Origin of the sequence: Streptomyces apricus, assembly GCF_008369065.1 — a bacterium.
Taxonomy (GTDB): Bacteria; Actinomycetota; Actinomycetes; order Streptomycetales; family Streptomycetaceae; genus Streptomyces; species Streptomyces apricus.
In genome coordinates, this window is the sequence record NZ_VDFC01000050.1 from 35143 (window position 1) to 91534 (window position 56392).

Annotated in this window: 56 protein-coding genes, 1 tRNA gene and 1 pseudogene (1 of these 58 cut by a window edge); 31 read left to right on the forward strand and 27 right to left on the reverse strand. The window is 70.7% G+C overall.

What is annotated here, in order from left to right:
* Nucleotides 1-173 precede the first annotated feature (173 nt).
* Entirely contained in the window at nt 174-1280 is a 1107-nt protein-coding gene (locus FGF04_RS30430; protein WP_235882578.1) for a substrate-binding domain-containing protein, read from the reverse strand.
* Between the two features lie 363 nt (nt 1281-1643).
* On the opposite strand from FGF04_RS30430, the gene FGF04_RS30435 reads away from it, so the two are divergent.
* A complete protein-coding gene (locus FGF04_RS30435) occupies nt 1644-2126 on the forward strand; it encodes a hypothetical protein (protein WP_149514580.1) in 483 nt (160 codons plus the stop codon).
* A 34-nt stretch (nt 2127-2160) separates the two neighbouring features.
* On the opposite strand, the gene FGF04_RS30440 is transcribed toward FGF04_RS30435, so the two are convergent.
* Together FGF04_RS30440 and FGF04_RS30445 are read right to left on the reverse strand one after the other, a co-directional pair.
* On the reverse strand, nt 2161-2484 hold the full coding sequence (locus tag FGF04_RS30440; protein ID WP_149514581.1) for a hypothetical protein: 324 nt from the start codon (nt 2482-2484) through the stop codon (nt 2161-2163).
* 23 nt (nt 2485-2507) lie between these two features.
* Nucleotides 2508-2957: a helix-turn-helix domain-containing protein gene (locus FGF04_RS30445; protein ID WP_149514582.1), complete on the reverse strand. Its 450-nt coding sequence runs from the start codon at nt 2955-2957 to the stop codon at nt 2508-2510.
* A 339-nt stretch (nt 2958-3296) separates the two neighbouring features.
* On the opposite strand from FGF04_RS30445, the gene FGF04_RS30450 reads away from it, so the two are divergent.
* On the forward strand, nt 3297-3551 hold the full coding sequence (locus FGF04_RS30450) for a hypothetical protein (RefSeq protein ID WP_149514583.1): 255 nt from the start codon (nt 3297-3299) through the stop codon (nt 3549-3551).
* Nucleotides 3552-3574: 23 nt separating this feature from the next.
* Here the strand turns inward: FGF04_RS30450 and FGF04_RS30455 are convergent, their stop codons facing one another.
* Nucleotides 3575-4477: a LysR family transcriptional regulator gene (locus FGF04_RS30455; RefSeq protein WP_149514584.1), complete on the reverse strand. Its 903-nt coding sequence runs from the start codon at nt 4475-4477 to the stop codon at nt 3575-3577.
* 107 nt (nt 4478-4584) lie between these two features.
* Between FGF04_RS30455 and FGF04_RS30460 the strand changes: the two genes are divergently transcribed.
* Complete coding sequence (locus tag FGF04_RS30460; protein ID WP_149514585.1) at nt 4585-5322, forward strand: SDR family oxidoreductase; 738 nt, start codon at nt 4585-4587, stop codon at nt 5320-5322.
* Nucleotides 5323-5328: 6 nt separating this feature from the next.
* On the opposite strand, the gene FGF04_RS30465 is transcribed toward FGF04_RS30460, so the two are convergent.
* Nucleotides 5329-5976 carry a Uma2 family endonuclease gene (locus FGF04_RS30465; protein ID WP_149514586.1) on the reverse strand — a complete coding sequence of 216 codons (648 nt, stop codon included), beginning with the start codon at nt 5974-5976 and terminating at the stop codon, nt 5329-5331.
* An 89-nt stretch (nt 5977-6065) separates the two neighbouring features.
* Nucleotides 6066-6497 carry an ATP-binding protein gene (locus FGF04_RS30470; protein WP_149514587.1) on the reverse strand — a complete coding sequence of 144 codons (432 nt, stop codon included), beginning with the start codon at nt 6495-6497 and terminating at the stop codon, nt 6066-6068.
* A 235-nt stretch (nt 6498-6732) separates the two neighbouring features.
* Between FGF04_RS30470 and FGF04_RS30475 the strand changes: the two genes are divergently transcribed.
* The 3 genes from FGF04_RS30475 to FGF04_RS30485 are packed head-to-tail and all read left to right on the forward strand — an operon-like array spanning nt 6733 to nt 8538.
* A complete protein-coding gene (locus FGF04_RS30475; RefSeq protein WP_149514588.1) occupies nt 6733-7614 on the forward strand; it encodes a helix-turn-helix domain-containing protein in 882 nt (293 codons plus the stop codon).
* A 10-nt stretch (nt 7615-7624) separates the two neighbouring features.
* Nucleotides 7625-7810, forward strand: a complete 186-nt coding sequence (locus FGF04_RS30480) for a DUF397 domain-containing protein (protein WP_149514589.1) — start codon at nt 7625-7627, stop codon at nt 7808-7810.
* Nucleotides 7807-8538 (forward strand): class I SAM-dependent methyltransferase, encoded by a 732-nt coding sequence (locus FGF04_RS30485; protein WP_149514590.1) that lies wholly within the window; start codon nt 7807-7809, stop codon nt 8536-8538. Before FGF04_RS30480 ends, FGF04_RS30485 begins: the two co-directional genes overlap by 4 nt.
* 66 nt (nt 8539-8604) lie before the next feature.
* Here the strand turns inward: FGF04_RS30485 and FGF04_RS30490 are convergent, their stop codons facing one another.
* The 4 genes from FGF04_RS30490 to dnaK form a co-directional block, all read right to left on the reverse strand.
* The gene (locus tag FGF04_RS30490) at nt 8605-9081 is read right to left on the reverse strand and encodes a heat shock protein transcriptional repressor HspR (protein WP_149514591.1); all 477 of its coding nucleotides are present in this window, start codon (nt 9079-9081) and stop codon (nt 8605-8607) included.
* A gap of 7 nt (nt 9082-9088) precedes the next feature.
* Nucleotides 9089-10285 (reverse strand): molecular chaperone DnaJ, encoded by a 1197-nt coding sequence (gene dnaJ / locus FGF04_RS30495; RefSeq protein ID WP_149514592.1) that lies wholly within the window; start codon nt 10283-10285, stop codon nt 9089-9091.
* 87 nt (nt 10286-10372) lie between these two features.
* The gene (grpE, locus tag FGF04_RS30500) at nt 10373-11056 is read right to left on the reverse strand and encodes a nucleotide exchange factor GrpE (RefSeq protein ID WP_149514593.1); all 684 of its coding nucleotides are present in this window, start codon (nt 11054-11056) and stop codon (nt 10373-10375) included.
* Entirely contained in the window at nt 11053-12918 is a 1866-nt protein-coding gene (gene dnaK / locus FGF04_RS30505; protein WP_149514594.1) for a molecular chaperone DnaK, read from the reverse strand. The genes grpE and dnaK overlap by 4 nt, the downstream gene beginning before the upstream one ends.
* Before the next feature lie 353 nt (nt 12919-13271).
* Here dnaK and FGF04_RS30510 point away from each other — a divergent pair, with 353 nt between their 5' ends.
* Nucleotides 13272-15560, forward strand: a complete 2289-nt coding sequence (locus FGF04_RS30510) for a (Fe-S)-binding protein (protein ID WP_149514595.1) — start codon at nt 13272-13274, stop codon at nt 15558-15560.
* A gap of 143 nt (nt 15561-15703) precedes the next feature.
* Here the strand turns inward: FGF04_RS30510 and FGF04_RS30515 are convergent, their stop codons facing one another.
* Nucleotides 15704-18997: an AAA family ATPase gene (locus FGF04_RS30515; protein WP_149514596.1), complete on the reverse strand. Its 3294-nt coding sequence runs from the start codon at nt 18995-18997 to the stop codon at nt 15704-15706.
* A 251-nt stretch (nt 18998-19248) separates the two neighbouring features.
* Between FGF04_RS30515 and FGF04_RS30520 the strand changes: the two genes are divergently transcribed.
* From FGF04_RS30520 to FGF04_RS30530, 3 genes are all read left to right on the forward strand, one after another.
* Complete coding sequence (locus FGF04_RS30520; protein ID WP_149514597.1) at nt 19249-19917, forward strand: helix-turn-helix transcriptional regulator; 669 nt, start codon at nt 19249-19251, stop codon at nt 19915-19917.
* 240 nt (nt 19918-20157) lie between these two features.
* Nucleotides 20158-20862, forward strand: coding sequence for a DUF4255 domain-containing protein (locus FGF04_RS30525; protein WP_149514598.1), 705 nt, complete (start codon nt 20158-20160; stop codon nt 20860-20862).
* Nucleotides 20863-20888: 26 nt separating this feature from the next.
* Entirely contained in the window at nt 20889-22934 is a 2046-nt protein-coding gene (locus FGF04_RS30530; RefSeq protein WP_149514599.1) for an ATP-binding protein, read from the forward strand.
* Nucleotides 22935-23035: 101 nt separating this feature from the next.
* Here FGF04_RS30530 and FGF04_RS30535 read toward each other — a convergent pair whose 3' ends face one another.
* The 3 genes from FGF04_RS30535 to FGF04_RS30545 form a co-directional block, all read right to left on the reverse strand.
* Nucleotides 23036-24469 (reverse strand): hydrolase, encoded by a 1434-nt coding sequence (locus FGF04_RS30535; RefSeq protein ID WP_149514600.1) that lies wholly within the window; start codon nt 24467-24469, stop codon nt 23036-23038.
* A gap of 90 nt (nt 24470-24559) precedes the next feature.
* The gene (locus tag FGF04_RS30540) at nt 24560-25996 is read right to left on the reverse strand and encodes an RICIN domain-containing protein (protein WP_149514601.1); all 1437 of its coding nucleotides are present in this window, start codon (nt 25994-25996) and stop codon (nt 24560-24562) included.
* An 84-nt stretch (nt 25997-26080) separates the two neighbouring features.
* Nucleotides 26081-27319 carry a hypothetical protein gene (locus FGF04_RS30545; protein WP_149514602.1) on the reverse strand — a complete coding sequence of 413 codons (1239 nt, stop codon included), beginning with the start codon at nt 27317-27319 and terminating at the stop codon, nt 26081-26083.
* 234 nt (nt 27320-27553) lie between these two features.
* Between FGF04_RS30545 and FGF04_RS30550 the strand changes: the two genes are divergently transcribed.
* The 4 genes from FGF04_RS30550 to FGF04_RS40285 all read left to right on the forward strand — a co-directional run bounded on the left by FGF04_RS30550 (nt 27554) and on the right by FGF04_RS40285 (nt 30347).
* Nucleotides 27554-29149, forward strand: coding sequence for a phage tail sheath family protein (locus FGF04_RS30550; protein WP_149514603.1), 1596 nt, complete (start codon nt 27554-27556; stop codon nt 29147-29149).
* 84 nt (nt 29150-29233) lie between these two features.
* Entirely contained in the window at nt 29234-29677 is a 444-nt protein-coding gene (locus FGF04_RS30555; protein ID WP_107018041.1) for a phage tail protein, read from the forward strand.
* The gene (locus FGF04_RS30560) at nt 29677-30192 is read left to right on the forward strand and encodes a hypothetical protein (protein ID WP_149514604.1); all 516 of its coding nucleotides are present in this window, start codon (nt 29677-29679) and stop codon (nt 30190-30192) included. The genes FGF04_RS30555 and FGF04_RS30560 overlap by 1 nt, the downstream gene beginning before the upstream one ends.
* Nucleotides 30189-30347 (forward strand): DUF6760 family protein, encoded by a 159-nt coding sequence (locus FGF04_RS40285; protein WP_188114298.1) that lies wholly within the window; start codon nt 30189-30191, stop codon nt 30345-30347. The genes FGF04_RS30560 and FGF04_RS40285 overlap by 4 nt, the downstream gene beginning before the upstream one ends.
* Here FGF04_RS40285 and FGF04_RS30565 read toward each other — a convergent pair.
* Nucleotides 30296-31654: a hypothetical protein gene (locus FGF04_RS30565; protein WP_149514605.1), complete on the reverse strand. Its 1359-nt coding sequence runs from the start codon at nt 31652-31654 to the stop codon at nt 30296-30298. The two genes, FGF04_RS40285 and FGF04_RS30565, sit on opposite strands and share 52 nt — an antisense overlap.
* A 48-nt stretch (nt 31655-31702) precedes the next feature.
* Here FGF04_RS30565 and FGF04_RS30570 point away from each other — a divergent pair, with 48 nt between their 5' ends.
* Entirely contained in the window at nt 31703-32089 is a 387-nt protein-coding gene (locus tag FGF04_RS30570) for an ATP-binding protein (protein WP_149514606.1), read from the forward strand.
* Nucleotides 32090-32137: 48 nt separating this feature from the next.
* Here the strand turns inward: FGF04_RS30570 and FGF04_RS30575 are convergent, their stop codons facing one another.
* Nucleotides 32138-33190: an aldo/keto reductase gene (locus FGF04_RS30575; RefSeq protein ID WP_149514607.1), complete on the reverse strand. Its 1053-nt coding sequence runs from the start codon at nt 33188-33190 to the stop codon at nt 32138-32140.
* Between the two features lie 107 nt (nt 33191-33297).
* On the opposite strand from FGF04_RS30575, the gene FGF04_RS30580 reads away from it, so the two are divergent.
* From FGF04_RS30580 to FGF04_RS30600, 5 genes are all read left to right on the forward strand, one after another.
* Nucleotides 33298-33927 (forward strand): TetR/AcrR family transcriptional regulator, encoded by a 630-nt coding sequence (locus FGF04_RS30580; protein ID WP_149514608.1) that lies wholly within the window; start codon nt 33298-33300, stop codon nt 33925-33927.
* A gap of 145 nt (nt 33928-34072) precedes the next feature.
* Entirely contained in the window at nt 34073-35542 is a 1470-nt protein-coding gene (locus FGF04_RS30585; protein WP_149514609.1) for an FG-GAP-like repeat-containing protein, read from the forward strand.
* Between the two features lie 26 nt (nt 35543-35568).
* Nucleotides 35569-36609: a Yip1 family protein gene (locus FGF04_RS30590; RefSeq protein ID WP_149514610.1), complete on the forward strand. Its 1041-nt coding sequence runs from the start codon at nt 35569-35571 to the stop codon at nt 36607-36609.
* 58 nt (nt 36610-36667) lie between these two features.
* A complete protein-coding gene (locus FGF04_RS30595) occupies nt 36668-37783 on the forward strand; it encodes a sulfite oxidase (RefSeq protein ID WP_235882584.1) in 1116 nt (371 codons plus the stop codon).
* 120 nt (nt 37784-37903) lie between these two features.
* Nucleotides 37904-38794, forward strand: coding sequence for an AraC family transcriptional regulator (locus FGF04_RS30600; protein ID WP_149514611.1), 891 nt, complete (start codon nt 37904-37906; stop codon nt 38792-38794).
* A 12-nt stretch (nt 38795-38806) separates the two neighbouring features.
* Here the strand turns inward: FGF04_RS30600 and FGF04_RS30605 are convergent, their stop codons facing one another.
* Together FGF04_RS30605 and dcd are read right to left on the reverse strand one after the other, a co-directional pair.
* Nucleotides 38807-39316, reverse strand: coding sequence for a phosphoribosyltransferase (locus tag FGF04_RS30605; RefSeq protein WP_149514612.1), 510 nt, complete (start codon nt 39314-39316; stop codon nt 38807-38809).
* A gap of 5 nt (nt 39317-39321) precedes the next feature.
* Nucleotides 39322-39897, reverse strand: coding sequence for a dCTP deaminase (gene dcd, locus FGF04_RS30610; protein WP_149514613.1), 576 nt, complete (start codon nt 39895-39897; stop codon nt 39322-39324).
* A 542-nt stretch (nt 39898-40439) separates the two neighbouring features.
* On the opposite strand from dcd, the gene FGF04_RS30615 reads away from it, so the two are divergent.
* The 3 genes from FGF04_RS30615 (at nt 40440) to FGF04_RS30625 (ending at nt 42032) form a co-directional block, all read left to right on the forward strand.
* Nucleotides 40440-40513 (forward strand) — tRNA-Gly (locus FGF04_RS30615).
* A 158-nt stretch (nt 40514-40671) separates the two neighbouring features.
* On the forward strand, nt 40672-41781 hold the full coding sequence (locus FGF04_RS30620) for a DUF1152 domain-containing protein (protein WP_149514614.1): 1110 nt from the start codon (nt 40672-40674) through the stop codon (nt 41779-41781).
* Nucleotides 41778-42032 carry a hypothetical protein gene (locus tag FGF04_RS30625; protein ID WP_149514615.1) on the forward strand — a complete coding sequence of 85 codons (255 nt, stop codon included), beginning with the start codon at nt 41778-41780 and terminating at the stop codon, nt 42030-42032. Before FGF04_RS30620 ends, FGF04_RS30625 begins: the two co-directional genes overlap by 4 nt.
* Nucleotides 42033-42674: 642 nt before the next feature.
* On the opposite strand, the gene FGF04_RS30630 is transcribed toward FGF04_RS30625, so the two are convergent.
* The gene (locus FGF04_RS30630) at nt 42675-43565 is read right to left on the reverse strand and encodes a hypothetical protein (RefSeq protein WP_149514616.1); all 891 of its coding nucleotides are present in this window, start codon (nt 43563-43565) and stop codon (nt 42675-42677) included.
* A 563-nt stretch (nt 43566-44128) separates the two neighbouring features.
* Between FGF04_RS30630 and FGF04_RS30635 the strand changes: the two genes are divergently transcribed.
* Nucleotides 44129-44482, forward strand: coding sequence for a hypothetical protein (locus tag FGF04_RS30635; RefSeq protein ID WP_149514617.1), 354 nt, complete (start codon nt 44129-44131; stop codon nt 44480-44482).
* Nucleotides 44483-44705: 223 nt separating this feature from the next.
* Here FGF04_RS30635 and FGF04_RS30640 read toward each other — a convergent pair whose 3' ends face one another.
* Nucleotides 44706-45116, reverse strand: a complete 411-nt coding sequence (locus FGF04_RS30640; protein WP_149514618.1) for a PIN domain-containing protein — start codon at nt 45114-45116, stop codon at nt 44706-44708.
* Entirely contained in the window at nt 45113-45334 is a 222-nt protein-coding gene (locus FGF04_RS30645) for a type II toxin-antitoxin system VapB family antitoxin (protein WP_188114299.1), read from the reverse strand. The genes FGF04_RS30640 and FGF04_RS30645 overlap by 4 nt, the downstream gene beginning before the upstream one ends.
* Nucleotides 45335-45955: 621 nt before the next feature.
* Here FGF04_RS30645 and FGF04_RS30650 point away from each other — a divergent pair.
* Nucleotides 45956-46621, forward strand: coding sequence for a hypothetical protein (locus FGF04_RS30650; RefSeq protein ID WP_235882579.1), 666 nt, complete (start codon nt 45956-45958; stop codon nt 46619-46621).
* 140 nt (nt 46622-46761) lie between these two features.
* Here the strand turns inward: FGF04_RS30650 and FGF04_RS30655 are convergent, their stop codons facing one another.
* Together FGF04_RS30655 and FGF04_RS30660 are read right to left on the reverse strand one after the other, a co-directional pair.
* Entirely contained in the window at nt 46762-47460 is a 699-nt protein-coding gene (locus FGF04_RS30655; RefSeq protein ID WP_149514620.1) for a hypothetical protein, read from the reverse strand.
* 173 nt (nt 47461-47633) lie between these two features.
* Complete coding sequence (locus FGF04_RS30660; protein ID WP_328596419.1) at nt 47634-48422, reverse strand: ArsR/SmtB family transcription factor; 789 nt, start codon at nt 48420-48422, stop codon at nt 47634-47636.
* Nucleotides 48423-48774: 352 nt separating this feature from the next.
* On the opposite strand from FGF04_RS30660, the gene FGF04_RS30665 reads away from it, so the two are divergent.
* The 5 genes and pseudogenes from FGF04_RS30665 to FGF04_RS30685 all read left to right on the forward strand — a co-directional run bounded on the left by FGF04_RS30665 (nt 48775) and on the right by FGF04_RS30685 (nt 52010).
* Nucleotides 48775-49215 carry a peptidase inhibitor family I36 protein gene (locus FGF04_RS30665; protein ID WP_223146416.1) on the forward strand — a complete coding sequence of 147 codons (441 nt, stop codon included), beginning with the start codon at nt 48775-48777 and terminating at the stop codon, nt 49213-49215.
* A gap of 163 nt (nt 49216-49378) precedes the next feature.
* Nucleotides 49379-50254, forward strand: coding sequence for a hypothetical protein (locus tag FGF04_RS30670; RefSeq protein ID WP_149514623.1), 876 nt, complete (start codon nt 49379-49381; stop codon nt 50252-50254).
* 132 nt (nt 50255-50386) lie between these two features.
* Nucleotides 50387-50768: pseudogene (locus FGF04_RS30675) on the forward strand (LuxR C-terminal-related transcriptional regulator); the annotation flags it as partial.
* Nucleotides 50769-50904: 136 nt separating this feature from the next.
* Nucleotides 50905-51201: a hypothetical protein gene (locus tag FGF04_RS30680; protein WP_149514624.1), complete on the forward strand. Its 297-nt coding sequence runs from the start codon at nt 50905-50907 to the stop codon at nt 51199-51201.
* A 143-nt stretch (nt 51202-51344) separates the two neighbouring features.
* Complete coding sequence (locus tag FGF04_RS30685) at nt 51345-52010, forward strand: DUF4232 domain-containing protein (RefSeq protein ID WP_149514625.1); 666 nt, start codon at nt 51345-51347, stop codon at nt 52008-52010.
* Between the two features lie 75 nt (nt 52011-52085).
* Here FGF04_RS30685 and FGF04_RS30690 read toward each other — a convergent pair whose 3' ends face one another.
* Nucleotides 52086-52856 (reverse strand): SDR family NAD(P)-dependent oxidoreductase, encoded by a 771-nt coding sequence (locus tag FGF04_RS30690; RefSeq protein ID WP_149514626.1) that lies wholly within the window; start codon nt 52854-52856, stop codon nt 52086-52088.
* Between the two features lie 156 nt (nt 52857-53012).
* On the opposite strand from FGF04_RS30690, the gene FGF04_RS30695 reads away from it, so the two are divergent.
* Nucleotides 53013-53660, forward strand: coding sequence for a TetR/AcrR family transcriptional regulator (locus FGF04_RS30695; protein WP_149514627.1), 648 nt, complete (start codon nt 53013-53015; stop codon nt 53658-53660).
* A 22-nt stretch (nt 53661-53682) separates the two neighbouring features.
* Here the strand turns inward: FGF04_RS30695 and FGF04_RS30700 are convergent, their stop codons facing one another.
* The 3 genes from FGF04_RS30700 to FGF04_RS30710 all read right to left on the reverse strand — a co-directional run.
* A complete protein-coding gene (locus FGF04_RS30700; RefSeq protein ID WP_149514628.1) occupies nt 53683-54066 on the reverse strand; it encodes a hypothetical protein in 384 nt (127 codons plus the stop codon).
* A 123-nt stretch (nt 54067-54189) separates the two neighbouring features.
* A complete protein-coding gene (locus tag FGF04_RS30705) occupies nt 54190-55395 on the reverse strand; it encodes an epoxide hydrolase family protein (RefSeq protein WP_149514629.1) in 1206 nt (401 codons plus the stop codon).
* Nucleotides 55396-55659: 264 nt separating this feature from the next.
* Nucleotides 55660-56392: the 3' portion of a TAXI family TRAP transporter solute-binding subunit gene (locus tag FGF04_RS30710; protein WP_149514630.1), read on the reverse strand. 230 nt of this gene lie beyond the right edge of the window; 733 of the gene's 963 nt are visible here — the last part of the coding sequence; its start codon lies off the right edge, out of view; the stop codon is at nt 55660-55662.

Sequence of the window (56392 nt, forward strand, 5' to 3'; positions counted from 1 at the left end):
GTCGTACGGGGCCCGCGGGACGCACCCCGGGTGCCCCGAACCGACGGAACCGGCCGAATCACGGCCCGGGGTCCGGGGTGGGCACGGGAGGGGTGCCGGGCGCGGGCGCCGGGCACAGGCGCGCACGTACGGGCGTACGGGCTTGCCGGCAGGGCGTCGGCAGGCCGTGCGGGCTACTTGATGCCGAGCGAGGCGCACGCCGCCTTGTACTTGGCGGTGCAGATCTCGTCCGCCGTGTAGATGCCGTCCTGGAGGACCGTCGAGTCGATGGTCTCGCGGGTCAGCGCGGAGACCTGGATGAGGCTGGCCCGGATGTCCTTGTGGGTGGGGCTGTCGACCTTGTCGGGGGTGAGCGAGTCGAACTCGATGCCGAAGCCGCGGACCCGGGCCACGGCCAGCTCGGCGGCGGCCTCGGCCTCCTCCGGGTACGGCTTGTACACGCTCATGAACTGGTCGCCCGCGATGACGCGCTGCACCGCTTCCAGCTCCGCGTCCTGGCCGGTGACCGGCGGCAGCTTGTCCMCCCCCGCGGCCTTGAGCGCCTCGATGACGCCGCCCGCCATGCCGTCGTTGGCGGAGTACACCCCGGCGATGTTGTCGGCACCGATGGAGGAGATGGCCGCCATCATGTTGGCGCGGGCGTTCGCCGGCTTCCAGTCCTTGGTGTCGTACGTCTTGGCGACGGTCACCTTGCCCTCCAGCTCGGTGAGGGCACCCGCCTTGAACTGCGCGGCGTTCGGGTCCGTCACGGCGCCGTTCATCATGACGATCTTCTGCGCCTTGCCGCCGTCGCCCAGCCGGTCGGCGAGGGCGCGCCCCTGCACCTGCCCGACCGCCTCGTTGTCGAAGGAGATGTACGCGTCGATCGGGCCCTCGGCCAGCCGGTCGTACGCGATGACGGGGATCTTCGCCGCCTTGGCCTTGCGCACCCCGGCGGCGATGGCGTGGGAGTCCACGGCGTCCAGCAGCAGCACGTCCACCTTGTCGGCCACCATCTCGGCGAGCTGGCGTTCCTGCACGTCGGCGTCCTGCTCGGCGTTGGCGTAGACCACCCGGCCCTTGCCGTTCGTCAGTTCCTCGACCTTCTTCTTGATGATGGGGTGGTCGAACTTCTCGTAGCGGGAGTTCGACTTCTCCGGCAGCAGCAGGCCCACGGTGATGTCGTCGCTCTTGGTCGGGGCGGCCTCGGCCCCGTCGTCACCGCTGCCGCACGCGGCGAGGGTCAGGGTCAGGCAGGAGGCGGTGACGGCAAGGGTGGTACGACGTATGGCGCGGTTCACTTCGGGTGCCTTCCGGACGAGGGCGACAGTGCGGGCCCAGGTGACAAAAAGACAACGCGGGGGCCGGCGAGGCGTCAAGGAGTAGGCGCTAACGAGATCGCAACAGAAATCTGTGAAGGGACGGGGGCGAAGTCGGGGGGATCCGCCGGACGGCGGTTCACGGCCTCCCCGCACCCCGGTCCGGCGCGAAAGGTGACAGACCTCCACGTCCGGGTCAGCGGGGCACCTGATCGGCGGCGCACGGATTGCGGCGGGGCGGCCCGCGGAAGTTGCTGGGACCAGACGMCCCGCTCCGACGACCCGCCCCGACGGCCCGTACGGGGCGGGCCGTTCCGACCGCTCCCCGATCACCACGGAGTTCTCATGCGCACGTTCACCCGATGCCTCGTGACGGCAGTGGCCGCGGGCTGTCTGGCCATGGCGGCCGGCCCGTCCGCGACGGCCGCCGCCGCACCTCCGGCGGGCACCTCCGCGCCTCCGGCGGCCGGCCCGCTCCCCGAGGCCTGTGCCGTCGACTGGACGAMCCTGACCGGGCTCGCGGACTCCGGCGCCCTCCAGCAGGCGATCATCGCCTGCGTCACCGCCTACACGGAACGCGAGCAGGACGCCTGGCTCCAGGAGCAGCAGGCGGACGAGACGGAGGGGGCGGCGAAGACGGAGGAAGCGGTGGGGACGGAGGAAGAGGAAGTGGTGGGGACGGACGCGTCGGAGGAGGCCTGGACCGGGGCCGAGGACATCTTGACGAGGATGGAGGAGGCCTTGACGAGGATGGAGGACATCTGGACCGGGATGGAGGCCGGGGACTGGGACATCGCCCTGCCGGCGCACCGGGACCGGACCCCCTAGGGACGCCGGACCCCCTAGGGATGCCGGACGCCCCTCACCCTCCGTCGTCCGACGGGTGCTCGTGCGGCTGTTCGCGCGGGTGCCCGTCCGGGCGCCCGCGGTCCCGCAGCCGCTCGGGGAAGGGGAGGAGACGGGCCGGCGGGCGGTCGGGACCCACCAGGTCCTCCTGGCCGCACGCCCGGGCGTGCTCCTCCCAGCCCGCGCGGAACCAGTTCAGCTGGTGTCGCTGCAACTCCTCCTCGGTGAGGACACGGACGGCCTCCGGACCCGCCGAGCGGACCTTCTCGGCCAGTACGCCGAGGAGGTCGCCCACGAGCCCGGCGACGCGCCGCCCCTCGGCGCCACCCGGTCCGTCCACGCCGTGCTCCGGTCCCTCGCCCGTCAAGCGCCCTCCGGCAGGAACTGCCGGGCCACCCCGGCGAACAGGTCCCTCAGCTCGGGCGGCACGCCCATCCGGCGGGCGGCCTCCTCGGGGCTGAGCCACGGCGCCTCCTCGCCCTCGGCGGCCCGGCCGCCGCCGGTGAGCGGCAGGTCGTCCTCGGTCAGCCGGCCCGAGCGGATGAGCATCTCCCGCAGGGGCACGCCGAGTACGGCCGCGATGCGCCGCATCGTCTCCAGGTCGGGCATGGACTGCCGCTGGAGCAGCCGGCTCACGGCGGCCCGGTGCACCCCGGCGTCGTCGGCCAGCTTCGAACGGCCGCCGCCGCGCGGGCTGTCGATCTCGTAGCCCCGGGCGCGCAGCAGGTCCTCGATCCAGGCGGCGAACTCGCCCAGCCCCGTGGTCCGCCGGTCCTGGTCCACGCGGGCCCCGGCCCGCGAAGTCGAAGCCATGTGTCCGCACTCCCCTCGTCGCCGGGGCAGCGTACCCATCGCGTTCGCGCGAACTTGTGTGCGCGCTCGCGCGTAACTGTGGAGATTTCGCAACTCTGCGTCACGCAACAGCGCTTGACCCCTCGTCAGCATGCTCCACCTCCACGGAACGTAACCACTTGCGTACGCGCTCGCAACATGTAACCCTGTCCGCTCGTTCGCATCTGTCGAACACATGTTCCCATAATGGGGAGGGGGCCGCAGGCCCTCGCGCCATGCGGCACAGGAAAGAGAAGAAGGTGTCCTTATGACCCACCACCCGGCCGGCGTACGCGCATCGGCGTCCTCGGGAGGTGCCCGATGACGACGACCGAGACCGAGGAGGTCGTCCTGGAGCTGGAGCGGCTGCGGCGTTCGGTCGAGGTCGGTTTCGCCACCACGCGGGGCGACCTCGCGCTGCTGCTCCAGCGCGCCGACCGGATGGACAAGACGCTCGACGAGCACGAGACCCGTATCGAGGCCCTGGAACGCACCCGCTGGCCCCTGCCCTCACTGGCCGCGGCCACCTCGTGCCTGGCCCTGGCGCTCACGGTCTGGCAGACGCTGGGCCGGTAGGCGCTGGGCGGGTAGGCGGCGCGTCAGGCGGCCGCCGGGGGTGCCAGCCGGGTGGCCGTGCGGACCAGCGCGGCGAGGGCGAGCGAGCGGCTGTGGGCGGGCCAGGCGATGTGGGTGACGACGGGCGGGGCGTCGGTCAGGGGCACGGCGGCGTGCTCGGCCCACAGCCAGGCGCGGGCGGTCTCCGGGAAGACGGCCGCGGTACGGCCGAGGGCGATCAGCTGGGCCAGCTGCGTCTGGTCGTCGACCTCGGGGCCCGGGCCGGGCGGGAACACGCCGTTGCGGGGCCAGCGGGCGAGCGGCAGGCCGGGGATGCCGGCGATGTCGGCCAGGGTCAGGGTCTCGCGCGCGGCGAGGGGGTGCCCGGCGGGCAGGATCGCGATCTGCCCCTCGGTGGTCAGCTCCTCGCTGTCGAACCCGGCGAGGGAGTTGAACGGCTTGTGCATGAGCGCCACGTCGGCGCGGCCGTCGCGCAGCATCGCCTCCTGCTCGCAGGTGCCGCTCGGCAGCACCTCGATCTCGGCGGCGCCGGGTTCGGCGGCGTAGGCGTCGAGGAGCCGCTGCAGCAGTTCGTGGAACGCGCCGGCCTTGACCGCCAGCACCAGGCGCTCGCGGGAGCCGTCCGGGCCGCCCGGACCACCCCGGCCGTCTGCGCCACCGGCCGCCCGGCGGGTGCGGCGGACCGCGGCGGTGGCCGCGTCGAGGGCGGCGCGCCCCTCGTGCAGCAGCACCTCTCCGGCGGCGGTCAGGGAGACGCCGCGGCGGTCGCGCTCCAGCAGGGTGACGCCCAGGCGCCGCTCCAGCTGCTGGATCGCCCGGGACAGCGGCGGCTGGGCCACGCCGACGCGTTCGGCGGCGCGGCCGAAGTGCAGTTCCTCGGCGACGGCCACGAAGTACCGCAGCTCGCGGGTCTCCAGGGTTTCCATGCGTCCAGTCTCCACGGCGACCGCACACCCTGTGATACCCGCCGGGTATCACAGCCCACCGTATCGGTCTTGGCCGCGCCGGCCGCCTCCGAGTGAGCATCGGCGGCATGAGCGAAACGAAGACCGCGCTGGTCACCGGCGCGAACAAGGGAATCGGCTACGAGATCGCGGCCGGGCTGGGCGCCCTCGGGTACCGCGTGGGCGTGGGGGCCCGCGACGGGGCCCGGCGCGAGGCGGCCGTCGAGAAACTGCGGGCCGCCGGGGTGGACGCGTTCGGGGTACCGCTGGACGTGACCGACGACCGGAGCGTCACGGAGGCGGCGGGACTGGTCGGGCGGCTGGCCGGGCGCCTGGACGTGCTGGTCAACAACGCGGGCATCTCGGGGGACACGGGTCCGGGATGGGTGCAGGACCCGACGACCCTCGACCTCGACCTGGTCCGCACGGTCGTGGAGACCAATGTCATCGGCACCGTCCGGGTGACCAACGCGATGCTTCCCCTGCTGCGGCGCTCGCCCTCGCCCCGCGTCGTCAACCTCTCCAGCAGCGTCGCCTCCCTGACCCACCAGGCGGCCTCCGACGCCAAGGCCGGCCCGGTCATGGCGGCCTACGCGCCGTCGAAGACGTTCCTGAACGCCGTCACCGTGCAGTACGCGCGGCAGCTCGCCGACACGGGCATCCTGGTCAACGCCGCGTGCCCGGGCCTGGTCGCCACCGACTTCACCGGCTTCCAGGGCCCCCGCACCCCCGAACAGGGCGCGGCCACGGCGATCCGCCTGGCCACCCTCCCGGACGACGGCCCGACGGGTTCGTTCTCCGACGACGAGGGGGTGATCCCCTGGTGACTCGGCCTACTTCCTGGTCCGCGCGGGCCCCGTGATCGCCTCCGTGACGGCGAACCCCTTGGCGGGTCCTTCGGGAACGGTGACCTCGGTGCCGTAGGACACGCGGTGGACGCCGACCCAGTCGGCCTGGTCGGGGCGGGGTTCGGTGAGGACGGTCACGGTGCCCTGGCCGTCGTAGTCGTCGATGACGACGTAGACGGGGATGGCGGCGCGGGCGTATTCGCGGCGCTTCCGCTCCTCGGTGCGGTCGCGGTGCCGGCCCCGCCTGTCCGGGGAGACGACCCCCACCACCAAGCGGACAGCGGCTGCGGTAATTCCCGTACCGTCGGCGGTGACGTACCGCTCCGCGTCCCTGGGGACGATGAAGAGGTCGGGGACCCAGGCGCTTCCCTTGTGGATGACGTTGAGGCCACTCCGCGCGGCGAAGTCACCGTCTTTCAAGAAGAGCACCAGGTCGTCCCGGAGCCGGTTGACGATCTGACCGTGCGAGAACCGGCCGGCGGACGACAACTCGATGGCTCCCTCGATGATCTCGGCGCGACAGCCCTCGGGGAGTTCCATGGCCTCCCACGCCTGCCGCAGGACCTCGTCGACGGCAGGCATGTTCTCGGGCTGGTACGGAGGGTCGGTCCGCTCATGCGCATGAGCGGTCATAGCTGCATCACTTCTTTAAAATAGGAAACCAGCCGGGCTCACCTGCGGAAACATCCTTGCTTCACCCGAACAGGTGAGGTACCAGCGGCTCACGCTCCGAGCCCCAGCTCGAACCACACCCCCTTCGCGTAGCGGCCCGCCCTCCCGTCGGCGACACCCCACAGGTCCGCTGTCTCCGCCACGAGGGCGAGGCCGCGGCCCCGGCAGGCCGGCGCGGCGGCGGTCGGCCGGACCAGGACCGGCAGGTCGGGGCTCTCGTCGAAGACGCTCACGTGGAGGCGGGCCGGGTCGAGGCGGACTCGGAGTATGGCGGCGCCCTTCGTGTGCAGGTGGACGTTGGTGACCAGCTCCGAGGTGCACAGGGCTGCCGCCATGACCAGCGGCTCACAGTCGTGCGTGTACAGGATCGCTCGTACGAAGTCCCGGCACACGCGGGGTGCGGTGGCGTCCGCCGACGCGAACAGGCTGTATTCGTGGCTGAGTTGAACGGGGCGGTGGGCGGCACTGCGAGCAGGGTCCATGGAAGGGCTCCAGTCGTGGGATAGGCCCGGCGATGGCGGTGCCCGCGCGCTCCCGGATGGAGGGGCGGGTGCTCTGTCGGCTTGTGGGCAGGGAGATTCATTTGGATTCAGTCGGTGACTGCTCCAACACTGACGGTATTTGTTAAGGGTTCTTATGTGCAACCATTTCACTCGAAGCGGTGGACCGATCCCCTTGTAGGCGGCAGACTCTGGGCACGCCATCAAGGAGATACACGTGGGACTGCGGACCACCATCAGCGAACGCCAGCGTCGGCTCGGCTTCGAGCTCAAACAACTGCGCGAACAGGCAGGATTGAGCGCCGGAGAGGCAAGCGAGCGAATCGGCATGAGCCGTGGCCAACTCAGCCACATCGAGTTGGGCCGGACCTCGATCCTGACGGAACGACTGCGCGACTTGTGCCGAGTGTACGGATGCGCGGACGAGCCCTACGTCGAGGCACTGGTTGCCATGTCCGAAGCGAGCGGCAGAGGCTGGTGGAGTGCGCACAAGAAGCACAGGAGCCCTGACGCGCTCGATCTGGCCGAGCTGGAATCAGAGGCTGTGAGCATCCGGACGCACGAACCGCTGTTCATCCCGGGGCTGTTCCAGACCACCGATTACGCACGCGCCATCTTCAGCAGCCCCAAACTCAGGTTCGACAACATCGAGGAGGGCGTGCGGTTCCGAATGGAACGGCAGCGCGTTCTCACGCACGACAATCCACCGTCCGTACACGCCGTCATCCACGAAGCGGCGCTGCACATGCGGTTCGGAGGTGCCGACGTCGTACGAGAGCAGTTGCTGCGGCTGATCGAGTTGGCTCGCCTGCCTCACGTGACGATCCAGATCTATCCGTTCAGCGCACAGGCTTACGCAGCTCTCAGCGGGAGCTTCGCTCATTTCGCGCCCGCCGAACCGAAGCTGGGAACCGTCCTGCTCGAAGCGCCTCTAGGAGCCCGCTACTTGACGGAACAGTCCCACCTGCTGGAATACACCGCACTGTTCGATCGCCTAGCTGAAAGCGCCCTTGCACCCATCGACGTATCGTTGGCCCCTGAAGCACACTCGGTGAAGGACTCGCTGGCCCTCATCCAGCATCTTCTCTACATGCTCTAGGGAGCCCCGCGTGCAGGAACTGAGCTGGCAGAAGTCGTCCTTCAGCGGCGGCCCGGAAGGTAACTGCCTCCACATAGCCACCGCTCCCGACGGAACGATCCGCCTCCGCGAGAGCGACACCCCCGACACCGTCCTCGCCACCGACCCGGGCGCCCTCGCCGGACTCCTGCGCCACGTCCGCGTGCAGGACCGGTGAGCGACGAGAACTTCGGGCATCCCCGGCTCGCCGCCGTCTACGACCCGCTGGATCCCGACCGCGGCGACCTCGACGCGTATCTGCGCATCGCCGAGGAGTTCGGGGCGCGGCGCGTGCTCGACATCGGCTGCGGGACCGGCGTGTTCGCGCTGCTGCTCGCCGGCCGCGGGGTCGAGGTCGTCGGGGTCGACCCGGCGCTCGCGTCGCTCGACGTGGCCCGCGGCAAACTCGGCAGCGAAAAGGTCCGCTGGATCCACGGCGACGCCACCGCGCTCCCGCCGCTGCGCGTCGATCTCGCGACCATGACGGCGAACGCCGCCCAGCAGATCGTCGACGACCGGGACTGGAAACTCACCCTGCGGGGCGCCCACGCAACACTGCGGCCCGGTGGGCACCTGGTCTTCGAGACCCGGGACCCGGCCCGGCGCGCCTGGGAGGAGTGGAATCGCGAGGCCTCGTACGGCGTGACGGAGATCCCCGGTGTCGGCGCCGTCGAGGCCTGGACCGAGCTGACCGGGGTCGACGGGCAGTTGGTGTCCTTCCGCCAGACCTACGTGTTCGCCGCGGACGGGCAGCGGCTCACGTCGACCTCGACGCTGCGCTTCCGCGAGCGCGACGAGATCGAGGAGGACCTGCGGGCGCAGGGTTTCGCCGTCCGGGACGTCCGCGACGCCCCCGACCGCCCCGGCCGCGAGCTCGTCTTCGTCGCGCGGCGAAACGGCAGCTGAAAGGGCCCGGAGGGTCGGCCCAACTCGGCCGACCCTCCGGGCCCTTCGACGCGACTACCCGCCCGCTCAGTCCGACTGCGGTCTCTTCGGGCGCCAGACCACCAGGGCGCTCGTCTGCTGGACCTCCTGGTACGGGACCAGGTCGCGGCGGTACGAGGCGTGGACCGCCGCCTCGCGCTGCTGCATCGTCGCCGCCGCGCCCTCCACCGCCGACTGCAGTTCCGCGACGCGGGACTGGAGCGCGGCCACCTGGTTCTCCAGCTCGATGATGCGCTTGATGCCGGCCAGGTTGATGCCCTCGTCCTGCGACAACTGCTGGACCGTGCGCAGCAGTTCGATGTCGCGGGCCGAGTAGCGCCGGCCCCGTCCGGCCGTGCGGTCCGGGGAGACCAGGCCGAGGCGGTCGTACTGACGCAGCGTCTGCGGATGCAGACCGGAGAGCTGGGCCGCGACCGAGATGACGTAGACCGGTGTCTCTTCCGTCAGTTCGTAGGCCGCCCTGCCGGTGAACGAGTTCTGCCGACGGCGTCCGGTTGCGTCCATGGTGTCCTCATGCTCCCTTCGCGGCCTGGAACAGCTCCGCCCGCGGATCCTCCTCCGCGGTCGCCTCGCGATACGCCTCCAGCGCGTCACGAGCCTTCCCCGTCAGGTCCGTGGGGACACTCACCTCGACGGTGACGAGCAGATCCCCACGGCTGCCGTCCTTGCGGACCGCGCCCTTGCCCCGGGCGCGCATCGTACGGCCGTTGGGCGTGCCCGGCGGCAGTTTCAGGGTGACCGGGGGCCCGCCGAGTGTGGGCACGCGGACCTCGCCGCCGAGCGCCGCCTCCGTGAAGGTGACGGGCACGGTGACGGTGAGGTTGTCGCCCTTGCGGCCGAAGACCGGGTGGGCGTCCACGTGCACGGTGACGTACAGGTCGCCCGAGGGCCCGCCCCGCTCACCGGGCGCGCCCTTGCCGCGCAGGCGGATGCGCTGGCTGTCCGACACCCCGGCGGGGATGCGGACCTGCATGGTCCGCGACGACTTGGCGCGCCCCGAGCCGTTGCACACCGCGCAGGCGTGCTCGGCGATCAGGCCGCGGCCCTTGCAGTCCGGGCACGGGTCGGTCAGCGAGAACCCGCCGCCCGAGCCGCGCGCCACCTGGCCGGTGCCGACGCAGGTCGGGCACACGCGCGGCGTGCCGTTCTTGTCGCCGGTGCCCGAGCAGGCCTTGCAGGGCGACTGCGAGGTCATCCGGAGCGGGACGGTCGCGCCGTCCACCGCCTCCGTGAAGCTGAGCGTGACCTCCGTGTCGATGTCCTGGCCGCGCCGCGGCTGCGTGCGCGCACCGGGACCGCCCGCGCCGCCGCGGTTGAAGAGGCCGCCGAAGACGTCCCCTATGCCGCCGCCGAACCCGCCGGCGCCACCGGCTCCGCCCGCCCCGCCCTGGGGGCCGCCTCCGAAGAGGTCCCCCAGGTCGAAGTTGAAGGAGCCGCCCGTACCGCCGGGCCCGGGCCGGAAGCCGCCGTTGCCGAAGAGGGTGCGGGCCTCGTCGTACTCCTTGCGCTTCTTGGGGTCGCCGAGGACGTCGTTCGCCTCGGAGATCTCCTTGAAGCGCTCCTCGGCCTTCGCGTTCCCCTTGTTGGCGTCCGGGTGGAACTCGCGGGCGAGCTTCCGGTACGCCTTCTTGATCTCGGCCTCGGTGGCGTCCTTGGGGACGCCGAGAACCTTGTAGTAGTCCTTCTCGATGAAGTCCTTGGTGCTCATCCTCGACGCCCCTCCTTCCGTACGTCACTCTCACGTACGCGCTCGACGGTCCTCGTGCGTACGGGCGCGCGTACGCCCTGTGTCACGTCAGCCCTCGTCCGGGCCACCGCTCTCCTTGTCGTCGGCCGCCGCGGCCGCCGTGTCCGCCTCGTCGGCCTTGGCCGGCTGGGCGCCCGGCTGCGGCTCGGCCACCGCCACCCGCGCGGGGCGGATGGTGCGCTCGCCGAACCGGTACCCCGGCTGCAGAATCGCCACGCAGGTCGTCTCGGTGACGTCCGGCGCGTACGAGTGCATCAGGGCCTCGTGGATCGTCGGGTCGAAGGGCTCGCCCTCCTTGCCGAACTGCTGCAGGCCCATCTTGGCCGCGACGGTCTCCAGCGACTCGGCCACCGACTTGAAGCCGCCGACCAGTTCGCCGTGTTCCCGCGCGCGGCCGATGTCGTCGAGCACGGGCAGGAGCTCGGTCAGGAGGTTCGCGACGGCGAGCTCCTTGACCGCGATCCGGTCGCGCTCGACCCGGCGGCGGTAGTTCTGGTACTCGGCCTGGAGCCGCTGGACGTCCGCCGTGCGCTCGTTGAGCGCCGTGCGCACCTGGTCCAGCTGGGCCGTCAGGCCTGCGATCTGGGCTGCTGACTGAGCTGCTGCCGTGTCCCCGGCCCGGGCCGCCCCGTCCTCCGCGGAGGAGGGGGCGGCCTTCGGCTCGGCGTCTTCAGGGGTGGCGCCGGAGGGGACGTCGGGCTGCTCGTCGAAGCCCGGGGTCTCCTCCGTCACGCGGCACCGTCCTTGCGGTCACGGTCCTCGTCGACGATCTCGGCGTCGACCACGTCGTCGTCGGCAGCCTTGGCACCGGCGTCCGGACCCGCGCCCGGGGTCTCGGCACCCGCGCCGGCCTGGGCGGCCTGGGCGTCGGCGTACATCGCCTGGCCGAGCTTCTGGGAGACGGCGGCGACCTTCTCGGTGGCCGTACGGATCTCCGCGGTGTCCTCGCCCTTCAGCGCGGCCTTCAGCTCCTCGACGCCCGCCTCGACCTCGGTCTTGACGTCGCCGGGGACCTTGTCCTCGTTGTCCTTGAGGAACTTCTCCGTCTGGTAGACGAGCTGCTCGCCCTGGTTGCGGGCCTCGGCTGCCTCGCGGCGGCGGTGGTCCTCGTCCGCGTACTGCTCGGCCTCCTGGCGCATGCGGTCGACCTCGTCCTTCGGCAGCGAGGAGCCGCCGGTGACGGTCATCTTCTGCTCCTTGCCCGTGCCCAGGTCCTTCGCGGTCACGTGCATGATGCCGTTGGCGTCGATGTCGAAGGCGACCTCGATCTGCGGGACCCCGCGCGGGGCCGGCGGCAGGCCGGTCAGCTCGAACATCCCGAGCTTCTTGTTGTACGCCGCGATCTCGCGCTCGCCCTGGTAGACCTGGATCTGCACGGACGGCTGGTTGTCCTCGGCCGTCGTGAAGATCTCGGACCGCTTGGTCGGGATCGTGGTGTTGCGCTCGATGAGCTTGGTCATGATCCCTCCCTTGGTCTCGATGCCGAGGGACAGCGGGGTCACGTCCAGCAGCAGGACGTCCTTGACCTCACCCTTGAGGACACCGGCCTGCAGGGCGGCGCCGATGGCGACGACCTCGTCCGGGTTGACGCCCTTGTTGGCGTCCTGGCCGCCGGTGAGCTCCTTGACGAGCTCGGCCACGGCGGGCATGCGGGTGGAGCCACCGACGAGGACGACGTGGTCGATCTCGCTCAGCTGGATGCCGGCGTCCTTGATGACGTTGTGGAACGGCGTCTTGCAGCGCTCCAGCAGGTCGGCCGTCAGCTGCTGGAACTGGGCGCGGGTGAGCTTCTCGTCCAGGTGCAGCGGGCCCTCGGCGGACGCCGTGATGTAGGGCAGGTTGATCGAGGTCTCCGTGGAGGAGGACAGTTCGATCTTGGCCTTCTCGGCGGCCTCGCGCAGACGCTGCAGGGCCATCTTGTCCTTGGCCAGGTCCACGCCGTGGCCGGACTTGAACTGCTGCACCAGGTAGTCGACGACGCGCTGGTCCCAGTCGTCACCACCGAGGTGGTTGTCGCCGTTGGTGGCCTTCACCTCGACGACGCCGTCGCCGATCTCCAGCAGGGACACGTCGAACGTGCCGCCACCGAGGTCGAAGACGAGGATCGTCTGGTCGTCCTTGTCGAGACCGTAGGCCAGGGCGGCGGCCGTCGGCTCGTTCACGATGCGCAGGACGTTCAGGCCCGCGATCTCGCCGGCCTCCTTCGTCGCCTGGCGCTCGGAGTCGTTGAAGTACGCCGGGACGGTGATGACCGCGTCGGCCACCTTCTCGCCCAGGTACGCCTCGGCGTCGCGCTTCAGCTTCTGCAGGATGAAGGCGCTCATCTGCTGCGGGTTGAAGTGCTTGCCGTCGAGCTCGATCTTCCAGTCCGTGCCCATGTGACGCTTGACCGACCTGATGGTCCGGTCCACGTTCGTGACCGCCTGGCGCTTCGCGACCTCGCCGACGAGCACCTCGCCGTTCTTGGCGAAGGCGACGACGGACGGCGTGGTCCTGGCGCCCTCGGCGTTGGTGATGACGGTGGGCTCACCGCCCTCCAGAACGCTGACGACGGAGTTAGTCGTGCCCAGGTCGATGCCGACCGCACGTGCCATTTCGATTCCTCCAGCAATGACTTGAGTGGAACGGACTCAAGTGTGCATGACGCTTGCCGCTTGGTCAACAGAGGTGAGCCGTGGGGGCTCAACTTTATCTCTTACTTACGCGCACTTTGGGCTCTGAGCTGCGGGAACACTGCCGTCCGCGGCTGCGTGGGGGCTGGTCGCGCAGTTCCCCGCGCCCCTGACGGGCGCCCCTGCGGGGGCGCCAGCCACAAGTACCCAGGTAACCCTCAGCGACGCAGATCACCGGTTTGCTGGCTACAGTGCGGACAGAGGAATGGGTAGTCTCGTAGGACTGCGTAAGCTACCGCTCAGTAATGAACCTCGCAGGCCCGAGGAGCCCCGAAATGCAACTCGCCGCGATCATCGTGTCGCTGGTCCTGACCGTGGTCGGCGTCGCGCTCATCGCACGCGCCATCGGCCAGTTCGTCCGGTACTTCAAGCTCGGCCAGCCGGTCCCCGCCGGTCTGCGCACCGACAACCCGTACCAGCGCAGCGTGACGCTGGTGAAGGAGTTCCTCGGCCACACCCGGATGAACCGGTGGGGCATCGTCGGCTTCGCCCACTGGTTCGTGGCCGTCGGCTTCCTCACGCTGCCGCCGACCCTCGCCCAGGCCTTCGGCCAGCTCTTCCAGGCCGACTGGGTGCTGCCGGTCATCGGCGGGTTCCTGCCGTTCGAGATGTACATCGAGTTCATCGGCGTGATGACCGTCCTGGGCATCGCCGTGCTCATCGCGATCCGGCTGCTGAGCCTGCCCTCCCGGGCCGGCCGCAAGTCCCGCTTCGCGGGCTCCAAGTCGGGCCAGGCGTACTTCGTCGAGTACGTCATCCTCACCATCGGCCTCGCCATCTACGTGCTGCGCGGCCTGGAGGGCGCCCTGCACCACGTCGAGCACTACGAGGCGGGCTACTTCGCCTCGTACCCGCTGGTCCTGGCCTTCAAGGGCCTGAGCACGGGCGTGCTGCAGAACCTGGTCTACCTGGTCGCGACGATCAAGATCGGCACGTCCTTCGTGTGGATGATCGTCGTCTCGCTCAACACCAACATGGGCGTGGCCTGGCACCGCTTCCTGGCCTTCCCGAACATCTGGTTCAAGCGCAACGCCGACGGCTCCACCGCGCTCGGCGCGCTGCAGCCGATGACCAGCGGCGGCAAGCCGATCGACTTCACCGACCCGGGCGACGACGACGTCTTCGGCGTCTCCCAGGTCGAGCAGTTCTCCTGGAAGGGCCTGCTCGACTTCTCCACCTGCACCGAGTGCGGGCGCTGCCAGTCGCAGTGCCCCGCCTGGAACACCGGCAAGCCGCTCTCCCCGAAGCTGCTGATCATGTCGCTGCGCGACCACGCGCACGCCAAGGCCCCCTACCTGCTGGCCGGCGGCGGCAAGGACATGGAGGGGACCGAGAAGGCCTCCGCCGAGCAGCTCAAGGACGTGCCCGTCGCCGCGCTGGCGGAGGCCGAGCGGCCCCTGATCGGCACCCTGGAGGAGAACGGGGTCATCGACCCCGACGTCCTGTGGTCCTGCACCACCTGCGGCGCCTGCGTCGAGCAGTGCCCGGTCGACATCGAGCACATCGACCACATCGTCGACATGCGCCGCTACCAGGTGATGATCGAGAGCGCCTTCCCGTCCGAGGCGGGCACCATGCTCAAGAACCTGGAGAAGAAGGGCAACCCCTGGGGGCTGGCGAAGAAGCAGCGCCTGGAGTGGACCAAGGAGGTCGACTTCGAGATCCCGGTCGTCGGCCGCGACATCGAGGACCTCACCGAGGTCGAGTACCTGTACTGGGTCGGCTGCGCGGGCGCCCTGGAGGACCGGGCCAAGAAGACCACCAAGGCCTTCGCCGAGCTGCTGCACATGGCGGGCGTCAAGTTCGCCATCATGGGCGGCGACGAGAAGTGCACCGGTGACTCCGCCCGCCGCCTGGGCAACGAGCCCCTGTTCCAGGAGCTCGGCATGGAGAACGTCATGTCCCTCAACGCCGCCTTCGGCGAGGAGATGGACGACGACGGCAAGGTCCTGCCGGAGTCCGCGAAGCCCAAGGCGGCCAAGAAGATCGTCGCCACCTGCCCGCACTGCCTCAACACCCTGGGCAACGAGTACCCGCAGCTCGGCGGCGACTACGAGGTCATCCACCACACCCAGCTGCTCCAGCACCTGATCGACGAGGGCAAGCTGATCCCGGTGACCCCCGTCGAGGGCCTCATCACCTACCACGACCCGTGCTACCTGGGCCGGCACAACAAGATCTACACGCCGCCGCGCGAGATCATGACCGCCGTCCCCGGCCTGCGCCAGCAGGAGATGCACCGCCACAAGGAACGCGGCTTCTGCTGCGGCGCCGGTGGTGCGCGGATGTGGATGGAGGAGCGGATCGGCAAGCGCATCAACAACGAGCGCGTGGACGAGGCACTCAGCCTCGACCCGGACATCGTGTCGACCGCCTGCCCGTTCTGCCTCGTCATGCTGACCGACTCGGTCAACGGCAAGAAGAACGACGGCAAGGCCAAGGAGTCCGTGCAGGTCGTGGACGTGGCCCAGCTGCTCCTCGACTCCGTCAAGACCCCGTCGGACGAACCGCCGGCGGGCACGGCCGAGACGGAGAACGAGCCTCAGCCGGAGCCGGTCAAGTAACGGGCCGGAGCGAGTGGCCCCCCGCCGGGAAACGGTGGGGGGCCACTCGTTTCGTTTTGGCTCACCGCCGGTGGGGGCCGAGCGCGCAGTTCCCCGCGCCCCTTAGGGGCCCGGGGCGCCGCAAAGCGATGTCGCGCGGGTCCTCATGTGTCCTGGCGGCGGTCGAGGGCGGTCGGTAGTTCGGTCCGTCTGCGGATGCCCAGCTTCTTGTACGTGCTGGTCAGATGGGTCTCGACGGTGCGGCGGGCGAGGKGCAGCAGGTCCGCGATCTCCGTGTTCGTGCGGCCGCCCGCGGCCAGCCCGGCGATACGGCGCTCGCTGGCGGTGAGCGCGTCCGAGCCGGTGAGCGCCGCGGTGCGGCGGGCGCCGCTCTCGCGCAGGGCCTCCTCGGCCTCGGTCCGCAGCCGGACGGCGCCCAGCCGCTCCGCGCGTTCGGCCGCCTCCCGCAGGCAGTCGCGGGCGCGGGCCCGCTCCCCGGCCCCGGTCAGCAGGCGGCCCCGTGCGATCAGGGCGGGGATCAGTTCCGGTTCGACGGAGGCGTCCCGCAGGAGGCGTACGGCCCGGTCCGTGAGGTCCAGGCCGCGGCGCCCGCCGGTCGCCGTGCCGAGCACCCGCAGGGCGCGGCCCACCGGGCGCGGGGTGTTCCACACCTCGGCCAGCCGCAGTTCCTCCGCGGCGAGTTCGAGCGCCTCGCGGGGGCGGCCGAGCGCCAGGTGGCACTCCGCCGCGGCCGTCCGCCAGGGCGTGACGACCGGGCTCAGCACGTCACGGGCCGACTGGCGGCGCCCGCACTCGGTGAAGTCGTCCAGCGCGCCCGCCCGGTCGCCGGTGGCGGCCCGGAGCACGCCGCGCGCGTACAGGAACCGGTTCAGCTCCCAGGACTCCTGGGCCTCGCCCAGGTCGACGGCGCCCGCGAGCCGGACGGCCTCCGGCAGCCGGCCGGTCTCGACCAGCGCGATCACCGCGTGGGCCCGGCCGTTGGCCGGCCCCGGGCGCGAGCCGTTCGGGCGGTGGGCGTCGGGGCCGGTGAGCAGGCGCGCGTAGTCGCCGCGGGCCGCGGCGATGTCGGCCCGTACGTTCAGCAGGGCGCGGTGCATCGGGTGCAGCAGGGAGGGCCGCTGGTGGGTGAGGCCGCGCTCGACGAGCCGTTCGGCCTCCTCCAGCTCGTCGGCCCACTGGGCGACGGCGGCGGCCGTGCCCAGCAGATAGGGCTCCGCGAGCGGGTCGACGGGTTCCGCGAGGAGAGCGCGTACGCGTTCCATGGCGGTGTCCGCCGAGATCAGGCCCGCGGACGCTTCGTACCGCACGAGCAGGGCCCGGCCCGCGGTGCCGACCAGGCCCGGTGAGCGGGCGGCGCTCTCGCGCAGCCGGCGGTAGACCTCCTGGCGGGCCTCCTGGTCGTGGTCGGAGAGCAGCGCCGAGGCGATGTGCACCGTACGGGCCAGGTCGGGGTGGGCCGTCAGCTGGGGGTCGAGCGAGCGCAGGACGTCGATCGCGGCGCGGGCCTCGCCGCGGCCGGCCAGCGCGGTGCCGAGGGCGACCGCGGCGCGCACGCGGTCCTGCGGGACGCCGGGCAGGCGGACCGCCTCGGCCAGGCGCGGTATGCCGGCCGACGCGCGGACGGTMACGTACTCCAGCGAGCCGAGCTCGGTGAGGAGCCGTTGCCGGTGGTCGTCGGGCAGCGGTTCGTCCAGGGCCCGGCGCAGGTAGGGCAGGGCGTCGGCGGGGCGGGCGTCATGGACGGCGACGGCGGCGGCGTCCAGCAGGACGCCGGTGGCCCAGGGCTCGCCGACGGCGTCGGTGCGCAGCAGCTGGCCGGCGACGGTCTCGGCGCGTTCGCCGCGCCGGAGCATGACCGCGGCGGCGGTGCGGTGCGCGGCCCGCCGCCGGGCGACGGGCCAGCCGCTGAGCACCGCGTCCCGCAGCAGCGGGTGGGCGTACCGGTGCCGTCCGTCGGCCCCGGCCCGCAGGACCCCGAGCCGCGTCATGGCGGTGAGCCACCCGCCGACCCGCGCGGAGTCCACGTCGGCGACCTCACCGAGCAACTCGGCGAGCCCGTCGGCACCGGTCTCGGTCTCCGGCGGAGCCGCCGGGTCGTCGCCGGCACACCCGCCGGGGCCGGGGGCGGCCGGACGGGGACCGTCCCCGGGGTGGCCCGGAGCACCCGGTCGGCTCCACGGGCGGTCCCACGGGCCCGGCCACTCCGGATCCGGCCGGGCACCGTGGCCGGATCCGGGGTGGCCGTCGTGGGCCTGCCCGTCGTGGGCCTGCCCGTCGCGGGCCTGCCCGTCGTGGACCGGCGCGCCCGGCCGACCCAGCTGGTCCGGCTGACCGGCGTAGTCCGGCTGACCTGCGTGGTCCGGCTGGCCTGCGTGGTCCGCTCGGTCCTGCCAGTGGGGGGCGGGGTCCGTCAGGGGCCCGGCAGGAGTGTCCTCCCGGGGCCCGGCGGGACGGGTCCCGGCGGCAGCGGGCCGCGCGGCGTCCCGTTGTGCGGGCACGCCGTTGTGACGGGGCGCCGGTCCGTCGTCATGGCCGGACGGCGGCACGCCGTTGTGGCGGAGCGCCGGGCCGGCGTGTCCGTTCTCGTTCGGCCGCTCGGACGGCGTCCGGACCGGACGGTGTGCCAAGTCGTCCTCCAGTGCGGCCAGCGCCCGGGCCACCTCCCGCGTCGAGGGACCCGCGTTGTCCAGCCACCACGTGACCGCCGCCTGGTACGCGCCCGGATAGAGCGCGGCGCAGGTGTGCGGGACCGTCGCGGGCAGCGTCCCGTGCAGGTCGTCCAGCAGGGCCCGCAGCAGCAGCGGACTGCCCGCGCTCGCCCGTACGCAGTCCTCCACCCAGGTCCGCGGGACCGCGCCGAAGTCGGCGCGGACCAGCTCCGCGAGGGAACCGGCGCCCAGCGGAGCCAGGGTGAGGGTGCGCACGAGCGCGGGCGAGAGCGCGTGGGCGAGGCCGGCCGGCGGCGCGTCGACGTCGTACTGGCTGCGCTCGGTCACCAGCAGCAGCAGAGGTAATCGGTCCACCCGCCGGGCCGCGTCCACGAGCCAGCGCCGCGAGGCCTCGTCCGCGAGGTGGACGTCGTCCACGGTGACCAGGAGCGGCGCCCCGGTCGTGAACGAGCGCAGCAGCCGCCACAGCCAGGCGCCCCGGCCGCGTTCGTCCGGCACCTCGTGGCTGTGCGTGAACTCCGCGGACGGCGAAAGGAGTTGCCTGACCGTCGAGAAGGGGACCTCCCGGTCGTCGGGCGAGCAGCGGGCCCGCAGCACCCGCATCCCCGCCGCCTCGGCCTGCCCGGTGGCGGCTTCGAGGAGCGCGGTGCGGCCCGTACCCGTGGCACCCCGCAGCAGGACGAGCCGCCCGGTCCCGGCGCGGGCGCGCCGCGCCTCGGCGGCGACCAGCTCCAGGGTTTCCCGGCGCTCAAGCAGTGGTAGGTACATCCCTGCCTCCCTCGCGGCCGTGGTGCGGCCCACTGTGTGGGACGGTGGAACCGATGCCCCTCGTTGCGTGACCCCTCCCGTGACTTGACCCACTGTCATCACTGATACATCCCCCGGACGGCGGCAAACCTCGTGGTGCGTCTCGTGGTCGTCCACGATTGCGCCGACCCCGTACGCCCCAGAAGTGTGGTGAATGCATGCCTGTCACGGACGCCACAGAGGTGACGGGCTCGTGAACATAGGGGAGTCCGTTGCGCAGCTCGTTTGGGACCACGGCTCCGGGCACGGCAGAGCCCGAGTCCCGAATACCGGTGGCGGTCCACGCCTCGGATCCGATCACCCGTGAAGGAGCGCTCAGCCAACTGCGGCAGCACGCGGTGATCGACCTCCGCGAGGAGACCGAGACCGGTCCGGACACCGTCGCCCTGCTGATCAGTGAGACGCTGGACGAGGCCGCGCTCTCCCGGCTGCGCAGACTGGTGCGCAGCGAGGGCGCCCGGGCCGTGCTGGTCGTGAGCGTGATCCGCGAGACCGAGCTCCTGGACGTCATCGAGTGCGGGGTCGGCGCCATCGTGTGGCGCCACGAGGCCACCGCGCACCGCCTGGTGCAGGCCGTCGTCGCGGCCTCCCGCGGGGACGGCGACCTGCCCGCCGACCTGCTCGGCCGGCTCTTCAGCCAGGTCGGTTCGCTGCACCGCACGGCGAGCAGCCATCCCGGTGCCCCCGCCTCGGGACTCGCACCGCGTGAGGTGGACGTACTGAGGCTCGTCGCCGAGGGGCTCGACACCGGGGAGATCGCCAGCAAGCTGTCCTACTCCGAACGGACCGTCAAGAACGTGATGCACGGGCTCACCACCCGGCTGCATCTGCGCAACCGGGCCCATGCCGTGGCGCACGCGCTCCGCGAAGGCTACATCTGATCGAACGGGCAGTCCGAACGGCCCCTCGGGCAGCGGTGTCTGCCCGGCCGTCGTCCCCGGCGTGCCTGCGGGGACGACGGCTGCGAAGGCACGATCGGTGACGGCAGCGGTTCCGGCGCCGCCGCGGGACAGCAGGCGTCCCGCAGCCGGCACCGGCATCCGGCGGCGGCGACAGAGCGCGGCACGGCACGGTAGAGCACGTCACAGCAGGGCACGGCACGGCAGGGCGGGAGCACGACGGTGATCCACGAGGTGGACGAGGTCCTCAAGCGGCTGCTCGGAGGCGGTGCGCTGGCCGGCTCCGGCATCGACATCTCCTTCGACGCCCCGACCCGCGACTGGGCGGCCCGGCGCAACGCGCCCTCCGTCAACGCCTACCTGTACGACATCCGCGAGGACGTCTCCCGGCGTCAGCGCGGCCAGGTCTCCGTGCGCGACGAGCGCGACATCGTGGTGCGCCGCCGTCAGCCGCCGCGCTGGTTCCGGCTGTCGTACCTGGTCACCGCCTGGACCAAGCAGCCCCAGGACGAACACCGACTGCTCTCCGCGGTCCTGGCGACCCTGCTGCCCCGCGAGCTGCTGGCCCCGTCCGAACTGTCGGGCTCCCTCGGCGCACTGGGGCTCTCCGTGCCGCTGACGGTGGCCGGGCTGCACACCGAGTCGCGGTCCCTCGCCGAGATCTGGTCGGCCCTGGGCGGCGAGCTGAAGCCGTCGCTGGACCTCGTGGTCACCGTGCCCTTCCCGGCCTTTCCCGAGTACGACGCCGGTCCCCCGGTCACCGAGGGCGCGGTCGTGCGCGTACGCGGCACGGACGGCACGCTGGAGGGCTCGGAGGAACGCGCGCACCTGCCCCGGCACCTCAAGTCCTCGCCCGCCGCCGGCAGGCGCGGGACCACCGCGGGCAAGAGCGCCGGAGACAAGAGCACCGGAGAACGGAAGAAGTGACCACCCACGCCCCCCGTACGTCAGGCATGACCGACGCGCTCCTCCTGCGGCTGTCCCGACTGCGCGACCGCGTGGCCGAACTGGTCGAGGAGCGCGGCACCGGCGACCCCACGGCCGGCGACCCGCTGCGCGGCCTCTACCTCTCCGACGAGGCGGTACGGCACCTGCTGGTGCCCAGGACGGCCCCGTACACGTCCGCCTTCGAGGACGACGAGGACCACGAGGGTGACAGGGACCACGAGGACCACGGCGACCGCGAGGACGGCCAGGACAGCGAGGACAGCGAGGACGGCGGGGAGCGGGACGCCGGCCGCGCGGCCCCGGCCGACCGGCTGGAGCTGCTCGCGATGCGGCTCGGGCTCCCCGAGCTGGACCTGCGGATCCTGCTCATCGCCCTCGCCCCCGACCTGGACCGCTCCTTCGAGCCGCTGTACGGGTACCTCAACGACGACGTCAGCCGGCGCAGGGCGAGCACCGGGCTCGCCCTCGACCTGTGCGGGCTGCCCGTGCACCTCGCGTGGGCGCGGGCCCGGTTCCACCCCTCCGCGCCGCTCACCGCGCTCGGCCTGCTCGACGTCGAGGACCCCGAACGGCCCTTCCTCAGCCGGTCGTTGCGCGTGCCCGACCGGCTCGTCGCCCATCTGCTCGGCGACGACACCCTCGACCCCGCGCTCACCGGCCACGTCCATCCGCTCGCGACGGCGCCCGGGTCGCACGACGACACGTTCAGCGCCAAGCTCGCCGACCGGCTGGCCGCCGAGCCCCTCGTCGTCTACCTGCGCGAACACCGCGAGGGCGACGGACTCGCCGGTGCCGCCGCCGCCCTGCGGACCGTCGGCTTCCAGGCCCTGCACTACACGGGCCCCGAGGACCGCGTACCGGAGCTCCTGCGCGAGGCCAGGCTGCGCGGCGCCGCGATCGTCGCCTCCGCCCTGCCGGAGCAGCCCGGCCCGTTCCTGCGGAAGCTGGCGGACGCGGGCGTGCCCGTGCTGCTCACCGGGTCGCGGCCGTACGACCCCCAGTGGTGCGAGCGCGACCCGCTGGTCCTGGACGCGCCCCGGCAGCGGGCGGGCGCGGTGGAGGCCTGGTCGGCCGCCCTGCGGCAGGAGCCGGACTTCGACCTCGCAGCCGTCGTGGCCCCCTACCGGCTCGGCGGCGACCGCATCCTGCGCGCCGCGCACGCCGCCGAGGACCTCGCGGGCTTCGACGGCACCCCGGTGACCGCCGCGCACCTGCGGCTCGGCGCCCGGCAGCAGTCCGCCTCGGGGCTCGAACAGCATGCCCGCCGGATCAGGCCGGACGTGGGCTGGCAGGACCTCGTGCTGCCCGACAAGCCCCTGGTGCAGTTGCACGAACTGGCCCTGCGGGCCCGCCACCGCGACCAGGTCCTCGGCGACTGGCGGCTGAGCGCCGGCGGCGGCCGGGGCCGCGGTGTCCTCGGGCTCTTCGCGGGCGAGTCCGGCACCGGCAAGACCCTGTCGGCGGAGGTCGTCGCCGCCGAACTGGGCCTGGACCTCTACGTGGTGCAGCTCTCCTCGATCGTCGACAAGTACGTGGGCGAGACCGAGAAGAACCTGGAGCGGATCTTCACCGAGGCCGACCGCACGGACGCGGTCCTGCTCTTCGACGAGGCGGACGCCGTCTTCGGCAAGCGCTCCGAGGTCAAGGACTCCCACGACAAGTACGCCAACATGGAGAGCGCCTACCTGCTGCAGCGCCTGGAGTCCTTCGACGGCATCGCGCTGCTCACCACCAACCTGCGCGCCAACATCGACGAGGCGTTCACCCGCCGCCTCGACCTGGTGATCGACTTTCCGTTCCCCGACTCCGAACAGCGCCTCGCGCTGTGGCGGCACAGCCTGGCCGCGGTGCCGTGCGCCGACGACATCGACCCGTCGTCGGTCGCCCGCGACTTCGAACTGGCCGGTGGATCGATCCGCAGCGCCGTCGTCACCGCCGCCTACGCGGCCGTGGGCCGCGGCGCCCCGGTCACGACGGCGGACCTGCGCGAGGGCGCCGAACGGGAGTACCGCAAGGCAGGCCGCCTGGTCCCGGGAGAGGGCAACTGGTAGCAGCCCCGGGGGGCGCCCCTCCAGGGGCGCGGGGAACTGCGCGCCCAGCCCCCACGGCCCCGCAGCCGACGAACAACCAATCCGACCGCGGCCGACGGCAGTCACACCGTGAATTTCACCGCTTCGAGCCACAAGTCGTTGTTCAGCGTCCCCCCGAAGATGAAGTGCTCCCCCGCCTCCGGGTCGTCGCACCCCATCCCCAGCCACGCCGCGTCGTGGACGTGCACGGTCTGGCACACGGCCCCGCCCCCGTTGTCGACGTTGATGGTGAAGCCCAGCAGGTCCGGCGCGTCCTTCTTGGTGCTGCCGATGTAGTTGTCGATGCCGTCGGCGACACCCGACCACGGCGCGTTGTAGTGGCCCTGCCCGTTGGTCGACCCCGGGTCGTGGACGAAGGCGGCGCCCGCCGTGCCCTTCGCGCCGGACACCGCGATGTTGAGGGCCTTGAGCGGGGTGTTCTCGCCCACCGTGCCGGCCGTCTCGCCGTCGCAGACGGCCTCCGTCCAGCCCTTGCCCTTCACATAGGCGCGGTAGCAGATGTGCCGTCCACCCGGGTCCTCCGCGGCCAGCTGCTGGACGGCGGTGGCCGCGGTCCGCTCGGGGGCCTTGGTCTCCTTCTCCTCGCCGCCGCCCGCCGAGCCGCCGCCCCCGGCACCCGCGGCCTGCGTCGGAGCGGGGGCCGGAGGCGTCGTGACGGCGGCGGTGGGAGTGGGCGGTGCGGGGGGCGACGCGCTGGGACTGCTGGGCGGCAGCGTGCTGATGCCGGCTTCCTGGAGCTTCTCCTTGGCGGCGCTGGTGACCTTGGGCTGGTAGGCGATCCACAGCATCACGAACGTGATCGCCAATGCCACGAACACACCCAGGAAGGTGGCCAGCCAGCGCGGCAGGAAGCCCCGCTGGACGTACGTCCCCTGCACATCCAGCGGCGCCACTCCGGAGCGCTGCACGGCCAGCGTGTAGGGCCGGTCCTCCTTCGAACCGAACCAGATGATCTGCCTCGGCTTCAGCGTCGTCTTCACGAACGCCGCGCGGCCCGGCTCGATCTGCACGTTGGAGGGATGGATGTCGTACGACAACTGATCGCCGTTGTCGCTGCCACCGATCGAGGCGGTCAGCTTCGTGTTGCCGAGATTGTCCACCGCGAGCTTGGGACGCCCCCGGAACCGCCCCTTGACCGTCGGCGGCACCAACTCAGCGCGCACCTCGGTGAACGGAGTGATCGTCAGGTTGCCTTCGGGGACGGTGGTCGCTTCCGGGTGCTCGGTCGGCGTGATCCGCACCGCGTACGGGTTCGGCCCTGCCGTCGCGTCGGGCGTACGCGGCGGCGCGAACGTCAGGTCCACCGAACCCGTCGTCCCCGGGTACAGCCGCAGGACCTGCGGCTCCACGACCGTCCAGGGCGCCAGATCACCGACCGCCTCGAAGCGGTACTCGTCGACGACGTCACCGGTGTTGCGCAGACGCAGCCGCACGGTCGTACTGCCACCCGGGTCCACAGTCGCGGAGGCGGGTTCCAGGGAGGTCCAAAGGCTCACTCCCCGGACGCTAAACCTTCCGGTGGTGCCGGGGCAGGAAGCCCCGGGGCACAGCGCCTGCCCGAAGAGGCGGCACGGGTGCCCGGGGCCTCAGTCCTCGGAAGGGTGGACGATCAGCCACTCCTGGTCGTCGCTGTTGGAGCAGTTGTAGAGCGTCAGGTTCGTGTCGACGCCGCCGGTGCTGAACCCGGCGACGTCCAGGCACTTGTTGTTGCTGGCGTAGTTGCGGATCCAGTAGGCGCCGCTGTCCTGCTTGTCGATCCACCACAGCTGGTTGTCGGCGGTGGTGCCGTCGCAGGCGAACTCGTAGATCCCGGTCCTGATCGGCTTGGCACCGTAGTCCGGCAGGTCCATGCAGAGCTGGTCCTTGACGTTGCGGATCTGGAAGAGGGCGGTGCCGCCGGGGCCCAGCTTCGGGTAGCGCACCTCCAGGTTCCAGAGCTGGTTGTCGTCCTCGGTCTTCTCGGTGCAGGTGGCCTGCTGGACGCGGCCGCCCGATTCGCCCTTGCCGCGCCCCGGGAGTTCGGCGCACATCTTGGTGGTCGTGTTGCGCAGCAGGATGTTGGTCGCCGGCACCACGCTCTTGGGTTTCGGCTTGGGCTTCGGTTTCGGCTGCGCGTCCCCCGCCCCTCCGCCGCCGTCGCCGGAGGCCTCCGGGGCGGCGGGCTGGGAGGCCACCGGCTCGACGGACGGAGCCTTCGGGGCCTTCGGCGCCTCCGGGGTCGGCGACGGAGAGGGTGCCAGCGTGCTGACGCCGGCTTCCTGGAGCTTCTCCTTGGCGGCGCTGGTGACCTTGGGCTGGTAGGCGATCCACAGCATCACGAACGTGATCGCCAACGCCACGAACACACCCAGGAAGGTGGCCAGCCAGCGCGGCAGGAACCCCCGCTGGACATACATCCCTTCCACATCCAGCGGCGCCACTCCGGAGCGCTGCACGGCCAGCGTGTACGGCCGGTCCTCCTTCGAGCCGAACCAGATGATCTGCCTCGGCTTCAGCGTCGTCTTCACGAACGCCGCTCGCCCCGGCTCGATCTGCACATTGGACGGATGGATGTCGTACGACAACTGATCGCCGTTGTCGCTGGCGCCGATCGAGGCGGTCAGCTTCGTGTTGCCGAGGTTGTCCACCGCGAGCTTGGGACGCCCGCGGAACCGCCCCTTGACCGTCGGCGGCACCAACTCCGCCCGCACCTCCGTGAACGGAGTGATCGTCAGATTCCCCTCCGGAACCGTGGTCGCCTCCGGATGCTCGGTCGGCGTGATCCGCACCGCGTACGGATTCGGCCCCGCCGTCGCGTCCGGCGTACGCGGCGGCGCGAAGGTCAGGTCCACCGAGCCCGTGGTGCCGGGATAGAGCCGCAGCACCTGCGGCTCCACGACCGTCCAGGGCGCCAGATCACCGACCGCCTCGAAGCGGTACTCGTCCACGACGTCACCGGTGTTGCGCAGACGCAGCCGCACCGTCGTACTGCCACCCGGGTCCACGGTCGCGGAGGCGGGTTCCAGAGAGGTCCAAAGGCTCACATACGGACGCTAGCCCCCGGACGGGACTCGTGCAGCGGGCCCGAGTGCACGCCGTGTTGCCCGAACGGCCCGCAGGAGGGGCCGTCAGCTCCTGGGAATCGGCGAGCCGGTCGCCGTCATGACGAAGTGCGCGTAGGAGTCGGCGTTCATCAGCGCGCGGCGGCCCATGGCGTACCAGTTCTCCTGCCGCTTCGGACGCTGCGTCTCGTTCTGGCCCGTGTAGGTGGACGGATCGCGGACGGCGCGCCTGCCGAGCATCGCGGCGTCCTGCGCGGCGGCGGTGGCGGGATCGAGGACCGTCGCCAGGCCCGCCTGCGCGGCGTCCTCCGCCAACTCGTGGTCGTAGGAGCTGTACTGGTAGTCCAGCGTTCCGGCGAACCGGTGCGTGGCCTCGTGGATGACGTACCAGGCCACCTCGCCCTCCTCCCGGAGGTTGATCGGGCCGGTGCGCCCCGAGTCCATGGAGGGCAGCTCTTCGCTCTTCATGTAGCCCGGCCTCAGCCGGGCCGCAACGTCCTTGGTGCTCGAATCGACCCAGCCCGCCGCGCCGGACGCGTTCGCCGACCGGGCCGACGGGTCGAGTATCGAGGCCTCGCCGACCAGGGCGATCTGCGCGCCCTGTGAGTTCAGGCCCGCCTGTACGCGCCGCAGCACCTCGGAGATCCTCGGCAGGAGCTCCCCGATCTGCTGCGGGGTCGCCGTCTGGAACAGCGGGAACGCGGACCTCAGTGCCTGCAGCAGCGCACCGCCCGGTGCGCCGCCCGCGGCGTTCAGCAGGGCCAGCGCGGTGGCCATCTTCTGCTGCGCCTCGACCACCGCCTTGCGGGTCCTGGTCTCGCGCTGCGGGTACTTGTGGTCGGGGATGGTCCCGCGCTTGGAGACGGCGACGGCTCCACTGCTGTGCAGTTGCCGGGTGACGTCGTCGTACTTGTCGCCGTGCTGCAGGGAGGTGGAGTCGATCTGCAGTTCGGCGGTGGTCCTGCTCTGGCCGTTCTCGTCGAACCACACGCCCGAGTTCTGCCCCATGACGTGCTGCGTCCTGGTGCTGCCGTTGAACGTCCACACCGCGCGCTGGATCGCGTGCCCGCCGGAAGCGTGCCCCGCGCTCACGCCTCCGGTGCCGGCAGTGTGCGCCGCGCTCACGTCCTCGGTCCCGGACGTGGAGTCGAGTGCACGCTGCACGGCCTGTGTCACCGCCGCGTTGCCGGCCTCGCTCTGCAGCGCCAGGATCCGGTCCGCGGTGGTGCCCCGGTTCACCGTCGCCGGGCGGCCCCTGACCTGATCACCCCGGGCCTTCTCGGCCTGGACCTCCTGCGCGCGCATGCCGTTCCCCTCCACGACTGATCCTCCAGCTCTACCGGAAGGAGCCCCGCGCGGGGAGAGCAGTACGGGCAGCCGTGGGGGCAGGAAGGCCGGTTAGGGGGGCACGCGGAAGCGTCGTGCTGCCCTTGCGGGCAGGCATTTTGCCCCCGATCAGGTACCGCGGGACGTTTCAACGAGCGCTCGCGCGCGTGAAGCTCGCAGTAGACCTGTCTCGTACCCCGAGGAGAGCAGAGCATGCCGTCCTACCTGTCGCCCGGCGTATACGTCGAGGAGGTGGCCAGCGGCTCGCGTCCCATCGAGGGAGTGGGCACGTCGGTGGCGGCCTTCGTCGGGCTCGCCCCGACCGGACCGCTGAACCAGCCGACCCTGGTGACCAACTGGTCCCAGTACGTCGCGGCCTTCGGTGCCTTCACCGACGGTTTCTACCTCGCGCACTCGGTGTACGGGTTCTTCAACAACGGCGGCAGCGCCGCGTACGTCGTCCGGGTCGGCGGCAGCCCCGAGGGCGCGTCCGACAACGGCGTGTCCGGCAACGGCGCCGCGTCGGCCCTCGGCGGCTCCGCGGCCCCGGCCGCGCTCCCGGCGGGCGAGCCCAAGCAGCTCGGCACCTTCAGCGTGACCGCGGTCGCGGGCGGCTCGCTCAGCGTCGAGGTCGCCGACCCCGAGGGCGAGGGCCCCGCCGAGCGCTTCAAGCTGATCGTCAAGGACGGCGACAAGCCCGTCGAGACCTTCGACGTGACCGCCAAGAAGGGCGGCCGCAACTACGTCGTCACGCAGGTGAAGGAGCGCTCCAAGCTCATCACCGTGCAGGAGGCGGCGCCCGCCGGGCAGCTGGTCCGCCCGGAGAACCAGACCGTGGCCCTGGCCGCGCCCAAGACGGGCAACGCGCCCGCCGTGCCGGCCGGTTCGGACGACGCGCACCCCGGCCCCGCCCAGTACCTCGGCGACTCCGCCGACCGCACCGGCTTCGGCGGCCTGGAGGCCGTGGACGAGATCTCCATGGTCGCCGTCCCCGACCTGATGGCCGCCTACCAGCGCGGCGCGATCGACCTGGAGGCCGTGAAGGCCGTCCAGCTCGGCCTGATCGCGCACTGCGAGCTGATGGGCGACCGCGTCGCCGTCATCGACCCGCCGCCGGGCCTCAACGCCCGCGAGATCCGCGTCTGGCGCCAGGAGACCGCCGGCTACGACTCCAAGTACGCGGCCCTGTACTACCCCTGGGTCAAGGTCTTCGACCCGGCGAGCGGCCAGTCCCGGCTGACCCCGCCGAGCGGCCACGTCGCCGGCATCTGGGCCCGCAACGACTTCGAGCGCGGTGTGCACAAGGCGCCCGCCAACGAGGTCGTGCGCGGCGCGGTGGACCTGGAGCTGCAGATCACCCGCGGCGAGCAGGACCTGCTCAACCCCATCGGCGTCAACTGCATCCGCGCCTTCCCGGGCCGCGGCATCCGCGTCTGGGGCGCCCGCACCATGTCCTCGGACCCGGCCTGGCGCTACCTGAACGTCCGCCGGTACTTCAACTACCTGGAGGAGTCGATCCTGCTCGGCACCCAGTGGGTGGTGTTCGAGCCGAACGACCACAACCTGTGGGCGCGGATCCGGCGCAACGTCTCGGCGTTCCTCGTCAACGAGTGGCGCAGCGGCGCGCTCTTCGGCCAGCGGCCGGAGGAGGCGTTCTACGTCAAGTGCGACGAGGAGACCAACACCCCGGAGTCGGTCGACCTCGGCCGCGTGATCTGCGAGATCGGCATCGCGCCGGTCAAGCCCGCCGAGTTCGTCATCTTCCGGCTGGCGCAGTTCTCCAGCGGCAGCGGCGAGCTGGAGGAGTAGGCCCCGGCCCGCTCCCCGCGCACGTCATAGCCAAGACCCCCCAGCAAGACCTCCAGCACGGACCCTCAGAAGGACAGAGAACAGATGAGTCTCAGCCCGGGTGACGCCCTTACTTCACATAATTTCGGTCTCCAGATCGACGGCGTGATGGTCGAGTACCTCGCCGAGGTCAACGGCCTGAGCATCGAACAGGACGTCATCAAGCACCTGTCGAACTCGGCGCAGGGCCGCCCCGAGGTCAGCCTGATGCCCGGCGTCCAGAAGGACGGGCAGTGCACCGTGGTGCGCGGCATGACCCAGTCCCCGGCCTTCACGACCTGGATCAACGACTCGATCACGGGCCAGATGAGCACGGCCCGCAAGAACGCGTCGATCATCATGATGGATTACCAGAACAACCCGGTGAAGCGGTACAACATGCGCAACGCCTGGTGTTCCAAGATCGACGCGAGTGCGCTCAAGGCCGGCGAGGCCCAGGCGCTCACCGAGACCGTGACCATCGTCTTCGAAGAACTGGTCATCGAGTAATGCGCCGTACGGCTGCCAGGGCGGGCGCGCACCCGGTCGCGCCCGCACCGGCGCCGGAACCGGTGGCGGCGCCGGAGCAGAACCCTGCTCCGGCGCCCGCCGCCGCTCCGGCCCCGGCCCCCGCTCCCGCGCCGGTCGCACAGCCGCTGCGCACGGAGTTCCCCTTCGAGTTGCCGCGCGGCTACGTGGACGACTCGGGGACGGTGCACAAGGACGGTGTGATGCGTCTGGCCACCGCGCGGGACGAGCTGATCCCGCTGCGGGACGTCCGCGTCCAGGAGAACCCCGCCTACCTGTCGGTGGTCCTGCTGGGCCGGGTCATCACCCGCCTCGGCACGCTGGCGATGGTGCACGACGGGATCGTGGAGAACATGTTCGCCTCCGATCTCGCCTTCCTGCAGGACTTCTACCGGCAGGTCAACGCCGAGGGCCACACCCGCGCCGCCGTGGAGTGCCCGCACTGCTCGGAGCCCTTCGAGGTCGAACTCGGCGGGAGCCGCCTGGGGGAATCGTGACGTACGCGACCGACCGGCTGCACGAGGAGATCGCGTACGTCGCCTATCACTTCCACTGGAGCCTGGAGACGATCCTGGACCTCGAACACCAGGACCGCCGCCGCTACACGGAACAGATCGCGTCCCTGGTGACCCGGGGCGGGGCGGAGGGCTGATCGGTGGGGTTCCTGGACCGACTGAGGGGCGGTACGGCGGCGACGCCGGTGTCTACGTCGACGCCTGAATCGGCGTCGGCATCCGTGCCGGCACCGGCTTCCGAGGTGAACCCGGGTTCCGGAGGCGGTAGTTCCGCTCCGGTGCCCGTGGTCGGCTGGACGGGGCTGCCGCCGATCCAGCGGGCCGCCGTGGGGCGGCCCGGTGTCGCGGACTCCGGGTTCGGCGGACGGCTGAGCACCTGGCAGAACCCGTCCTTCACCGGGACCCTCTCCCACGCCGTCCTGGACGGGGCGCCGGGCGGGCTGATCAGGAACGCGCTCACCACGTCGGCCGGGCCCGTGCCCGGTCTCGAACCGCCCGCGCGGGTCCTGCCGGTGGCCTCGGCCGAGCCGTCCGAGGCCGCGCCCGACGCCGTGTCGGGTGCCGCGTCCGGCGGCGCGTCCGGTGACGTCCGGCCGGTGCAGCGGGCGCCCCGGACGGTCACGGCGTCGCGCCCGCGGGGGCCCCGGGTGACCCCCGCACCTCCCAGGCCCCACCGGCAGAATCCGCTGACCAGGGCGACCGCCACGCCCGCCGCCGTCCAGCGGTCTCTGCCGGTGGCCCGAACCGGGGCGCCGAGGGCGTCGGACGGCGGCGGCCCGGCGCCGACGTCGCCGGGTCCCGCGCCGTCGAGGCCCGCGGCGCCGCCAGCTTCCGCGCCGTCCGGGCCGGTGTCGTCGGGCCCGGCACCGTTGACGTCGCCGTCGGCTCCCGCGTCGCCGGGACCTGCGTCCTCGGGTGCCGCGCCGTCGGGTGCTGTGTCGTCCGGGTCTGCTCCGGCGGGTCCGGCACGTTCGAGGACGGCACCTTCGGGTCCCGCGTCCTCGGGACCTGCATCCTCGGGTGCCGCGCCGTCGGGTCCCGTGTCGTCCGGGTCTGCTGTGACGGGTCCGGCGCCTTCGGGACCCGCACCTTCGGGGCCTGCGTCCTCGGGACCCGCGCCGTCCGGTTCCGTGTCGTCCGGGTCTGCTGCGACAGGGCCGGCGCCTTCCGGATCCGTGTCGTCGGGTTCGGCGGCGGCCGGTTCCGCGTCGCCGGCATCCGGGCCCGCGGCGCCGCGTTCCGCCCGGCCCGGAGCGGGTGCGCCCTCCGCCGGGGCGGTCGACGTCCAGCGGGCCCCGGCGGGCGGTACCGCCGCGGCCGGACCCGTCCGGCCGGTGAGCGGTGGCGGTACGGCGGCCGGTTCGAGCAGCCGTGCTGCCGGGGCAGGCGGTACGGGGGTCGGTCCCGGCAGCACGGCGTCCCGCACCGGCGGTGCGGGGAACACCGTGCAGCGGGCGGTGCCCGCTTCCGGCGGGACGCCCGCTGCACGCCCATGCCCACGCCCTGGGAGTACACCCTCCACATCCCCCACGACCCCCGAGCCGTGGGCATCTGCCGCCGGGCCCTCCGGGACATCCTGACCAGCCACCACCTCCCCACCCTCGTCGAACCGGCGGAGCTGCTCGCCTCCGAGCTGCTCGGGAACGCCGTCCGGCACACCGAGGGGCCCGCCGCCCTCAAGCTCAGGCGGTCGGGGCCCACCCTGCGCCTCGGCGCCTGGGACACGGACCCGACCCCGCCCGCGGCCAAGCCGCCGGACGGCGGGTCGGAGGCGGGCAGGGGCCTGCACCTCGTGCACGCGTACGCCGACGACTGGGGCTGGTTCCGGGTCAACGGCGACGGCGGCAAGTACGTCTGGTGCGAACTCGGCGCCCCCTGAAGGGGCATCGCACCGGCACCTCGCGTATTCGGCTGCTCGACGTGGAGGTCATGCAGCGGTCGGAGGCGCGACAGCCGGTGGGTTGAGGCGGGCGAAGCCTTCCTGACGCTGGTACGGGAAGTACGGGTAGGGCGCCGTCCTGCCGCTCGCCGCATCGAGTTTCGCCATCTGCTCGGGCGTGAGCGTCCAGCCGACGGCACCGAGGTTCTGGCGGAGCTGGTGCTCGTCGCGGGCGCCGATGATGACGGAGGAGACGGTCGGTCGCTGCAACAGCCAGTTGATGGCGATCTGCGGAACGCTCCTGCCGGTCTCCTGCGCGACCTCGTCGAGGGCGTCGACCACGCGGTAAAGGTGGTCGTCCTGGACCGGCGGGCCGTAGTCCGCGGTGCGGTGCAGTCGGCTGTCGGCCGGTAGCGGCCGGCCGCGGCGGATTTTGCCGGTGAGCCGTCCCCAGCCGAGGGGGCTCCAGACGAGAGCTCCGAGGCCCTGATCGAGCCCGAGGGGCATCAGCTCCCATTCGTAGTCCCGGCCGACGAGGGAGTAGTAGACCTGATGGGCGACATAGCGCGGGTGGCCGTACCTCTCCGCGGTCGCGAGGGACTTCATCGCCTGCCAGCCGGAGAAGTTGGAGACGCCGAGGTAGCGGACCTTCCCTGCTCGTACGAGGTCGTCGAGCGTGGACAGGACTTCCTCGATCGGCGTGCCGGCATCGAAGGCGTGCAGCTGGAACAGGTCGATGTGGTCGGTGCCGAGCCGGCGCAGGGCGTCCTCGCACGCGGTGATCAGGCGCGAACGGGAGGAGCCCGCATCGCCCGGGCCGTCGCCCATCGGCAGGCCGGCCTTGGTGGATACGATCACCCGGTCCCTGCGGCCTTTGATCGCTTCGCCCAGCACCTCTTCGGAGGCCCCGCCGGAGTAGACGTCGGCGGTGTCGAACATGGTGACCCCGGCGTCGAGGCAGATGTCCACGAGCCGGCGTGCTTCGTGCGCGTCGGTGGTGCCCCAGGCGCCGAACAGCGGTCCCTGACCGCCGAAGGTGCCGGCGCCGAAGCTCAGTGCGGGGACCTTGAGGCCGGATGCGCCCAGCCGCCTGTATTCCATGACTGTTCCTCTCTCGCCGCCCGCACCTGACTAATGGGCTTGGAGTTCCGTTAGTGTGGAGCCTCAACGTAGCAGGCGCGAGCGATTAACGAAACTGGAGTCCCGTTATGGGTTTTGAGGGTGCGGATCCGGGGACCGTCCGTCCTGGAGGGCGCACGGCGCGGGTGCGGTCGGCGGTGCTGCAGGCGGCCGGGGACGCCCTGGCGGAGCACGGCTTCGCCCATCTGGACCTCGCCGACATCGCGCGCCGGGCCGAGGTGGGCAAGACCACCGTCTACCGCCGCTGGGGAACGGTGACCGGTCTGGTGGCCGATCTGCTGGTGGACATGGCCGAGCAGTCCTTGCCGCGCACCGAGACCGGCTCGCTGCTCGGTGATCTCAAGGCCAACGCCCGGCTCGTGCAGCGCACCTTGGCCGACCCGCGGCAAGGGGCGCTGTTCAAGGCGGTGATCGCCGCCGCCACCTGCGAGGCGAAGGCCGCCGAGGCCCTGCACCGCTTCTACGACATCCGTGTCGAGGAGTGGGCACCCTGCGTTCAACAGGCCGTCGACCGGGGCGAGCTGCCCGAGGGCACCGATGCCCACGAGGTGATCCGTGCCGTCTCCGCTCCCCTCTACTACCGCCTGCTGACCAGCGGCGACGGCCTGGACGAAGCCGCCGCGGACCGGGCCGCCGGGGCCGCCGCGGCTGCAGCGCGTGCGGGAGTGTTCCTGCGGGGCGCCGAAGGCCGTGCGTGACCGGCTTCCCCGTCCCGTCGCGCCGCGGGGCGCGACCAGGCGCACACGAGGCACGCCCCGGCACAACCCCGCACCTACTCCAGATGTCACACAGGTGAACCGGACGGAACCGCCCCGATCCGGCCACCCGACCCCTGGAGCCCCCGTGCGCACACGGACGTACGCCACCCTCGCCGCCACCGTCACCGCGGCGGCGGCCACGGCCCTCACCCTCACCCCGGTCGCCGCGGCCGCCCCGCACGCGGCCGTCCGGCCCTCCCCCTCCACCAGCGACTTCAACGGCGACGGCTACGCGGACCTCGCCGTCGGAGTCCCCGAGGGAACCGTCGACGGCAAGGCGAGAGCCGGGTACGTCAACGTCCTGTGGGGCGGGAAGAGGGGCGTCGGCGCCCATGGCGGCATACGCGTCACCCAGGCCAACCCCGAGGTGCCCGGCACCCCGGAGAAGGGCGACCGCTTCGGCGCCGCCGTGGTGCTGGAGGACCTGAGCGGCGACGGCATCGCGGAGCTGCTCGTCGGCGCCCCCGGCGAGGACATCACCGGGCGCGGCACCGACGCCGGCGTGGTCACCGTCGTCGGCGGCGCGAGGAGCGGCACGCGTCCCGGCGCCAACGTCACCACCGGCCCCGCCGCCTCGGCCGCGTACGGGCTGTCGGTCGCCGCGGCCGACCTGACCGGCGACGGCGGCCGCGACATCGTGGTCGGCGGCAAGGACAAGGTCGTGCTGCGCACCGCGGACGGCCTCGCCGCCACCGTCGTCACCGCCCCCATGGGCGGCCGCGCCCCGGCCCTGGCCACCGGCGACTTCACCGGCGACGGCGCGGCGGACCTGGCGGTGGGGTACTGGACGAACGACCCGTTCACCCAGTCGCACGTACGGATCTGGGCGTGGGAGGCGGTGGACGAGGCCCTGGGCAACGTGTGGAACACCGACAACGCCGGGATCTCCGCCCTCGCCGCCGGCGACTTCGACGGCGACGGCCACGACGACCTGCTCCTCGGCGAGTGCCGGGAGATCGCCGACGAGAACATCGACGACCCGTGCGGCCCGCAGGAGTACGCGTACGGCGGCGGCCTGCACGTCCACTACGGCACCGGCTCGGACGGCTCCTTCGGGTTCCGCCGGCAGACCCTGAACCAGGACACGGTCGGCGTACCGGGCCGCGCCGAGTCCGGGGACCGCTTCGGCGCGGCCCTCGCCGTCACCGACGCCAATGGTGACGGCCGCGACGACGTGCTGGTGGGCGCCCCCGGCGAGGCCATCGGCACCCGGGCGGCGGCAGGCGCGACCACCCTGGTGTTCGGCACGGAGGACGGGCTCGTCGACGCGTTCGGCGAGGGCCACGCCGTCGCGTACAACCAGGGCACCCCGCGCGTGCCGGGGGCGGCGGAGGCGGGGGACGCCTTCGGCGCCGCGGTGGCGAGCGGCGACTACGACCACGACGGCAAGCAGGACCTGGTGGTCGGCGCACCGGGCGAGAACGCCGGGTCCGGTGCGCTGTGGGCCTTCCCGCGCGCGGTCGCCGACGGCTCGTACGCGCTGACGCCCGCCCGGCTCGGCCTGCCCGCCCCGACGAGCGCGCTCGCCTACGGCACAACCCTGAGCAGCCGGTAGAAATCGCGGGGTTCGCCCCTTAGGGGATGTCACAGGTCGGCAGCAAAGCCGGGCCCGGGACCCCGGGCCCGGCCCGTGACTCTGCGGGACCAGGTACGTTCGATTACGTGGCTGGATTCAGGATCGGACGCGGCCGGGACAACCGCACGCAGCAGGCGCCTCCGCAACAACAGCGGCAGCAGCCTTACGGACAGCAGGCCCCCCGGGGCGGCCCGTCCTACGGCTATCCCCCCGCGCCCGGGGGACACCCGCAGCAGCCCCCGTACGGCGGAGGCGGTGGCGGGTACGGCGGCGGCAACGGACCGCAGCAGTGGCCCCAGGGGAACGGGCACCCGCAGGGCGGCGGGCACGACGAGCCGGAGTACTTCGGCGACCCGGGCCACCACCCGCAGGGCGGCCGGCCGCAGGGCCACGACCCGTACGCGGCCAACCAGCCGGGCCACACCACGGCGTTCTCCATCGACGAGGACCCGTACAACCAGGGCGGCACCTACCGCGCGGGCCAGACCCCCGCGCCCCCGGTCGGCCCCAAGCTGCACTGGAAGGAACTGCTGAGCGGCGTCGTCATGCGCCCCAACCAGACCTTCCTGCAGATGCGCGACTACACGATGTGGGGCCCCGCCCTCGTCGTGACGTTCCTCTACGGCCTGCTGGCCGTCTTCGGCTTCGACGGCGCCCGCGCGGACGCCATCAACGCCACGCTCTCCAACGCGGTGCCCATCGTCCTGACGACGGCCGTCGCGATCGTGCTCAGCGCCTTCATCCTGGGCGTCGTCACGCACACCCTCGCCCGCCAGCTCGGCGGCGACGGCGCCTGGCAGCCCACGGTCGGCCTCTCCATGCTGATCATGTCGATCACGGACGCACCGCGCCTGGTCGTCGCGATGTTCGCGAGCGGCGACGCGCCCTTCGTGCGCATCCTCGGCTGGGCGACCTGGGTGGCGGCCGGCGCGCTCTTCACGCTGATGGTCGGCAAGTCGCACGACCTGCCCTGGCCCAAGGCCCTGGGCGCGTCGGCGATCCAGCTGATCGCGCTGCTGTCGATCATCAAGCTCGGCACGTTCTGAGCCGGCCGTGACCGAACACCTGTCGCAGTCCCCGTCACTGTCAACGTCGGACTCCCGGCTGCCGGCCGGGGTCAGCGCGCCCGGCCGGGTGGCCGCCCCCGACGAGGGGATCGGCCACGAGGAACTCGCCCTCGCGGCCCGCAACCACGGCATCCCGCTGGAGGCCCTGCGCCACGACGTGACCCCGCCGGGGCTGCACTACATCCTGCTCCACTACGACATCCCGACCGTCGACGCCGACGCCGCGGCCGCCTGGACCCTCCCGGTCCACGGCCGCGTCCGTACGCCGCTGACCCTGGACCTGGCCGCCCTGCGTGCCCTCCCGTCCGTCACCCACCGCGTGACGATGGAGTGCGCGGGCAACGGCCGGGCCCGGCTCAGCCCGCGCCCCGTGAGCCAGCCCTGGCTGACCGAGGCGGTCGGCACGGCGGACTGGACGGGCGTACCGCTGCGGACGCTGCTCGCCGAGGCGGGCGTCGAGCCGGACGCCGTCGAGGTGGTCTTCACCGGCGCCGACCACGGCGTGGAACGCGGCGTCGAGCAGGACTACGCCCGCAGCCTGACGGTCGCGGACGCGACGGCCGCCGACCCCGAGGTGCTGGTGGCGTACGAGATGAACGGCGCCCCGCTGCCGCCGCAGCACGGGTACCCGGTGCGCCTGGTCGTCCCCGGCTGGTACGGCATGGCGAGCGTGAAGTGGCTGGCCGACATCACGGTCACCGACACCCCGTTCACCGGCTTCCAGCAGGCGGTGGCGTACCGCTACCGCCAGACCCCCGACGAGCCCGGGGAGCCCATCACCCGTATCGCCCCGCGCGCGCTGATGGCCCCGCCCGGCTTCCCGGACTTCATGTCCCGCACCCGGGTGGTGCGCCCCGGTCCCGTGGAGCTGGAGGGACGGGCCTGGTCGGGCCGCGCCCCGGTCGTACGGGTCGAGGTCAGCACGGACGACGGCGCGACGTGGCGGGACGCCGAGCTCGGCCCCGCCCCGGCGGACGGCGACGCCTGGTCCTGGCGCCGCTGGCGCACCTCCTGGGACGCGGTCCCGGGACGGCACGTCCTGACGGTGCGCGCCACGGACGCCGAGGGCACCACCCAGCCGCTCACCCAGCCGTGGAACCGCGGCGGCTTCGCCAACAACGAGGTGCAGCGGATCACGGTGGCCTGCGCCTAGCCGTTCGGTCCTTCGACCCGATCCGACCGGACCCGACCCGACCGGAGCGGGCACGGGATGTCGGGTGCGGCGGGGTGCGCCCTTCGTAGCGTGAAGGGCGTAAGGGAAGGAGGGGCCGGGTTGCTGGAACGGCTGAACGAGGCCCTGGCGCACATCGAGACGCGGTTGGTCACCGAGGGCTCCGAGGGCGGCGAAGCCCTCGACGTGGCGGAGCTGGCACGGATCGCGACGACGTCGGAGTACCACTTCAGGCGGATGTTCTCCGCGCTGGCGGGGCTGCCGCTGTCGGAGTACGTCCGGCGCAGGCGGCTCACCGTCGCGGGCGCCGAGGTGCTGGCCGGCGAGCGGACGCTGCTGGAGATCGCGGTGCGGTACGGCTACGGCTCGGGGGAGGCGTTCGCCCGGGCGTTCCGCGCCGTGCACGGCGTGGGTCCGGGCGAGGCCCGCCGCACCGGGGCCGCGCTGACCGCCCAGCCCCGGCTCTCCTTCCGTCTCGTCGTGGAAGGGAACAGCAGCATGCGGTACCGGATCGTGGAGAAGGAAGCATTCCGTGTGGTCGGCAGGAGGATCCGCGTCCCTCTGGTCCACGAGGGGATGAACCCGCAGATCGCGGACTTCATCAGAAGCATCGACAAGGAGACGCTGGCCCGCATCGCCGCACTGTCCGACCAGCAGCCGTCCGGGATCGTGGGGGTGAGCGACAACCTGGACCCGAGCCGGGCGGAGGGGACGGAGCTGGACTACTACCACGGGGTGGTGACGGGGGCGGAGCCCTCAGCCGACCTCGACTCGCTGGCGGTCCCGGCCGGCACGTGGGCGGTGTTCGAGAACTCGGGCCCGTTCCCGCAGGCACTCCAGCACCTGTGGCGGGACGTCTTCACCCAGTGGTTCCCGTCCAACCCGTACGGGACGAGGCCGGGCCCCGAGATCCTGAGCACCCGCCTCTCCCCGGACGCGTCACAGGCGGACGCGGAACTGTGGATCCCGGTGGAACGGGAGACGAGGCCCTAGAGGGCTTCCTCCCTAGAGGGCTTCCTTGTTCTCCTTGGGAGCCTCTCCCGACTTATGTACTGGAGGCAAAACACTCCACGGAAAGTTGATCCAGTCATCGGTGCGCTTCCAGACGTACTCGCACTTGACCAGCGACTGGGACTTCTCATAGATGACGGCGGAGCGGACCTCGGCGACGGTGTCGACGCAGAAGTCGTGCACGAGCTTCAGCGTCTTGCCGGTGTCCGCCACGTCGTCCGTGATGAGCACCTTCTTGTCGGAGAAGTCGATGGCGTTGGGGACGGGTGCGAGCATGACCGGCATGTCGAGGGTGGTGCCGACGCCCGTGTAGAACTCCACATTCACGAGGTGGATGTTCTTGCAGTCCAGGGCGTAGGCCAGCCCGCCGGCCACGAAGACGCCGCCGCGGGCGATGCTGAGCACGATGTCGGGTTCGTACCCGTCGTCGGCGATGGTCTGGGCGAGCTCGCGGACGGCGGTCCCGAACCCTTCGTAACTGAGGTTCTCGCGCACGTCGCTCATGTGGCTCACACCTGGGTCCGGTGGAAGTTGAGGAAGGACCGGGAGGCGGTGGGCCCGCGCTGCCCCTGGTAGCGGGACCCGTACCGGTCGCTGCCGTACGGGTGCTCGGCCGACGAGCTGAGCTGGAACATGCACAGCTGCCCGATCTTCATCCCCGGCCAGAGCTTGATGGGGAGGGTGGCGAGGTTGGACAGCTCAAGGGTCACGTGCCCGGAGAACCCGGGGTCGATGAACCCGGCGGTGGAGTGCGTGACGAGCCCGAGCCGCCCGAGCGAGCTCTTGCCTTCGAGCCGCGACGCGAGGTCGTCGGGAAGCGAGATGACCTCGTACGTGCTCGCCAGCACGAACTCCCCGGGGTGGAGGATGAACGGCTCGTCCCCCTCGGGCTCGACGAGCCGCGTGAGGTCGGCCTGCTCGACGGAGGGGTCGATGTGGGGGTAGCGGTGGTTCTCGAACACCCGGAAGTAGCGGTCGAGCCGCACGTCGATGCTGGAGGGCTGCACCATGGATTCGTCGTAGGGATCGATCCGTACGCGCCCGGAGTCGATCTCGGCCCGGATGTCCTTGTCAGAGAGAAGCACGCCCCGAGGATACGGGCAGCCCGCGGGCCCGCCACAATCGGTTGTCGTGGCGGGCCCGCGGGTGTGAACCTGTTGCCGGATCCGTTGGTGAAGTGGTCCCGCTACCGGTCAGCGCCTTTCGAGTTCGACCGGTACGACGTTGCGGAGCCGGGCGCACCGGGGGCAACGGATCAACCGGCCGGGACCGAGCCGCTCGGCCTGCTGCATCGGAAGCGATGCGGTACTGAATACGTGCCCCTCGGCACAACGGACGACGGTGCTGCGTTCCATCAAGTCCTCAGAGTCCCTTCCCCAAGAGCCGCGTCTGACTGACGAGAGCGCCACATTACGGGATGAAAGGGACGGGCCTGCAGGCGGCACTCCGATCCCGCCGGCACCCTCTCCAGCGCCCCCACCGTACGCCCCAACTCCCGCGCGCGGGAGCCGGGTCCCACTCCCCGGGACACCCCGGCGCGCACGGCCCCAGCACCGGGTGCCCCGTATGAGGTATGGTGAATCCGCGTTTCCGACACCGGCCGGACAGCCCGCTCCCGGCGTCTTACGCGGGTGTAGTTTAGTGGTAGAACATCAGCTTCCCAAGCTGAGAGTGCGAGTTCGATTCTCGTCACCCGCTCCACGCAGAACCCCCAGGTCGTCGACCCGGGGGTTTCTTGTTGCCCGGACCGGCGGGCGGGGCGTGCACCGGATCCGTACCACAAGGCGCGGCTAGCTGTCGGTGGGGCGGTGGGGTCTTCCTTGTGATGCGCAGGGTCGTCATTCCCTTACGCTGCCCGCATGAAGCGGTTGATCGTCGCAGCAGGAGGAGGGGGCGACGCTGTCGCCGCCGCCATGCTTCACGCCGCCCTCTACGGCGACAAGGACCAGGCGATGATCCTCACGTACGCGTGGGACCGCCTCCTCATCGACCCGGTACCGGGCCCGCGGGGACCGGACAACTTCACCGGCCTCCACCAGCTCACTCCCGCAGTCTGGGCAGTGCCGGCGGACGCCCGCCCGATCGCACCAGCGGGCTCCACGCTCCCGCGGCTCGCGGCGGAGCTCCCGCACACGTTCGCGCTGATCGACCCGCACCACGGCGCCGAAGGCATCACGCGCCAGCTCGAAGAACTGATCAGCCACCTGTCCCCGGAGTCGATCGACCTGCTCGACGTGGGAGGCGACATCCTCGCCCGAGGCGACGAGCCGACACTGAAGAGCCCGCTCGCAGACGCCCTCACGCTGGCAGCGTGCTGCCAGGTGAACGCGCCCGTGCGACTGCTGGTCGCAGGCCCCGGCCTGGACGGCGAACTCCCACCCGACGAGGTGCGCGGACTGCTGGACACTCTCATCCACACCTTCACAGCGAAGGACGTCGAGCCGGTCGGCTCGATCCTGGAGTGGCACCCTTCGGAAGCCACGGGGATGCTCGCCGCCACCGCGAGAGGAGTTCGCGGCACCTGCGAGGTCCGAGACGCCGGCCTCCCGATCGCGCTGACGGACGAAGGCCCGACCGTCCACGAGGTCGACCTGGACAACGCCCTCGCCCGCAACCAACTGGCCCGCGCCGTCATGGCGACCGAAACCCTGACCGAGGCCGAGGCGCACAGCCGCGAAATCTGCGGCCACTCGGAGATCGACTACGAACGCAACAAGGCCGCAGGGCTCAAGGGCCAGCAGCCCACGGACCTGGTCCCGCAGTCTGTCTTGCCCCGACTCGACAAGTTCAAGGCCGAGGCCAGGCGCCGCGGAGTCACACACACGACGTTCCGCCACCTCACCGAGGCCTTGAACCTCAACGGCACCCAGCGCGAGGACTTGCGCCAACTCCTTATCAGCAGCCGCCCCGAGCAGTACACGGCGCCTTTGTGGCGCATCACCACCAATGACCCTGAGCCCACCACATGAGCGCATTCAGCAGCGACCCCACGCTGAACGCGCAGGACGTGACGGACAACGGCACTGAGGTCGACGTCGCCACCAACCTGCTGAACGGCCACATCAGACTGTCGATCCTCTGGACACAAGAGATCCTCCTGTCGCCCGACGACGCCGACCAGCTGGCCCAGGCCTTGCAACGGGCCGCAGCACAAAGCCGCAAGATCACAGCCACCAAGGCACCCACGAAGCACGACGAGCCCCAGCCGAAGCCTGAGTAACAACTTTCTCTACGGGTTTCAAGTTCGCTTACTGGAATTAGGTACCTTGTGCGGCAGCTGGCCACAGATCCGGAGCTAGCGGCCTGCTACCATTCGACAGATCTTAGTTGGGTCGGCACCCGTTACTACCGAACCATGATCCACGCCGCTGGCCGTCGGAAGCGACGGAAGCTAAAGGGGGACAGCCTCTTCCCGGCGCTTAAACGGACGGATCCACCGCGAACGCACTTCTGGACCTGAACGACCAGCAATTACTGACCACAACCAGAATTGACGCCCTTCGTAGACCAGCGCCGCAAACGGAAAAAGTTACCGACCTCTCTCCCCCTGCTCAGCGACGGCGCGCTGGATACTGCACCAAGTGCCATTCTCCGGACTCGATTTGAGGAACTCCAGAACTTCGGCAACTAGTCCACCCCTTGCGGCGCTTGGCTCCGCCATCGAGACTCCAGCGACCTGTTGATCACGTACCACATACACGTCAGAACAGGCAGGGAACAGCTAGGAATCACAGAGCCAGTAGCAGCGCAGCGAGGAGCAGCCATCAGGCCTTTTCGCTAGTTCAGAGATCCGATTGACCGCCGGATTCCCTAAGCTTCCCAAGTTGAGAGTTCTAGGGGTAAGCGACAGATCGCGCGAAAATTACGGGGCGTTACTAGCTTCGCCCCAAGGAGCATCATCGGATATTTTCCACAGGCTCTCAAAGAAGTCCGAGCATTCTTTCACCATGTGTTCGGATTTTTGCGTTCCATCTCGAATATCCCACCCGGCCCTACCGCCCCGCGATAGCAGCGGATCCAGCAAGATTCGGTCAGGCCGACCGTAAGGAAACTCTGTCTTGCGAGCTATGTCATAGAACGCAAAGAAAGCTGCATTGTCGCCGATTAGGCACACTTGGAATGCCGGAATGCCTGGGTAGATGCGAAACTGGAGCGACACTTGCACCTGCGTTCGATCCCGAAGACGGCGAGCAAATAGGAGAAGATGGCTTGCGTAGTCCTCGGTCTTCGCCTCGGCGTACCTTCGAAATTCGGGATCATCCGATAACGTTTCGCCACTGTTCAGCTTGGATGGGATTTTCATTGGATTAGATAGGTCTGGCGTCAACATCCTGAATGTGACAGACTGAACGCGCCCCGGAGAATCATACAGACGCATCAATGTCCCGCGCATGAGATCAAAGATTGATTCACCTGTATATCCAAGGAATCTCACATCAACGGCACGGCCGGTTTCGGATTCCTTGATTAGGTCAGCTCGGGAGGTGGGGTTTGCGAACCTGGTTGAAGCTTGACCACCCCGTGGATCATCCGCCAAATCTTTAATCGCGTCGTATAGCACATACGCCACTAGGCTCAAGAGTGCTCCAGCTGTGAATGCACTCCCTTGCAAGGCATCGCCGATAGGATTGAATATTTGAGCTGCCAGACCGAGAAGGAATATGCCCAGCAGGATGCAGCGCGTGACTACTGGTTCTACAGTATTTCGAATGTAGCGGATAATTCCTGAAACTCGCACCGGAGAATCCGCCATGTCATCTCCCCCAAGAACCAAGCCTTTCCCGATTGAAACCCTTCATACCCTGCGAGCAACATCAGTAGTCCCCTGATGCCGTTTGTCTTCAGAGACGCCCAAAGCGAAGAGTTTCGCAATCTTGTCAACCACTTGGGTGCCTACGTCCGTGACACGCACTACCGGCCTGCGTGCGACGCAGCCGCGAACATCTGATCCGACATCTTTGCCATGATCCCTATAGATCTACACGACGTCATACACGAAGCAGTCATGGCCGGGCACGCAGTCGCGCTGAGCGATCTAAAAGCAGGCAAGTTGGGCGACCAGGTTCGAGAGCGGTCCGAGATCATCGAGTGAAACTCTGAGCTGCGGGCCGTCTCAGTTTCCGTCTTGTTCACACCGTTCACGGCCGTTCAGGCTGGGCCCGGAGTCGCATCCAAGCCAGTGGACAACCTCCTATGAACCCAGGTGAACGGCCCCGACCGAGGCCCAAGAGCCCACCAACACAGCTGGAAAGCGTGTTGGCCTTCACGGTGGCGCCGGCCCACGACACCGCCAATTCCGGCAGCTAGGTTGAGGGCGTGGACGAGGAAGCGATCACCATCAAGCTCACGCGCGATCAAGCGTTCGTGCTGTCGGACTGGCTCTACCGAGTCATGTTCCGGTCCGACGACCTTCAAGGGATCATTGACGACCGAGCTGTCTGGTCGCCGGTCTACGCGATCTCCGGAACGCTGGACAAGACGTTGAGCGAGATCTTCATGCCCGACTACGGGCCACGCCTTGAAGCGGCCAAGGAGCGTCTCCGCGCCGATCTGTACGGGGGAGCGGACCAGCCGACTACGCCGGACCAGGACCCGACCGACGCACCACAAGCGCACCAGATCGAGCGGGGAACAGTGGGGAACCACGGCGAAAGCGACCCAGGTCAATGAGACCCGGTGCCAGGTGAAAGCCCAGTTCAGCAGCCCTACCAGCCTCAAATGCCCGCAGCTTCCCAGGCGGCTGTACGGTGGCGAGGAGCACGCCAAAACGGATTCCGACCAAATGCGATGGCATCCCCGGACTCGTACCTCCGGTGAGTTCTACTCCCTCTCGGATCGTCACCTTCGTCCGACGATGAGGGCAACTCCGCAGCCTGTCGGGCGGTGAAATGTCTCAGACGACGTCGTGGATGTTGTGCTCGGTCAGGTCGGACGCGTGCCGGGCAATGGTGCTGTAGTCGGCGTCGTCATGGAGGACGGCCAAGCCGTGGTGGGCGGCAGTGGCGGCGATGGCGAGGTCCACTGCCGATGCACTGCGGTGCTCCCCGGCCTGTGCCATACGGTGTTGCACCGCGCTGATCCAACGCCCCGCGTTCTTCGGCACCGCGGCGTCGGGATAGAGGTCTGAGAACATTTCCGCGATCTCGCCGTACTCGCGGCTGTTTCGGGCGCTGTAAAGAAACTCAGCGCGTTGCATGTAGCAGGACGCGATGGCGCCGGCATCGATCGCGTCGTACCAGGACGCTTGCAGTTTTGGCTCGCGGAGCAGCCGGACCAGGCCGGACGTGTCGAGCAGGTAGATCACCGGCTGCGCTTCTCAGCCTGGTGCAGACGCTCGGCATCCCCGACGGCACCCCACTCACGCGCACGCTCGAAGTGACGGCTTATGCGCGCCGCGCGCTCCTGCTGCTCGGCGTAGAAGTTCAGAGCAAGATTGACCGCCTCCTTCTTGGTCCGGACGTGAGCCAGAGCCATAGCGCGTTCCAGGGCGTCGTCGTCGATGTCGATCTGGGTCACGGACATACCGCGCCTCCTACACGATGTTGATGATGTACATAGAAGAATACGTCACCAACATTTACGGGTCCACCCGTCGGCTCTGGTGTGTGCAGTCGCGACGGACTCTTCAGATCCGTCCCACAGACGATGCGGTCCGGTCAGCGCAGGAGCTGCGGGCTGTACGGCCCTGCTGCCGGTCACGCCCGTGCCCACAACGTGCCCGTAGGAGCGGACCACCATGGTCAACAGCGGTGCCACCTAGCACTCACACCTGTCGCGACAGAACGAATCCGTGCAACTCAGAAGCCGTGCATCGGCCCAAGCGCCGTCACAGCGGCCGAGAGCCTCGACGAGTTCGAGGACGAGGCCGTGCGCCACGGAGTTACGGAATCATGGAGTCACGCACACGGCGTTCCGTCGCCTCCTCGTCGAGGTTCTGGATCTCAACGGCTCTCAGTCGGAGGATCTGCGTCGCGTCCTCATCGGCAACCGTCTGGAGCAGTACTCTGCGGCTCCATGACAGATCCCATGACGTGTGCCGACGGGTCGTCACCGGTCGGTCTGCCCGATCCTCGGCACACGCTGACGAGTACCGACTGGGCTGCGCTGGAGCATGCTTACGGACCTGCCACGGACGCGCCCAGGATGCTGAGCGCGCTGTGGGATTCCGAGCAGAGCGTGCGGACCCAGGCGCTGGAGTACCTGCACCACACCCTGCATCACCAGAACACCCTCTACAGCGCGACGGTGGCCGCGGCCCTCTACGTGGCCGCGATCCTTGCGGACCCGCGAACGAACTGGGGTGTCGACAAGGAACGCGGTTCCTTTCCCGGGCCCGTGCGCGCCGAACTGCTGACCTGGATCGCCTCGGTGGCGGACGAAGTCACCGACAAGGCGGAGAGGACTAGCCGGGAGTTCGGGTTCCCGCTCGACGGCTACTCACCGGCCCTGGGCATCCTGGAGATACGCCCGCTGCTGTTCACCGCCGCGCATGACGCCACGGACGATCCCGATCGCCACGTACGCGAAGCAGCGATCGTCGCCTGCATCCCTCTCCTGGACGATCCTCGGCTGTTGCGTCATCGGTCCGCCCTGGTGCCCCTGGTTCGGGAGGTGTTGGGCACGAGCGACCTGTGGCAGCACCGCGAACGAGCCATCGACGCGCTGGACGCATGGGGCGAAGACTCCTCAGGGCTCGAAGGCCAGCGGAACCCTTTCCTGTTCTGCGACGCCGATCTGCCGTCCATCGACTCATCGCCCTGGGGACACGCCTCCGGCTCGGACGGATGCTGCGAGGAGCCGCCCTTCTGACTGCCCGCATCGGCGTCGTGATCGCTCATCCGCTCCCGGTCGGAGCCGGAGCCGGAGCCGGAGCCGGCCGAGCATCGACCCGATAAAGCCTCAGCAGACCGGCTTGGCTACAGCCTTCCCACCAGTTCTTGAAGTGGCGCTCAGCCTCCGCCGTGCAGTGCGCTGCTGATCTCCAGAAGGCGTCCCTCCGGTAGAGCGAAGGCGTTGCTCGGGTTTCGGTAGGAGTGCCCACCGTCGTTGATCCAGATGCCGCCTGTCGACCTCCACCGGGCGGGAGCCCACTGGCCCTGGTTCTCAAGGAGCGTCCTTGCGACGTCGGCGGGGTCTTCGATCAAGGTGAGGGCGGCAAGCGCAGAGGTGAGGACCGCGGCTGCGTCGTCGGGAAGCAGTGCGTCCCCGAGCGTGGGGAAGAGCAGCAGGAGACGGGCGTCAGCATCATGGATGCCTTCTGTCACCGGCTGGCGAGCGGCGGACAGCAGTTCCGGCCAGGCCATGCCGGGCCCCATGAAGTGACCGTCGTCCACGGCGAGGGTCTCCGCCTCGGACCAAGCCGGCTGGTGGATCAGATAGTCCACGCCCCATTCGTCCACGAAGTTGCGGTAGACGACGTAAATGGTGTGACCGGAGCGTAGCGGCACGCTGAACATCGGCCATGCGTGCTCGGCGGACAGTGTGCGATACAGGTCCATGGCCGCATCCCAGTCGGCGCCGAACGCGGCTCGTTGTGCGTCCTCCCCACGCAGGCTGGAACCGAAGTGCACGAGCCAGAACAGCGGGTCGTCCAGGTAGGCGTCGCCCTGGACCAAGGGGCCGCCTTCGTATCCGGGGATCTTGAGCACCCGCAGATGATGGCATGCGCGGCAGCCACGGCGTCATCGCGTACTTCCGGCTTGCCCGGGACGGCGCTTGCCCAGGACGGCGCTTGCCCGGGACGGCTGCGGCGAGGCCGGCCGGCGCGGGGCGCGTATCGGAGGCAGTGACCGAGAAGGCCGGCGGCGGGGAACAGTGGGGTTCAGGTGTCGGTGCGGAGCATCGATGCGCCTGCCGGGGTGAGCGTGTGCAGGACGTTTCCGCCGTGTCGGCTGCTGATCAGCAGGCCCGCGCCGCGCAGTACCCCGGTGTGTTTGCTGACGGAGGACGGGGAGATCCCCACCGCGCGGGCGATCTCCCCGGTGGTGGCGCCCGCTCCCGACGCGGCGACGCGCAGCACGGTCGTCCGGGTGCGTCCCAGCAGCGCCGTCAGCGGGCTGGCGGGGGCCGCCGCGATCGGTTCGTGCAGCAAGGGGTAGATCAGCACGGGCGGTAGTCCGGGGTCGGCCAGGCTGACGGGGCTGCCCCAGCAGAAGTAGGACGGTACGAGCCGGATGCCCCGTCCGCCCAGGTGCAGGTCCCGGTCCACCGGGTAGCGGACCTGGAGGACCGGGTGCTGCCAGCGCATGCCCGGCCCGAGCCCGGCCAGCATCCCCTGGACGCCCCCGTCGAGCAGTTCGCGGCAGGACGAGGACCGTCCTGCTTCCAGACGGGCATGGATCTGGTCGGCGAACGGGCGTACGGCGACCTCGTGATAGGAACGGATGGCGGCCACGAGGTCCCGGCGTTCCTGCCGGCCGGTCAGCCGCCGCACCCACGCCGGGACCCGGACGTACCCGTGGAGCAGGGCCAGTTCACGGCCCACCCGGCCGGAGGGCGTGGACACGATGGCGTCGAGTGCGGCGTCCAGTCCCTCGTCGGCGCAGCTCGACTGGTCGGGCGTCAGGAAATCAGGAAAGTACCGGGCTCTCGGAAACAGGGGCAGGAGCACCTCGCGCACGATGCGGTCGAGTCGCTGCTCACGCAGTCGGGCATGGGTGGTCCGGTACCACCCGGCGTATGCCCAGCGGCCCGCGCGGGTCTGAAAGCGGTGCAGACTCGCGGCCACTTCCCAGAGTGCGTCGGGCGCCCTGGCCATCCGGGTGCTCGCCAGGTCAGCATCCGTGAAGTGAATTCGGAGCACGCCGTTCCCCCTTACGACCAGGGCTTTTTCCCCCTGGCGACACAGCATGGCCAGGAGAACGGGCACTGGCAATAGTGAGGGCGCCCGAATCGAGCAGTGAGGGGAAAAGATGAGACGTATATTGGCCATGATCGCAGGAGTGGTTCTCCTGCTAGGTTGCATGGCCGGTACCTCGGCGGCCAGTTCGGCGAACAGCTCCGGAAATCAGAAGCAGGCGTCCGCGACGGCATTCAAGTCGGTAAAGGTCGCCGCGGCACCGTCCGGATGCGGTTCGGGGAATTTCTGCTTCTGGCCGAACGCCGGTTACTCGCCGGCGGGAAATCCGGGGGAACTCTCAGGACGGAACGCCGACTGGTCCGTCTTCAGCCGCAGCGCCTGTCCCAACGGCAACTGGGACAACTGCGCGTCCTCGGACTACAACAACGGAAACAGCTGCGAAGCCATCGTCTGGACCGGGAAGTCCTACTCGGGCAGCGCGGGCATCGTGTACCGCGGCACCGGCGGTGACTTCAACTCCACGTTCAACAACGCGGTCTCCTCGAACAGCTGGAGTACCGCTTCCGGCGGTACGAGCTCGGCGTGCGGCGGTCCCGTACCGTAGACCGGCGCTCAGGACCGGTGCTCAGAGCCGGCGCTCAGGAAGTGCCTGCCGCTCCCAGGTGTCCGCGGGTGGCCCCCCGCGGACACCGCACCTCTCACTCCCCGACTCCCCCATCGACCGAGAGGGTCCGCGCACCATGCGACTTGCCCCGCTCGCCTGCGCGGTGGCGGGCGTCCTCGCCCTGAGCGCCTGCGGGACGTCCGCCACCGACGAAGACGCCACCCGTGCCGAACTCACCGGCCTCGAACTCGACCTCCTCACCCGTTCCGGTACCTTCACCCGGACCAACGTCGATCTCGCGAACGCGGAGTCGAAGCTCATATCGGCCTGTATGAAAGCGAAGGGATTCCGTTATCGCGCCGAGGTGTCGGCTCCGACGACCGAATCCGATGAGGAACTCTCCCTGAACAGGGCGGAGCGACACGAACGCGGCTACGGTCTCGCCTCCCAGTACGATTCCGAAAAGGACGCTGTCGGCAAGGGCACCAACGACGCCTATGTGGCCGGGCTTTCGAAAAAGAATGCCGACGCATACGCCGAAGCCCTGCGAGGAGGCGCCACCGACTTCCGCGAGATGAGGCTCGGGGGCGGCCGGAACATCACTTTTTCGGCACGCGGCTGCGAGGCGCGGAGCCGTACGTCTCTCTACGGAAGCCTGGACGACTGGGTGTCCGTTTCCTACTTCCCGCAGAACCTCAACAGCGAGCTCGGTCCCCGCGTGGAGAAATCCCCGAAGTACCGCAGGGCCATGGCCGAATGGCGGACCTGCATGCGCGGCAAGGGGTACACGTACGCGTCCCCCGACGCGGCCTATGACCAGCTCAAAGCCGCCTACCGCGCGCGGGGCGTCACCGCTGCCTCACGCGATCGGGAGATCGCCGTCGCGGTGGCGGACGGCGACTGCGCCGCCGAGGTCCACGTCCCCTCCACCGTCCTCGCGCTGCGACGCGCCTACGCCCAGTCGCTGCCCACCGCCGACAAGCTCCAGCTACGACGGCTCACAGCCATCTGGAAGACGGCCGCCGACAAAGTCCGGTAGTCCCGGTGAGACCGGCCCGGGCGGTGGGGCCGCAGAGGGCGGGAGTCCGGTGCGGTCCCGTTTCCGTGGGTGGTTCGGGTCGTGGTCTGCTGGGCGTATGGGGGCGGATCGCCGTGGCGGGCGGCACCCTGCGCGGGTGCCAGCAGCTTCCTCGTCAAGGACGGCCCGGCCGACTCCCTGGTCGCGGCCATCCGTACGGTGGCCGCCGGCGAGGCCGTGCTCGCGCCCCGCGTCACCAAGCGGTTGCTGGACCGGTTCGCCGGCCTGCCCGTCCTTGACGAGGCCGCTCCTTCCGTCCCGCCGCGTCTGGACGTACTGACCGGCCGCGAGCTGGACGTGCTGCGCACCCTCGCGCGGGTCGTCCAACGCGGAGATCGCCACCGAACTGGGGATCGGGGAGACGACGGTGAAGACGCACGTCGCCCACATCCTGGAGAAGTTCCGTCTGCGCGACCGGGTGCAGGCCGTGATCCTCGCCTTCGACTCGGGGCTGGTGTCTCCCCGTAGGGACTGACCGCCGGTCCGGGGCGCGGCCGACGGCGGTGCCTTGTCCCCGCACCCCGTCCCCCTGCACCCGAACCGCCACCCCAGGACGACGCGTCCCTGTATGCACGCACGCGGAAACCCGTCCACACAGAAAGCAAGGTGTCATGTACAGCCTCATAGGTGCACTCGTCGTTCTCGTAGGCCTGACGACCGTGGCGGCGACGGAGAGCCGGGCCCGTCGGCTGGACCGGCGGATGACCCGCCTGGAGCACAAGATCGACCTTCTGCTGCGGCACGGGGGCATCGAGGACGACGACCCCGCCCTGGCGGAAGTGGCGGCTCTCGCGCGGGCCGGGCAGGACGTCGCGGCGGTCAAGAAGTACCGCGAGGCCACCGGCGCGGGTCTGCTGGAGGCGAAGCAGGCGGTGGACCGGGTGAAGGCGGACGACGGCCGTTCGTGATGATGTCACCGGTCCGTGACGGCACCGTCCTGGAACGGCGGCACAGGGATCCCTTCGGGCCGTGGCGCTCTCATAGTGATCGAGCGAGCGCCGAACGGGCGACCTCGCCGCGGTCCCAACAACGCCGTACCTAAGGGGATTTCATGTCCGGCATCCGTCGCAAGGCCCTTCTCGTCTCCGCAGCCGTCGTGGGCGGTGTCCTGCTGATGAGCGCGTGCCAGGAGGCGGACGCGAAGACCGGCACCGGCACCGGCTCCTCGGGGCGCTCCTCCGCCCGCTCGGCGGACGACGGCGCCACCTCGTCCGGCTCGTCGGCTGTGAGCAAGGACAAGGGCGGCGACCAGGACGCCGACCGGAGCGCCGACAAGGGCTCCGGCGTCGACACCGGCAACGGGAAGCGGGAGCGGGTCGAGCAGGTCTGCGGCGCCAACGACATCTCGTGGAGCACCAGGTCCGAGAGCCAGGCCGGTGGTTACGTCCTGGTCATGGCGAAGGCCAAGCCGGGGATCACCTGCTGGCTGCCCGCCGCGCTCCCGACCGTCGCCTTCGGGTCCGACGGTACCGAGGCGGGGCCCGCCGAGCAGTCCGTCGGCGAGCAGGTCAAGCTGAGCGGGAACACCGTCGCGTACGCCGGGGTGAACCCGAAGACCACCGATACGGACGGCGGCAAGGAGCTGGACAGCATCATCGTGGCCGTCGGCGACGACGACCCCGACCCGGTCTCCCTGCCGGTCGACACCATCACGGTCGACAAGCCGATCGTCACCAACTGGCACACCTCCCCGACGGAGGCGGTCCCCTTCAACTGAACGGATCCGCGGCACCCCGGGCCCTCCGGCTCCTCGGCGTCGGAATCCGTCGAGCGCATCGCCGCGTCTCCCGTTCTACGCCGCCACCACCGCCACCGTCGTTCGGCCGCCGTCCACGTCCACCACCGTTCCGTGGACGAATGCCGCCTCGTCGCTCGCCAGCCAGACCGCCGCGTGGGCGATGGCGTCCGGGGTGCCCACCGTGCCCGCCGGGGTGCCCTTCATCATGAGTTCGCTCGCGTTGGGTGCGTCGCCCGCCGGGGACGGGGGCTGGATCACGCCCGGTGAGATCGCGTTCACGCGGACGCCCCGCGGGCCGAACTCCGCGGACCAGGCCCGCGTCAGGGTCTCCATCGCCCCCTTGGTCGAGCTGTAGAGGGCGCCGAGGGGGACCGCCAGGCGCGCGATCCACGAGCCGAGGTTGATGATCGTCCCGCCCCCGGCCTCCGCCATGACCGGGGCGACCGCCGCGGTGAGGAAGAACGGCGCCTTGACGTTCACCCCGTACACCACGTCGAACGTCTTCTCGTCGGTGTCGGCGGTGCCGGGGGCCGGGTAGACGCCGGCGTTGTTCACCAGGATGTCGATCCTGCCGCCCAGCACCTCGCGGGCCCGGTCGGCCAGGTTCCGGGACGCCTCCGCGCCGCCGTCCAGGTCCGCCTCCACGAAGTCGGCCCATCCGCCCGCGGCACGGATGCCCCCGGCCACCCGCTCCCCCCGCTCCCGGTTGCGGCCGGAGACGACGACGTGCGCCCCCTCGGCGGCGAACGCCTCAGCGATCGCCCGCCCGATGTTGCTGGTCGAGCCGGTGATCAGCGCCGTCCTGCCGCCCAGTCGCTCACTCATGGCATGCCCTTCCGTGGTGCTTCGCGTTGCTCCGTGTCCCGCGCCTCCCGCGGTGTGCGGACCACTGTGCGTCGCGGAAAATGGACCGGCAAGTCCAGAAAGGGGGATGCGAGAGGTACGGTGGATGCCGGGAGAAGGATCGGGAGGCGGAGGGCCATGGCCGACGCACTGACCGCGAAGGGCCGTGCCACGCGCGCCCGTCTCGTCGCGGGGGCCGCCGACGTGCTGCGCGAGCAGGGTGTCGCCTTCACCACGCTCGACGACATCCGCGCCCGCACCGGTACGAGCAAGAGCCAGCTCTTCCACTACTTCCCCGACGGCAAGGACGAACTGCTGCTGGCCGTGGCCCAGTTCGAGGCAGACCGGGTGCTGGAGGACCAGCAGCCGCACCTGGGGCAACTGGACTCGTGGGAGTCCTGGCAGCAGTGGCGGGACGTCGTGGTGGAGCGGTACGAGCAGCAGGGCGACCAGTGCCCGCTGGGCGCCCTGTTCCTCCAGGTCGGGCGGTCCCGGCCGGGGGCGCGGGCGATCGTGACGGAGCTGATGCGGCAGTGGCAGCAGCAGCTCGCCGACGGCATCCGCGCCCTCCAGGCGAACGGTCTCGTCTCATCCGCCCTCGCGGTCGACCGGACCGCCGCCGCGTTGCTGGCCGGCATCCAGGGCGGTGTGACCGTGATGATGTCCACCGGCGACTCGACCCACCTCAAGGCCGCCCTCGACACCGGCATCGAGCACCTTCGCTCCACCGTCGCCCCGGACGCCGCCCCGCCGATCAGTGGGACGGCGGCTGCGGCGCCCCACTGATCCTGGTGCCGCCCGCCCCGGGTCAGGTACCGGTACCTGGGCCCGCGTCGGGCCCGTGCAGCAGCCGCGCCGCCAGCAAGGCGCCGCCGACCGCCGCCCCCGCCGTCGCCCCTGCCGCCAGGAAACCGCCCGAGGAGCGCCACGACAGCACCGACCAGCGCGACTGCGCCGAGAACAGCGACCCCGTACTCAGCCACGACCCGGTGGAGATCAGCGACAGCGAGGAGCCGATCGAGCCCACCGACAGGGCGCTTCCGATCGAGGCGACCGACAGGGCCGACCCGACGGACCCCACGGACAGGACCGATCCCACCGAGCCGATCGACAGCACGGAGTCCTGCGACCACAACGACAGCACCGAACCGGAGGAACCACGGCGGACCGACCGTACGGAAAGCTTTGTCATGGGGCCATCCTGCCCGTCGGTCCGCCCTCGACCCAGACCCGGATTCAGACCCAAAGTCGGGATCGGACCCCGAGTCGGAATCCGAGTCCGGGTCGGAGGCCGTTCGCCGCGCCCGTGCCCGCGCTAACCCCGCCGCAGCGGGCGCAAGCCCGTGCGGAGCTCCTCCACGAACAGCTCCGGCTGCTCCCACGCCGCGAAGTGGCCGCCCTTGGAGAGCCTGTTGTAGTGGATCAGGTGCGGGTACGCCTCCCTGGCCCAGCTCCGCGGCGCCTGGTAGAGCTCCTCGGGGAAGACGCTCACCGCGACCGGCAGGCCGACGCCCCGCGCGCCGAAGAACGTCTCCTTGTTCTCCGCGTACAGACGCGCCGCCGAGACCGCCGTGTTCGTCAGCCAGAACAGCGTGATGTTGTCCAGCACGTCGTCCCGCGTCAGGCCCTCCTTCTGCCCGGCGAACACCCGCGTGATCATGTCCAGGCTGTCCCTGTCGTGGTCGATCATGAAGGCCGCCAGACCGACCGGGGAGTCCGCCAGCGCCATCAGCGACTGGGGGCGCGAGCCCATGATGTACGCGTAGTAGACGTGCTGGTAGACGAAGGTCAGCTGCTCGACCGCGGCCCGCTCCTCGTCGTCCATGAGGGACACGTCCGACGGCAGCGGGTTGCCGGCCACGATCGCCTGCTCGATGGCCGGCGGGACCACCTTGGGCATGTTGGTGTGGATGCCGACCAGGCCCGCGGGCCGCTGCACGGCCATGGCGTCCGTGACGATCGCGCCCCAGTCGCCGCCCTGCGCCGCGTACTTCGTGTAGCCGAGGCGCGTCATCAGCTCGCCCCAGGCACGCGCGATGCGCTTGGGGCCCCAGCCGGTCGCGGCCGGCCGGCCCGAGAAGCCGTACCCGGGCATCGACGGGACCACCAGGTCGAAGGCGTCCGACGGCTGCCCGCCGTGCGCCGTGGGATCGGTCAGCGGCTCGATGATCTTCAGCTGCTCGACGACCGAACCGGGCCACCCGTGCGTCACGATCAGCGGCAGGGCGTCCGCGTGCCCGGAGCGGACGTGGATGAAGTGGATGTCCAGTCCGTCGATCTCGGTGACGAAGTGCGGCAGCGCCTTCAGCTCCGCCTCGACCTTGCGCCAGTCGTACTCCGACGCCCAGTAGCGGGCGAGTTCCCGGACCGTCGCGAGCTGCGTGCCCTGCGAGCGGTCTCGCACGGTCTCCCGGTCGGGCCAGCGCGTGGCGAGGATGCGCGCACGCAGGTCGTCGAGCTCCGCGTCGGTGAACTCGAACGTGAACGGCCGGATCTCCGGTGTTGCGTCGGTGCCGGGCATACAGGTCTCCTCGCCGGCGGACGGGCGGCGAGACCGGGTGGACCGTGGCTGCCACCGCGTCGGATGTGTCGGGCGTACTGGATGTGCCGGATACGCGTGAGGTGCGTACGCGGTGCGTATCGGCGCAGTTCCGTGGCGGGCCGCGCCCCGGGTCCCCTCGCTCGGATGCGGACCCCGGAGCGCGCGGCCCCGGGTCCGTAGTGTTCGGTATAGCACTCGGGCGGGGGCCCGGTAAGCGCCTCCCCGCCCCTCCTCCGCCGCGGTTCAGCCGTGCAGCGCGCGGTACGCCTCCACCGCTCCCGGATGCAGCGCGACGCCGCCCGTGCCGATCAGGCTGCCGACGTCGAGGAACTGGGCGCCGACCGCGTTGTCGGGGACGAGGGCGGTCGCACACCGGGCCAGCAGACGGGTCAGCGCCCCGGCGACGGCGTGCGGCAGATCGGGGCGGCACACCAGCAGGTTGGACACGCCGATGGTGGCAACCCCGCCCGCCGACCGGTACGCGCCCTGCGGCAGCGGCACCTCCTCCAGACCGGAACCGGCCCGGCCCGCACGCCCGCCGAGCTTCGGCAGCAGCCGGGCCAGCGGCAGGAACCGCAGCCCCGGGCCGTCGTCGAGCGCGGTCAGGACCGGCAGCGGTACGCCGCCCGCGACGATCAGCGCCTCCACGGAACCCTCCCGCATCGCGTCGGCCGCGTCGGCCAGCGGGAGGTGGAGCACGGGGACGTCGGTGCCGGGGGCGAGGCCCGCCGCGTGCAGGATCCGCTCGCCCAGCACGGCCGCGCCCGAACCGGTCGCCCCGAGCGAGACGGTGTGCCCGGCCAGGTCGGACACCTCGCGCACGGGGGAGTCCGCGCGGACGACGAACTGCAGGTAGGTCTCGTACACCCGGCCGATCGCGCGCAGCGGCACCGGGCGCGGGAAGAGGTCGGTGCCCTGGGCGGCCAGCGCGGTGTCCGTGAGCACGAGGGCGAGGTCGGCGCGGCGGTCGCGGAGC

Coding starts and splice junctions, on each gene's coding strand:
- FGF04_RS30465 (WP_149514586.1), bottom strand. CDS start 5,976: ATGACCGCTCATGCGCATGAGCGGACCGACCCTCCGTACCAGCCCGAG.
- FGF04_RS30665 (WP_223146416.1), top strand. CDS start 48,775: ATGGCCGGTACCTCGGCGGCCAGTTCGGCGAACAGCTCCGGAAATCAG.
- FGF04_RS30680 (WP_149514624.1), top strand. CDS start 50,905: ATGTACAGCCTCATAGGTGCACTCGTCGTTCTCGTAGGCCTGACGACC.
- dnaK (WP_149514594.1), bottom strand. CDS start 12,918: ATGGCACGTGCGGTCGGCATCGACCTGGGCACGACTAACTCCGTCGTC.
- FGF04_RS30510 (WP_149514595.1), top strand. CDS start 13,272: ATGCAACTCGCCGCGATCATCGTGTCGCTGGTCCTGACCGTGGTCGGC.
- FGF04_RS30575 (WP_149514607.1), bottom strand. CDS start 33,190: ATGGAATACAGGCGGCTGGGCGCATCCGGCCTCAAGGTCCCCGCACTG.
- FGF04_RS30570 (WP_149514606.1), top strand. CDS start 31,703: ATGCCCACGCCCTGGGAGTACACCCTCCACATCCCCCACGACCCCCGA.
- FGF04_RS30605 (WP_149514612.1), bottom strand. CDS start 39,316: ATGAGCGACGTGCGCGAGAACCTCAGTTACGAAGGGTTCGGGACCGCC.
- FGF04_RS30695 (WP_149514627.1), top strand. CDS start 53,013: ATGGCCGACGCACTGACCGCGAAGGGCCGTGCCACGCGCGCCCGTCTC.
- FGF04_RS30560 (WP_149514604.1), top strand. CDS start 29,677: ATGCGCCGTACGGCTGCCAGGGCGGGCGCGCACCCGGTCGCGCCCGCA.
- FGF04_RS30580 (WP_149514608.1), top strand. CDS start 33,298: ATGGGTTTTGAGGGTGCGGATCCGGGGACCGTCCGTCCTGGAGGGCGC.
- FGF04_RS30620 (WP_149514614.1), top strand. CDS start 40,672: ATGAAGCGGTTGATCGTCGCAGCAGGAGGAGGGGGCGACGCTGTCGCC.
- FGF04_RS30645 (WP_188114299.1), bottom strand. CDS start 45,334: ATGTCCGTGACCCAGATCGACATCGACGACGACGCCCTGGAACGCGCT.
- FGF04_RS30530 (WP_149514599.1), top strand. CDS start 20,889: ATGACCGACGCGCTCCTCCTGCGGCTGTCCCGACTGCGCGACCGCGTG.
- FGF04_RS30450 (WP_149514583.1), top strand. CDS start 3,297: ATGACGACGACCGAGACCGAGGAGGTCGTCCTGGAGCTGGAGCGGCTG.
- FGF04_RS30650 (WP_235882579.1), top strand. CDS start 45,956: ATGCTGAGCGCGCTGTGGGATTCCGAGCAGAGCGTGCGGACCCAGGCG.
- FGF04_RS30545 (WP_149514602.1), bottom strand. CDS start 27,319: ATGCGCGCGCAGGAGGTCCAGGCCGAGAAGGCCCGGGGTGATCAGGTC.
- dnaJ (WP_149514592.1), bottom strand. CDS start 10,285: ATGAGCACCAAGGACTTCATCGAGAAGGACTACTACAAGGTTCTCGGC.
- FGF04_RS30460 (WP_149514585.1), top strand. CDS start 4,585: ATGAGCGAAACGAAGACCGCGCTGGTCACCGGCGCGAACAAGGGAATC.
- FGF04_RS30455 (WP_149514584.1), bottom strand. CDS start 4,477: ATGGAAACCCTGGAGACCCGCGAGCTGCGGTACTTCGTGGCCGTCGCC.
- FGF04_RS30555 (WP_107018041.1), top strand. CDS start 29,234: ATGAGTCTCAGCCCGGGTGACGCCCTTACTTCACATAATTTCGGTCTC.
- FGF04_RS30590 (WP_149514610.1), top strand. CDS start 35,569: ATGTCACAGGTCGGCAGCAAAGCCGGGCCCGGGACCCCGGGCCCGGCC.
- FGF04_RS30470 (WP_149514587.1), bottom strand. CDS start 6,497: ATGGACCCTGCTCGCAGTGCCGCCCACCGCCCCGTTCAACTCAGCCAC.
- FGF04_RS30630 (WP_149514616.1), bottom strand. CDS start 43,565: ATGGCGGATTCTCCGGTGCGAGTTTCAGGAATTATCCGCTACATTCGA.
- FGF04_RS30550 (WP_149514603.1), top strand. CDS start 27,554: ATGCCGTCCTACCTGTCGCCCGGCGTATACGTCGAGGAGGTGGCCAGC.
- FGF04_RS30625 (WP_149514615.1), top strand. CDS start 41,778: ATGAGCGCATTCAGCAGCGACCCCACGCTGAACGCGCAGGACGTGACG.
- FGF04_RS30490 (WP_149514591.1), bottom strand. CDS start 9,081: ATGGACGCAACCGGACGCCGTCGGCAGAACTCGTTCACCGGCAGGGCG.
- FGF04_RS30685 (WP_149514625.1), top strand. CDS start 51,345: ATGTCCGGCATCCGTCGCAAGGCCCTTCTCGTCTCCGCAGCCGTCGTG.
- FGF04_RS30445 (WP_149514582.1), bottom strand. CDS start 2,957: ATGGCTTCGACTTCGCGGGCCGGGGCCCGCGTGGACCAGGACCGGCGG.
- FGF04_RS30705 (WP_149514629.1), bottom strand. CDS start 55,395: ATGCCCGGCACCGACGCAACACCGGAGATCCGGCCGTTCACGTTCGAG.
- FGF04_RS30690 (WP_149514626.1), bottom strand. CDS start 52,856: ATGAGTGAGCGACTGGGCGGCAGGACGGCGCTGATCACCGGCTCGACC.
- FGF04_RS30700 (WP_149514628.1), bottom strand. CDS start 54,066: ATGACAAAGCTTTCCGTACGGTCGGTCCGCCGTGGTTCCTCCGGTTCG.